A 40,763-nucleotide genomic window follows, 5' to 3' on the forward strand; every position below is an offset into this window, starting at 1 on the left:
ATCGGTCTTCCATCCACCACCGCAATAGGCATTACAGCGCCAACAGCGGGTAAAGGGAAGTTACAAAGGTGCCGGCAGGCGGTTGAGGGGGTGAGCGGCAGTGCCGCGAATGCGCTGAGCGCAAGCGAAGAGCAACAATGAACGGTGTGCCGTGTGGCCCCCTCATCCGATCCTTCGGGCCACCTTCTCCCCGCTGGGGAGAAGAGGGTGCAAGACGCGATCACCCCGCTTTGACGTGGAGGCACGGCAAACCCAAACCGCGTGGTCAGGCCTTCACCCGCGCCATATCGGGATCGTAGAGCGGCGACAGCGATACCTTGCAGGGGATGCGCTTCCGCGCGACATCAAGCTCATAGGTGCCGGAGAGGACGAAATCTTCCGTCACGCCGTCGGGATTGCGGACGTAGCCGTAGCCGATCGGCTTGCCCAGCGTATAACCGAAGCCGCCGCTCGACAGCCAGCCGACGCGCTTGCCGTCGCGATAGATCGTTTCGCGGCCGAGCAGCACCGCATCGGCATCCTCGGGAATGAAGCAGGCGAGGCGCTTCTTCACCCCACCCGCAAGCTGCTGCCCGATCGCCTCACGGCCGCGGAAGGGAATATTCTTCCGCATCTTCACCGCCCAGCCGAGACCGGCCTCAACAGGCGTATGGTCGGGACCGATATCCGACCCCCAGGCGCGATAACCCTTTTCCAGGCGGCAGCTCTCAATGGCGCGGTAGCCGGCATTGACGAGGCCGAGCTCGCCGCCGGATGCCATCAGCACGTCATAGACCGTGGTCGCATATTCAACGGGAATATGCAGTTCGTAGCCGAGCTCGCCGACATAGGTGATGCGCAGGGCCCGCACGGGGCAGCCTGCAATGCCGACGGTCCTGACCTTGCCGAAGGGGAAGGCTGCATTCGAGACGTCGCTGCCCGTTACCTTTTCCAGCACGGCGCGGGAATTCGGTCCCATCAGCGACAACACGGAATAGGCGGATGTGACGTCGACCAGCTCGGCATGCATCGCCGCCGGGATATTGCGTGCGATCCAGTCGAAGTCATGGGTGGCGAAGCCGGTACCGGTGACGATGTAATATTCGTTCTCGGCGATGCGGGCGACCGTCACGTCGCATTCGATGCCGCCCTTGTCGTTCAGCATCTGCGTGTAGACAAGCGATCCCACAGGCCTTGCGACATCGTTGGCGGCGATCCAGGATAGCGCTGCCTCGGCATCCCTGCCCTTCAGCACGAATTTGGCAAAGGAGGTCTGGTCGAAGATGACGGCCGCTTCGCGCACGGCCTTATGCTCGCGGCCGACCGCGTCGAACCAGTTCTGCCTGGTGTAGCTGTAGACATCCTTCGGCTCCTCGTTGGCGAAGAGATCGGCAAACCAGTTCGGCCGCTCCCAGCCAAGCTTTTCGCCGAAACAGGCGCCCTGCGCCTTCAGCCGGTCATAGAGCGGCGATTTGCGGCAAGGGCGGCCGCTCGAATGTTCCTCGAACGGCCAGGCCATGGTGTAATGCTTGCCATAGGCTTCGAGCGTGCGTGTCCGCACCCAGTCGGTATCGAAATGCGGCCGGCCGAAACGGCGGATATCGACCGGCCAGAGATCATAGGGCGGTTCGCCCTTCGTCACCCATTCGGCAAGCGCCATGCCGGCACCACCGGCCGAGGCGATGCCGAAGGCGTTGAAACCGGCGCCGACGAAGAAATTCTTCAGCTCCGGTGCCTCGCCGAGAATGAAGTTGCCATCAGGCGTAAAGCTTTCCGGGCCGTTCAGCAGCTGCTTGACGCCGACGTTTTCCAGCGCCGGAACGCGGCCGAGCGCCTGTTCCATGATCTGTTCGAAATGGTCGAAATTGCTGTCCAGCAGCGTGTAGTGGAAACCTTCGGGGATGCCGCTTTTCGCCCAGGGAATGGGGTTCGACTCGTAGCCGCCCATGACGATGCCACCGACCTCCTCCTTATAGTAGGTCAGGCGATCGGGATCGCGCAGCGTCGGCAGGTTGGAGGGCACGCCGAAGGATTCGGTGATGATGTATTGATGCTCGACGGAGACGAGCGGCACGTTGACGCCGAAGCGGGCGGCGAAGGCGCGCGTCCATTGGCCGGCGCAGACGACGACGCGCTCGCATTCGATGCGCCCTTGCGCCGTAACGACGGCGCGGATCTTTCCCTTGTCGATTTCGAGGTCGAGGACTTCCATATCCTCGAAGATCGAAACGCCGGACATGCGGGCGCCCTTTGCCAGCGCCTGGGTGATGTCGGAGGGATTGGCCTGGCCGTCGGTCGGGAGGAAGGCAGCGCCAACGAGATCGTCGACCGTCATCAGCGGCCAGAGATCGAAGGCTTCCTGCGGGGTCAGCAATTGCATTTCGAGGCCGAAGGACTGGGCGGTGGTCGCCTGGCGCCTGACCTCGGTCCAACGTTCCTCATTGCAGGCAAGGCGCAGGCCGCCATTCATCTTCCAGCCGGTGCCGAGGCCCGTTTCCGCCTCCAGCCGCTTGTAGAGATCGACGGAATAACCGAGAAGCTGGGTGATGTTGGCGCTGGTGCGCAGCTGGCCGACGAGGCCGGCGGCGTGGAAGGTGGTCCCCGAGGTAAGCTTCTTGCGCTCCAGCAGGACGGTATCGGTCCAGCCAAGTTTGCCAAGATGATAGGCCGTCGAGCAGCCTATGATGCCGCCGCCGATGACCACGGCTTTCGCCGTCTTCGGTAATTCCTTCGTCATTTATTGGTCCTGTTCAAAGGCTTGATAGGCGCGCTCGAAGCGCGCGAGATTTTCGGCCGTGTAGCCGGCGTAATTGAAAACGATGGTGGAATGGATTTCCGAAATCATGCTCCAGAGCGTCTCGCGTAGCAGCGAGGCACATTTCATCGCGGTATAGCGCCGGCTGAGATTATCGGTCAGCGGCCGGTCGAAATAGGTCTCCAGCATCGCGCGCTCGGCCGCTTCCGAGAGTTCGTTGTTGGAGGCCAATCCGCCAAGATCGAAAAGCGGCGTGTTGAATCCGGCATAGTCCCAGTCGATCAGCCAGAGCCGTTTGCCGTCATCGAGAAAGTTGGCGGCCAGCAGGTCGTTATGGCCGAAGGCGATCTCGAAAGGTCCTGCCGCTTCTTCCAACATATCAGCCTTGCCGACGAGCCCCGCCAGCAGCGGAAGATAGGCGCTCTTCGACACCTTCAGATTGGCGGCGTAGTCGCGGATGACGTGGAAGACCCAGAAGATCATAGCCTGGCCGCGGAAATGCCGGGCAATGTCGCGATGGCAGGCGCGGACCAGCGGCACGACCTGGGCCAGCATTTGCGGTGTCCTGATATCTTCCGGCGAAAGCGCTCTCGCCTCGATATATTCGAGCACCAGGACGCCCGGCGAATGGTGGATGACCGCCGGCGAAATGCCGGCTGCATGGGCGGCACGGCTTGCGGCAAGCTCGTTCTGCCTGTTGATATGATGGATCGGAATATCGCTGCCGAGCCTGACCACGCAGCGCGCGACGGCATCGCTGACCAGATAATTCCTGTTGGTGATGCCGCCTGCTATCGGCGAGATTTCGATCGGGCCCTGCCAGATGCCAAGCGCATGAATCCTATCTTCAGGCGTCATGCTTGATCCCCCTGCGGCCCCTCCCGAAATGATGGGCCAGAGGAGGATCTGATGTCAAGCAGCGGCGCGCTTAGATCGTCTTGCCGGCAGCATCGAAGACGTGGCAGCGGGCCGGATCGAAGGAGGCCTTCACATTGGCGCCGCGCTCCACCTTCTGCTGGCCGTCAAGCGCGACGGTCAGGAGCTGGTTATCCGGCGTGGTGGTGTAGAGCATGGTGGCGCCGCCGAGATTTTCGACGAGATCGACGTTGACGGTCGAGAGCGTGATTGCGCCATCGGCCAGCGAAAGATGCTCGGGACGGATGCCAAAGGTGACCTCCTCTCCCGCCCCGCCTTTCAGCCGGCGTGGCAGGCGGACGGAATTGCCGCAGACATGGATGCTGGTTTCGGTCTCGCCGACCTGCTCGATGCGCGCCTTCAGAAAATTCATCTTCGGACTGCCGATGAAACCGGCGACGAAGCGGTTGGCCGGGTTGTTGTAAAGATCGAGCGGCGCGCCGACCTGCTCGATGCGGCCGGAATTCAGCACCACGATCTTGTCCGCCATCGTCATGGCTTCGACCTGGTCATGGGTGACATAGATCATCGTATTGCCGAGGCTGCGGTGCAGGCGGGAGATCTCGACGCGCATCTGCACGCGCAGTTCGGCGTCAAGGTTCGACAACGGCTCGTCGAACAGGAAGATGCGCGGCTCACGCACGATGGCGCGGCCGATGGCGACACGCTGGCGCTGGCCGCCGGAGAGCGCCTTCGGCTTGCGCTCCAACAGCTTCTCGATCTGCAGGATTTCGGCGGCGCGCTTCACCTTCGGCTGGATCTCGGCCTTCTTGTAACCCGCCGTCTCCAGGCCGAAGGCGAGGTTCTTGTAGACCGACATATGCGGATAGAGCGCGTAGGACTGGAAAACCATGGCGATACCGCGCTTGGCCGGCGCAACCTCGTTCATGCGCTCGCTGTCGAGCAGCAGCGCGCCGCCCGAAATCTCCTCAAGGCCGGCAATCATGCGCAGAAGGGTCGATTTTCCGCAGCCGGAGGGGCCGACAAAAACGACGAATTCGCCGGGATCGATCGTCAGGTCGATGCCATGGATCACATCCATCGCGCCGTAGCGCTTCTCGACCTTCTGAAGAACGACACTGGTTGCCATCTTCTCAAAACCCTCTCTTTTTATTTTGTCGGTTACTTCGTTCTTGCGCGCCAATCGGCGTATTTCGGACTATCGGGACCGACCGGCAGCGACACGTCAGCGCCGCTGTCGGAAGACTGGTAGATGGCGGTGACGAGTTCCAGCGCGCGGCGGGCGTCCTTTGTCGTCACCGGCAGCGGCGCATGGCCGCTGAGGAAAGCGTGGAACTGGCCCATCTGCGTGGTGAAACGCGGCGCGACCGGCTGCCAATCGCCAACCACCCTGTCGATCTGCTCGCGCACGTCGTCATTCGCGGCGATGATCTTCCAGGGGTCCTTGCCGGGGGTATAGGGCTCGTGACTGCTCTCGAAAGTGACATTCTCGAAGTGCAACCTGAGCCGGCTAATCTGTTCCTGCGAACCAAGCGTGCAGGAAAGCGAGACAAAGGCGCCGTTTTCCATCAGCAGGCTGGCGGAGGCACAATCCTCGACCTCGATATCGTTGACGCGGGTGGCGACGCGGCCGAAGACCCTTGCCGCCGGACCCATCAGATGCATCAGCATGTCGTGCAGATGCAGGGCGTGGGTGACGAGCACGCCGCCGAGTTCCGTCGCCCATTTGCCGCGCCAAGGCACGGCGTAATATTCCGGCTTGCGCAGCCAGAATGTTTCGACCGAAGCGGTATAGGGCTTGCCGGCAATACCGGCGTCGATGATCCGCTTGGCCTTCTGAATGCCGTCGCCGTAACGGTACTGGAAGATCGGCATCAGCACGCCTTTGGCGGTCTTTTCCGCTGCCATGATGGTATCGACGGCGGCAAGCGAGCCCGTCAGCGGCTTTTCGCAGACGACATGTTTACCGGCGGCAAGCGCTGCGACCACCTGTTCCAGATGAATGCCGGGAGGGGTGCAGATATCGATGATGTCGATCGTGTCGTCGGCCAGCAGTTCCGCAAAAGAGGTGGTGCGCCGTTCGATGCCGAACTCATCGCCGACCGTTGCCATGCGCTGCTCGTTCAGGTCGCAGATCGCCACGACCTTGAACTTGTCGGAATGCGGCAGGTAACCCTCGACGATATGGGAGCGGCCGATACCGCAGCCGACGATCGCGACCGTTCTGATGCTCATGTCGCTCTTTCCCGTCATCGCTATCAACGCTTCATGCCCGTCGTGGCGATGCCCTCGATCAGCAGGCGCTGGAAGAACAGGAAGAAGAAGAACACCGGCACGAGCGTCAGGGTCGACATGGCGAACAAACCGCCCCAATCCGATGCGCTGGTGGAATCCACGAAGGTGCGCAGGCCGAGCTGGATCGTATAGGTGTTCATGTCGTTCAGGTAGATCAGCGGACCGAAGAAATCGTCCCAGGTCCAGATGAAGGAGAAGATGGCGGCCGTTGCCAGCACCGGCAGCGACAGCGGCAGCATGATCTTCCAATAGATGCGCCAAGCGCTGCAGCCGTCCATCATCGCCGCCTCGTCCAATTCACGCGGAATACCGCGGAAGAACTGCACCATCAGGAAGATGAAGAAGGCATCGCTTGCCAGGAACTTCGGTACGACAAGCGGCAGGATGGTGTTGACCCAGCCGAGATCGAGAAAGAGCACATATTGCGGGATCAGCGTCACGTGATAGGGGATCATCAACGTGCCGAGCATGATCGCAAACCAGAAATTCCGGCCGGCAAAACGCAGCCGCGCAAAGGCGAAAGCCGTCAGCGAACAGGCGATGACATTGCCCGTCACCACGAGCACCGAGATGACCAGCGAATTCCAGAAGAACCGGCCGAAGCTGACATCGAGGCCGACCCAACCGCGCGCATAGGAGGAGAAATCGATCGACGACGGGATGAGCGAGGTCGACGAGAAGATCTCCGTTTCCGGCCTGACCGATGCCGAAACCATCCATAACAGCGGATAGAGCATGAGGAGCGAAGCGGCGATCAGCAGGGCGTGGATGATGAGCGACGCCGGCAGGCTGCGTTTGGTGATGTCGGATGGCGGCCTGGCCGCAGTGACGGAAGCGGTCATCTCAGTCATCGTAGTGCACCCAATAACGCGAGGTCAGGAAGGAGAAGGCGGTGAAGATCGCGATGATCACCACCAGGATCCAGGCGAGCGCCGAGGCATAGCCCATGCGGAAATTGCCGAAGGCTTCCTGATAGAGGTAGAGCGTGTAGAACAGCGTCGAGTTGATCGGACCGCCGGTGCCGCCTGATATGATGAAGGCCGGCGTGAAGGCCTTGAAGGCATCAATCGTCTGGACGACGGCATTGAAAAAGATCACCGGCGTCAGAAGCGGCAGCGTGATCTTGTAGAATTGCCGGAACTTGGAGGCGCCGTCGAGGCTCGCGGCCTCATACATATCCTGCGGGATCTGGCGCAGGCCGGCCAGGAAAATAATCATCGGCGAGCCGAACTGCCAGACCGACAGCGCCACCAGCGTATAGATCGAATAGTTCGGATGCGAGATCCAGCTCGGACCTTCGATACCGAAATACGAAAGCGCGGCATTGACGAGGCCATCGCTGGCGAAAAGCTGGCGCCAGAGCACGGCGATCGCCACGCTGCCGCCCAGCAGTGACGGCAGATAGAAGATGGCACGATAGACCGACAGCCCGCGCAGGCCGCGGTTCAGCGCCATGGCGACCAGCAATGCGAAGGTCAGCTTGAACGGCACCGAGAAGACGACATAGGTCAGGGTGACATACATGGCGGCCGAGAATTTCGGATCCGCCGTGGCGATGCGCACGTAATTCGCCATTCCCACCCACCGCGGCGACTGAAGCATGTCGAAGTCGGTGAAGGAAAGGTAGAGCGAAATCAGGGCCGGCCCGAGCGTCAGCCCGAAAAAGCCGATGAGCCATGGAAGAAGGAAGAGATAGCCGGGAGCATTGGCATTCCAGAGACGCTTGAAGCGTCCTTCGGCCACGGCCCCCTGATATCTTTCCACATTGATGGCCCCTGCGGGCGTGCGCATCGCATTGCTCATACGGGATCAGCCTCGTGCGAGAATCTGCGTGATTTCAGCGACAAGCTGTTTGCCGCCGTCGGAGGGGGACAGCTGTCCGAAGCCGACCTGTTCGGCGATGTTGCGTAACATCAGCTCACCTTCACCGGCGCCGGCCGGCGGCGGCGGCGGCAATTTGCCGGCGAGTTCGCCAAGGCCGCTGACATAGGCCAATGCCACCTTGCCGTTCTCATCAAGCTTTGCCGCGACGACCTCGCGCATGGCGCTCGATTCCGGAATGCCGCGTTCGACATCCAGAAGCAGCGCTGCCTCGGGGTTCTTGACGAAGAAATTGACGTAGTCCACGGCCATATCCACGGCTTTCGACTGGGCGGAGACCGAGAAGAACATCGAAGGCTTGCGATAGTGGCCGCCCTTCGATTCCGGCTTGATGCGCATGTAGTTGGTCAGAGCCAGCTTGTCCTTGTTCATTGCCTGATAGGCGACGAACTGGTTGGAATGGGCAAAACCGGCGGCCGACTTGCCGAGCGAGACCGTGTTGGTTTCGATATCGTTCTTGTCGAGAGCCTGGATATCGGCAGGAACACAGGCCCCGGCCTCACGGAACTTGGCCCACATGTCGTACCATTCGGAGGCATCGTCCACGTCGAAGGCGATCTTGCCGTCGGCGGTATAAAGCGCCTTGCCACGCTGACGCAGCCAGTTTTCGAACAACGGTTCGCCGCCGCTGCCGTCGGCCAAACCGAACATGCCCTTGCGTTTTCCTGCCTTGGTGATCTCCGCACCCATACGGGCGAACTCTTCCCAGGTCGTCGCCTGAGTCGGCAGATCGACGCCGGCCTCCTTGAAGGCCGTGGTGTTCAGGACCGTGGCCGCCGAATTCGCGCCCAGGCTGACGCCATAGAGATGCCCGTCGACGCTGCCGCCTTCGATCTGCGCCTTGTCGAAATCGTCGAGGTTGAGCTTGGCCGGCATATAGGATTCGAGCGGGGCGAGCGCGCCGCGCCGTGCATATTGGACGATATAGCGATAGTCCATCTGGATGACATCGGGCGCGTTGCGACCGGCGACCTGGGTCGCAAGGCGCGGCCAGTAATCGCCCCAGCCGAGGAATTCGCCGGTGATCGAGGTGCCCGAATTCTTCGACTGATAGAGCTGCGATACCTTGTTGGTGCGGTCAGCGCGCGGCTGCGAGCCCCACCACAGGAGACGCAAGCGCTTTTCCTGTGCCAAAGCGCTGGTGCCCAGCGCCGAGAGCGAGAGAAGCGTGGCGCCTCCCGCGACGAAATTACGTCTGTTTACACGGAATGTCATTTCTTTTCCTCCTCCAAAGGGAAGCGCCTCCACACGCTTCCGAACCTAGTTACCCTTGCATAAATAACTAATTGGTTACAAGCTACGGGCAAAGCGGCGAGCGTGTCAAGCGGTGTCGCTCGCGGGGCTTTCAAATTCGGTTTTTACAATTTCGCACCGAAGGCTTATGAGCGCAACATGTGAGACGGAGGTGGAGAGATGAACGACAGCGGGGGGAATGGGGAAAAGAAAAGGTCTCGGCGCCCATCTACCGAACGGACGGCCCAACGCGATCCGGAGCGGACACGCGCTGCTATCCTTGACGCGGCAACCCGGGAATTTGCCGAAAACGGCATGGGCGGAGCTCGTGTCGACGCCATCGCCGAGCGCGCCGGCACCAACAAGCGCATGCTCTATCACTATTTCGGCGACAAGGAGCAGCTCTACCTCAGAGTGCTCGAAGAGGCCTATGTCGGCATCCGCACCGCCGAGCGCGCGCTGCATATCGGCGACCGCAGCCCCGAGGAAGGCATCAGCGAACTAGCGCTCTTCACCTGGCGTTATTTCCTCCAGCATCCGGAATTCCTCAGCCTGCTCGGCACGGAAAATCTGCATCGGGCCCGCTGGCTGCGCCAGTCCGTCCGGCTCAAGGAACTGCATTCGCATCTGATCGGCGAGCTTTCGGACGTGCTCGAGCAGGGAAAAAAGCAGGGGGTCTTCATCGAGTCCGCCGATCCCCTGCATGTCTACCTGACGATCGCCTCGCTCGGTTATTTCTACCTGTCCAACCAGTACACGCTTTCGACGATCTTCGGCCGCGACCTGATCGAGCCGACCCATCTCAATGCCTGGGAAAGGCATATCGTCCACGTCACACTGACCTCGATCAAGCGCTGAATCTCTAAATTCGGATTTGACTATTGACAGCCGCGTTGATCTTCTGCCATCAAGTAACTGTTTAGTTACCGGCTCGGGAGGACCGGACGAGGATGCCCGCTCCCGCCGCAAAAATCTGCTGGGAGGAAAAAATGGCACGCTTGGGGATCATCTTGCACGGCGTCACCGGCCGCATGGGTTACAATCAGCACCTGGTGCGCTCGATTCTCGCCTTCCGCGACCAGGGCGGCATCACGCTGAAATCGGGTGAGAAACTCGAGATCGACCCGATCATCGTCGGCCGCAACGGCGCCAAGATGGAAGAGCTGGCGAAGAAGCATAACATCAAGCGCTGGTCGACCGATCTCGATGCCGCGCTCGCCAATCCCGACGACACGATCTTCTTCGACGCCGGCACGACGCTGATGCGCGCCGAACTTCTGTCCAAGGCGCTCGATGCCGGCAAGCATGTCTATTGTGAAAAGCCGATCTCCGACGATCTGCAGGTGGCACTCGACCTTGCCCGCAAGGCGCGCGGCTCCGGCCTCAAGCATGGCGTCGTGCAGGACAAACTCTTCCTGCCCGGCCTGCGCAAGCTAGCGCTGCTCAGGGATTCCGGCTTCTTCGGCAAGATCCTCTCAGTGCGCGGCGAATTCGGCTACTGGGTTTTCGAAGGCGATTGGGGCGTGCCGGCCCAGCGCCCCTCCTGGAACTACCGCAAGGGCGACGGCGGCGGCATCATCCTCGACATGCTTTGCCACTGGCGCTATGTGCTCGATAATCTGTTCGGCGAAGTCAAAGCCGTCTCCTGCCTCGGTGCTACGCATATTCCGCGCCGCATCGACGAGCAGGGCAAGCCCTATGATTGCGACACCGACGATGCAGCCTATGCGACCTTCGAGCTCGAAGGCGGCGCGATCGCGCAGGTCAATTCCTCCTGGGCCGTCCGCGTCCGCCGCGACGACCTCGTCACCTTCCAGGTCGACGGCACGCATGGTTCGGCCGTCGCCGGTCTGACGAAATGCTGGAGCCAGCACCGCGTCAATACGCCGAAGCCGGTCTGGAACCCGGACCAGCCGCAGACGATCGACTTCTACAAGACCTGGGACGAGGTTCCGGATACCCAGGCCTTCGACAACGGTTTCAAGGCGCAGTGGGAAATGTTCATCCGCCATGTCGTCGAAGACGCACCGTGGCCCTATGGCCTGGAAGCCGGCGCCAAGGGTGTGCAGCTTGCCGAACTCGGCCTGAAATCCTGGGCCGAGCGCCGCTGGCTCGACGTTCCCGCACTGGAGTTCTGAGCCGTGACGACGATCAATCTCCCTCTCGACGGCAAGATCGTTCCCTACACGCTGACCGGCACGCCGATCGCGCTCGCCAAGCGCGACGCCAAGGCCTTTCCGCGCATCGCCTATGCCGCCACCCATGTCGTAGCCGATCCGCTCGCCGACAACGATCCGTGGCTGACGCCGGCGATCGACTGGGAGCGGACGCTGGCCTTCCGCCACCGGCTCTGGGATCTCGGCCTCGGCGTTGCCGAGGCGATGGATACGGCGCAGCGCGGCATGGGCCTCGGCTGGCCGGAAGCGCGCGACCTCATCCGCCGGGCGCTCAGTGAGGCGGCCGGCCGCAAGGATGCGCTGATCGCCTGCGGCGCCGGCACCGACCATCTGACGCCGGGACCCGACGTCACCGTCGACACGATCCTCAGGGCCTATGAGGAGCAGATCGAAACCGTGGAGGCAGCCGGCGGCCGCATCATCCTGATGGCGAGCCGGGCGCTTGCCGCCGCCGCCAAAGGGCCGGACGACTATATCCGCGTCTATGACCGGATCCTTCGCCAGGTCAAGGAACCCGTCATCATCCATTGGCTCGGCGAAATGTTCGATCCGGCGCTCGAAGGTTACTGGGGCAATGGTGATCATATCCAAGCCATGTCCACCTGCCTCGAGGTGATCGAGGCCCATGCCGACAAAGTCGACGGCATCAAGATCTCGCTGCTCTCCAAGGAGAAGGAAGTGGCGATGCGCCGCCGGCTGCCGAAAGGCGTGCGCATGTATACCGGCGATGATTTCAACTATGCCGAACTGATCGCCGGCGACGAAGAGGGCCATTCCGACGCACTGCTCGGCATTTTCGATGCGATCGCTCCGGCTGCCTCGGCAGCCCTCGAAGCGCTCGGCCGCAAGAGCAACCATGAATTCTTCGATCTGCTGGAGCCGACCGTGCCGCTGTCGCGCCACATCTTCAAGGTGCCGACGCGCTTCTACAAGACCGGCGTCGTCTTCCTCGCCTATCTCAACGGCCTGCAGGACCATTTCGTCATGGTGGGCGGCCAGCAGAGCACGCGCTCGCTGACGCATCTTGCCGAACTCTTCCGCTTGGCCGACAAGGCCCGGGTTCTCGCCGATCCGGAACTCGCAACGGCGCGCATGAAACAGGTGCTTGCCGTCCACGGCGTCAACTGAAGCACGGGCTGCTGCATAATTTTGTCCTTAAGTCGGAACCGGTTTGAGGACAAAATTATGCAGCAATTCAAAGTGCTACAGCGTCCTTTGCGCGTCTGAAGAGACGCGCGGCGCTGTAGTGATGGGAGGAGAATAACATGCAGGTCGAAGGACTTTCGATCAACCTGGCGACGATCCGCGAGCAATGCGGTTTTGCGCAGGCCGTCGATATCTGCCTGAAACACGGCATCACTGCGATCGCCCCCTGGCGCGACCAAGTCGCCAAGGTCGGTCTCGACGAGGCGGTGCGTATCGTCAAATCGAACGGCATCAAGCTGACCGGCCTTTGCCGCGGCGGCTTCTTCCCGGCGGCGAACGATGCCGACTGGCAGAAAAACCTCGACGACAACAGGCGGGCCATCGACGAGGCGGCAGCATTTTCCGCCGATTGCCTCGTGCTCGTCGTCGGCGGCCTGCCTGATAGTTCGAAGGATATCGTCGCCGCGCGCCGAATGGTGTTCGACGGCATTGCCGCCGTTTTGCCGCATGCGCAGGCTGCCGGCGTGAAACTCGCCATCGAACCGCTGCATCCGATGTATGCCGCCGACCGTGCCTGCGTGAACACGCTCAGTCAGGCGCTCGATATGTGCGAGCAGCTCGGCGAGGATGTCGGCGTTGCAGTCGATGTCTACCATGTCTGGTGGGATCCCGATCTTGCCAACCAGATCGCCCGCGCCGGCCGCATGAAACGCATCTTTGCCCATCACATCTGCGACTGGCTGGCGCCGACAAAGGACATGCTGCTCGACCGCGGCATGATGGGCGATGGTGTGATCGACCTCAAAGGCATAAGACGGATGGTGGAGGCCGCCGGTTTCTTCGGCGCGCAGGAGGTGGAGATCTTTTCGGCCGAAAACTGGTGGAAACGCCCGGCCGACGAAGTGATCGCCACCTGCGTCGAGCGCTTCAGGAGCTGCTGCCAGGCCTGATTTCAGTATTTGTTTCATCACGCATGCAGGAGGATCATTCGATGGAGAAACGCCGTTTTGCCCTGATCGGTACGGGAAACCGCGGCACCACCATGTGGGGCAAGGATCTGCTTGCCGGCTGGCGCGAACATGTCGACCTGACCGCCATCGTCGAGAGGAATTCGCTGCGCGGCGAGCGCGCCCGCAACATGATCGGCAGCAATGCGCCGCTCTACGAAAACATCGATTCGATGCTTGCCGAGCAGAAGCCGGATCTGGTCATCGTCTGTACGCCCGACCATACGCATGACGATATTGTCGTGCGGGCGCTGGAGTCCGGCATCGACGTCATTACCGAAAAGCCAATGACGACCTCGGTCGAAAAGATTCGCCGGATTCTGGATGCCGAAAAGCGCACTGGTCGCCGGGTCGACGTGTCCTTCAACTATCGCTATGCGCCGACGGCTGCGAAGATCAAGGAATTGCTGAATGCCGGCGAGATCGGCCGGGTCACCTCAGTCGATTTTCATTGGTATCTGAACACCAAGCACGGCGCCGACTACTTCCGCCGCTGGCATGCCTATACGGAAAATTCCGGCAGCCTGTTCGTCCACAAGGCCACGCATCATTTCGATCTGCTGAACTGGTATCTCGACAGCGATCCCGAAGCCGTCACCTCTTTCGCCGACCTGCAGAATTACGGCCGCAAAGGCCCGTTCCGCGGCCCGCGCTGCAAGCTCTGTCCGCACGCGCATGAATGTGACTACTATCTCGATCTAGAGGTCGATCCCTTCCTCGATTCACTCTACGAGGATCCCTCGAAGATCGACGGCTACTTCCGAGATGGCTGCGTCTTCCGCGAGGACATCGACATTCCCGATACGATGGTGGTGTCGCTCCGTTATCGTAACAATGTCCATGTCTCCTATTCGCTGAACACCTTCCAGCCGATCGAAGGCCATCACCTTGCCTTCAACGGCACCAAAGGCCGGATCGAGCTTCGTCAATATGAGGCCCAGCCCTGGGAAGAGCCGAAGGAGGACACGATCCTCCTCATCCGCAATTTCCCTGATGGTAAGGAGGCGGTGGAGCGCATCGTCGTTCCGCATTTCACCGGCGGCCATTACGGCGGCGACGACCGGATGCGCAACATGATCTTCAAGCCCGACATGGAAGACAAGCTTGCGCAACGCGCCGGCACGCGGGCGGGTGCCATGTCGGTGCTCTGCGGCATTGCGGCGCTGACGAGTTCGCGCACCGGCAAGGTGGTCGAGATTGCCGATCTCATGCCTGAACTTGCCAATGACGGTTCGCCAAATTCGCTGAGGACGTCGCGCTGAAGCCCTTCGCCTAAGCCCTCGACGCGCCTCAGGCGATGTTTTCGAGATTTGCCTGATGGATCTGGTAGAGCAGCGGCTTGCCGGTCACGAAGCGCTCTATCTCATCCACCGCCATCTCGCCGAGGCGCGCCCGTTCCAGCCCGATGGCGCCGGCAATATGCGGTGTCAGAAAGACGTTCGGTAGATCGTAGAAAGTAGAACCTGCCTCCGGGATTTCCGGATCGGTGACATCGAGGACCGCGTCGATGCGACCGGTCTTGAGCGCTGAAAGCAGGGCGGCCTCATCGATGAGAATGCCGCGCGCCGTGTTGATGAGCGTCGCGCCGTCCTTCATCAGCGACAGCCTTCGCGCATCGATCATATGCTGCGTCGACGGCAGCGACGGCGCATGCAGGGAAACGATATCCGCTTGCCGCATCAATTCGTCGAGATCGACCTTTTCTGCTCCCAGGCCGGCGGCCTCGGCGGCATCAAGCGTCGGATCGGAGAGCAGCAGTCTATAGTCGAAGGGTTTCAAGAGCTCGATCACGCGCCGGCCGATGCGCGAAGCGCCGACGATGCCAACGGTGCGGCGATAGTTTCCGATCGCTTCGCGCTGCATCAAATGTGTCCGGTCGCGGTTTCGGTCGGCAACGTAGAGATCGCGGAAACGGAAGACGCGCTTGCCGGCGAAGATGATTGCCGCCAACGTGAATTCGGCCACCGGCACGGCGTTGGCTTCGGCCGAATGGCTGACCGGGATACCGGCTTCGAAGATGGCGTCGTCGATGACGCCTTTCACCGTGCCCGCCGCATGGACGATGAACTTGAGATGCGGCGCCGCAGTGGGAATTTCGGGCCCGACATAGGGCCCGCCCCAGCCGGTGATCAGGATTTCCGCCTCGGTCAGCAGACGTTTCGCACGCTCGTCGTCGAAGTGCTGCAGCGGCTTGGAATCCAGCAGGCGACCAATACTACTCAACCGGCGCAGGACCTCATCCGGCAGGACGTGCTGCGTGCGCGACGGTTGCATGGCAAGGATAATGGCCGGCTGGCTCATGGCATTTGTCCAGGCGCTTCGATGGCGCTGACTGTGACGCCCTTTTCCCTCACCAGGGCCTCCAGCACTGCAATCTCAAGTGCTTTCGGCGGTCTTGTCCAGGCGGACGAGAGGGCGGCGGGATCGTCAAGCGCCAGCACCGCCGTCACCAGGATGGTTTCACCGGCCGGAATCTGCCCACGCAGCTGCGGCACCAGGGTTTTCGCGACGATCACATTGGTGTTGGGCATTGCCTTCTGGACAATACCCGAACGTTTGACCGAAGAGCCGAGATCGAGAATGCCGGTGAAATCGGCTTCGCCGACCGCATAGGCAATCCCACCCGAAGCGGACAGCGTATCCAGCTCGAAGTCCCGGCGGCCGATAGCAAATCCGCCTTCGGCAATCCGCAACGGCCGGCTTGTCCTGATCCTATGGAGGCGGATATGCCAGGGTGCGGCGGGCACGAGCCAGGTTTCGACATCGACATCGGCAAAAGGCGACCATTTCGCAAACAGCACCTCGCCTGCGATCTTGGCTTCCTCGTTCGTTTCGCGCACGCGGTAGTGCAGGCCGTCATCGCTGAAGGCAAGCGCTGAATCGAAGGCAGCAAGCGCAAAGGCACGCTCATCGGCCTCGACGCTGAAGCCGTAGCGGGCCGAATAGGCGAACTTCGCATATTTTTCCGTGCCGCACCGCATCTGCAGGTTTTCCTGGCCGGAAGACAGCGCAACGACATCGCCGCCCGCCCGCATGATCACCATGCCGGGATGACGCTGGGAGACGATGTCAGGTGCTTGTTCCGGCACTTTTTCCTTCGCCGTCCAGAATGGGTGATCCTCAGCGATCGCCAGCGGCAGGAAGGCCTTGAAGGCCCAGTAGGGCGAGCCGGCGGAATTGTAGCTCTCCGACATCAGCAGGTTCGGATAGCCGAAACCGATCGACAGCACGCCGTCGCGATCGGCAATCGGCTTATCCTTCCACCAGCGCAGATGCTGCAGGCAGAGATGCTTGACTTCGCCCCAGGGCAGAGCCTCGACATCGGCAAAGGCGAGCGCCGACCAGAAGCCGGCACAGGCAAAGCGATAGGTCAGGCTGCGGCCGAAGGGGATCGTCGCCCCGTCGGCGGCAAACCAGTGCCGGAAATCCCGGGCGAAGAGGACCGCGCGCTCGCGGTAGCGCTTTGCATAGTCGTCGTCGACGAGCTTCGAATAGATCAGGCCATAGAAATGCATGGCGAAGGGAATGTAGTGGTCGATACGACGCACGTTTCCATCACGATACCAGCCGTCGCCGATATAAAAGCCTTCGAGCTCCTCAAGATATTGCCGCGTCAGGCTGCGGTCGAAATCGGCGCCGAGACGATCGAGCGCAATATCGACGAAGATCCGGAAGAATTTCCAATTGTTGTCGGCATAATCGAACTGCCTGACATGCTTGAGATAGGCGACGACATTGCCGCGGGCGCGCGCATCGAGCGGCTCCCAGATCTTTTCCGGCACCAGCGCCAGGGCAAAACCGAGAGCGGCAAGCTCGACCATCCGCTGATCGCGGCCATTGACCTTTCCCCAATATTCCGGATGGGTGGGATCAGTGCCGTTTGCGAGACCTTCGGCGAAACGATGCCAGTGGGCGAAGTCGCCGTTGCCGGCGCCAAACGGCGCCAATCCCCAGAGCGGGCGGGCGAACCCTTCGAGATCGGCCGCCGCCCGGTCGAAATGGGCGGCGCCGCCATTGAGGGTGACGCGGGCATTACCCTTCGAGAAACAGGCAAGCAGCGGATCGAAGAGCGCAAGCAGGGCGCGGCTCATATCGGCGCGGGTTTCCAGCGGATTGCCGGCGAGCGGGTTGGCGCTGGCGGGATCATAGGTCATCGGTATCACTCACGGGTTCTAGAGCATGATGCCGAAAAGTGTGAGCGGTTTTCGGACGACATCATGCTCTAACTATTTAATTTAGCACAGGATTCAGATTTTAGGCCTTGGCCTAAATCATCCTGTTCTAGGCGTTCGGAACAGTCCCTCCCGGAATGGGAACGACCGCCTGGCAGATGTGGCGCGCAGAGGCCGTCCTGTTGCGGAAACGGGACAGCATCAGCGAAACGGCTTCGCGCCCGAGGGCTGCGCGGTCGACACGCATGGTGGAAAGCGCCGGATTGGTCATGAGCGCGCAGGGCAGATCGTCGAAGCCGACAATCGCGAAATCCTCCGGCACACGCAGCCCGGCCTCGGTAACGGCCTCGAGCACGCCGACGGCGATAAAATCATTCATGCAGAAGGCGGCGGTAAAACCAGCATTCTCGGCAAGTGCTTCTGCCGTGCGTTCATGCGCCTCTCGGCTGGCGCTGCCTTGAAGGGCCAGGGACAAGAGACGGCCCTCGGCGCCGGGGACGGCGGCGATCGCCGCCTCGAAACCGCGCACGCGCTCCCGGATCGTATGGCGGTGAGAGCCGCTCAGATGCAGGATGCGGCGATGGCCGGCCTTTATCAGCCGGCTGGTCGCCTCATAGGCGCCAAAGAAATTAGCCGGCGAAACGCCATCGAACTGCATCCTGGGATCGGTGCCGTTGACAAGAACGGTGGGGGTCATGCTGGCTTGCAGCCAGTCGCGCAACATCTCGTTCGGATCGATACCAACGAGAAAGAGACCTTCAGCGCCTGCGGTCTGCATATAGTCGCGCACGGCATCCGGCGTGGTTCGATCTTCGCGGACCAGCCGGACTTCGAAGGGCATGCCCGCTTCGGCAGCGCCGGCGCGCAGGCCGTCAACGATCGCTTCATAAAAGACGCTGAGGGTGCCGGTGACGCCGTCGCTGGCAATCAGCGCCAGTCCCCCCGCAACCGCTTCGGAAGCAGGCTCGACGGGATAGCCGTTCTCGGCTGCCACCTTCAATATCTGCCGGCGCACGCTTTCGCTGATACCAGGTTCGTTGGCGAGCACGCGTGACACCGTGGAGACCGAGACGCCGGCCAATGTGGCTATATCGGCCTGACGCGGCCGTCTGATTTTTTGGTCGTTCATGGGGCAAACATTATGCAAATAATGCAAATTTGCAAGAAAATGATTGGTTCTTGCAATAAAAATTTTTTTGCGTAGTCTACTTGCTGAAATGCTCTGACAACGCCATTGGAGGATGGCAGCGGGCATATTGGAACAAGGAGGATATCATGCAGGTCAATCGCCGTTCATTCCTGATGGGTTCAGCCGGCGCGGCCGCCGGCCTCGCCTTCGGCGCCGGAAGCGCCATTCCGGCCTTTGCCGAAGACGCACAGTTGCGCGCCATGTGGTGGGGATCCAACGACCGCGCCAAGCGTACGCTCGAGGTTGCCAAGCTCTATCAGTCGAAATCGCCCGGGGTGACCGTGGTGGGCGAATCGCTCTCCGGCGACGGCTACTGGACGAAGCTTGCCACCCAGATGGCCGGCCGCGCCGTCGCCGACGTCTTCCAGCTGGAGCCCAGTACGATTTCGGACTATTCGAGGCGCGGCGCCAGCCTGGCGCTCGACGAATTCGTGCCCACGACGCTGAAGGTCGATAGCTTCGGGGCTGATATGCTGAAGCTCACCACCGTCGACGGCAAGCTTTATGGCATCGGTCTCGGCCTCAACTCCTTCTCGATGTTCTTCGACATTCCTGTCTTCGAAAAGGCCGGCCTGCCGTTGCCGACGCCCGATCTCACCTGGGAAGAATACGCCAAGCTCGCCGTCGAACTAACGAAGGCAGTCGGCAAGCAGGGCTTTGCAGGCGGACCTTATGCCGCCCGCTACGCCTACGTCTTCGACGCCTGGCTACGCCAGCGCGGCAAGAGCCTCTATGCCAAGGAAAGCGCTGCCCTCGGCTTCAACGCCGATGACGCCAAGGAATGGTTCACCTACTGGGAAGACCTGCGCAAGAAGGGCGGCACGGTCGCCGCAGACGTGCAGACGCTCGACCAGAACACGATCGACACAAATTGCCTGGGGCTCGGCAAGTCGGCGATCGGCATGGCCTATTCCAACCAGATGGTCGGCTATCAGCTGATCATCAAGAACAAGATCGGTATCACCACGCTGCCACGCGAGAAGAAGGGCGGGCCGTCTGGCCACTATTACCGTCCGGCGCTGATCTGGAGCATCGGGGCCACGACCAAACACGCCGAAGAGGCAGCGAAGTTCATCAATTTCTTCGTCAACGATGTCGAGGCCGGCAAGATCCTCGGCGTCGAGCGCGGCGTGCCGATGTCGCCGACGGTGCGCGAAGCCATCCTGCCCCAGCTCAACCCGACGGAGCAGGAAACGGTCAAATACGTCAATCTCCTCAAGGATCAGGTCGGCGAATATCCGGCGCCGGCGCCGATGGGATCGACGCAGTTCGATCAGCGCGTGCTGCGCCCGATTTGTGACGAACTCGCCTTCGAACGGGTCTCGCCCGCCGATGCGGCAACCCGGCTGATCGAAGAGGGTAAGGCAACGATCAAGGGATGATCGGTCGCCGGACATGAGAGGAGAGGCCCGCAACACCCCGGCGGACCTCTCTTTTTTTGGAATGTCAGTTGCCCAGGCTTTCGACCACGCGCCAGTCCGGCCGGCCGAGATTGAAGGGCCAAGCGTGCACATCCCGATCGTTGAAATAGACCACTTCCTGCAGATTGGGGAAGGCGCTCTGCTTCAACGTGACAGTTTCGATCCACGGCTTCATATAAGCGTCGCCGCCTTCATAGCCGAGCTCCGCCACCCAGACGGGCTTTCCGTAGCCGGCGACGAGATCATATCCCTGCTTCAGCGCTTCCGAGAAGGTCCGGTGCTCATTGTAGGCAAGCTCATCGTAGAGCTGCAGGCCGAAGACCGAGAGCCCGACGAGGTCGACATAATCGTCGCCGGGATAGTAGGCCTCGAGGCCAGGCTCTCCCTTCGGCGACCACATGAGCTCGGTGCCGGGCGCCTCCTGGCGGACAATGTTCATCATCCGCTTGTAGGCCGCGATATAGTCCTGCGGGCTCCAGCCGGACCATGAAAACCGACCCGACTTGTCTTCCATCTCCTGTCCCCAGCGAACGATCACCGGGCTTTTCAGCTGGGATATCATCTGTGCGATCGCACGCATGTTGACATCATAATCACCGCGCAGAACCTTTGCGCGAAGCTCCGTGGAGGTCAGCCGCCAATCGACGTCCCAGGACCATGGCTCCACGGTGATCAGCAAGTTGCGGCCTCTGGCCTGCGCATAGGCATCGGCGACGCGCAACGTCTCGAGGTCGACGTCCTCCCATGGTAAGAACAGGGCTTCGGTCGCGACATTCGCCTGGGCGCCGAAATCGCCGTGGGGATCGTAGGCACCGAACTTGATGCCGTCGGCGTGAAGCACGGGGCGCTTGTCGATGATCGTCCGCACGGCCGCGGCCGGGTTCGGGGCAAAGGCGGCATATTGCACTTCGCTTCGGCCCGGCAGATCCGCGACACACAGTAGCAGCAGCGCTATCGCGGCGGTCGAGAGGTGGTTTTTCATCAGCTTCTTCACGGCTCACCCTCCTTTTCGGGCTATTTCCTGGCTCAGCAGGATCTGCTTCACTTCGCTTGCCTTCGCGCTCACGGTATCGGCGGGAACAAGCTTCTGGAATTCATCATCCTGACGAACCGATGCGTGGCGGAAGACATACCAGTCGCCGTTCGGCTGGCGCCGCTGGTAGATCGTGTTGCCGATCTTGCGATGTCCGAAACAGGTGCTGGCGCGGGCCGCGCCCTCGGCATTCGTCCAGGTGGCGCGCATGCAGAGCTGGCCGAGATCGTCGACCACCCATCTGCCTTCAGCAAAGGACGGCTTCCCCTTGTCGTTGCTCCAGGCGACGAACCGCCGGCCGTCGTCGAAGAAACGGCCGCCGCCGGTGTTCCAGGTCCAGGTCTTGTCGCCGTAGATCCGATAGAGCTCATAGGCGCTGAGCGGCGTCGGCGCCTGCTTTTTGGCGACCTCGGCGCCGTGCGCTGCCACCGGCAGGCACAGGCTGAGAGCAAGCGCTGCTCCCCATAGTCTCGATCCGATACTCATTACATCCTCCATACTCGACACTTGCCGGTTCCGCCGGCTCACGCACCCTGTTCGTCTCGGCCGGTTCTGCCGAAACCATTCCATCTCAGGTGGAATTTCACGATCCTGGTCTTGCCGCCACCGAGGCCGGCGCCGGCCACGGCAAATTGCGTTTCGGTGAAACTGACGAACGTCTGGCCGTGCGAAAGAGCTTCGAGGCCGCGCAGGCCGTGGCTCCCCGCCTGCGTGCCGCCGGCGACAAAAATCGCAAGCCCGGTGGCTGTCGCAAGCCACAGCCCGCGCGATTGCGGCAGCCGCGGCAGATCGTTTTCGACCGCGTGGCGAATAACGATCAGTACCGTCAGCGACAGGTAGACCGTGAGGTTGATCATGGCGAAAACATAAAAACCCTGGGCGGCCGCGGCATCGGTCGCAAACATCATTGCGGCGGCGGAAAGGCCGGCGAGCCCGATATAGGGCGCGATGACGCGCAGCGGCAAAGACCGCTGCTGCTGCCTTCCCTTCGGCGTGATGCGGAAATCGACGAAGGAGCCGCAGATATAGTCGCGAACAGCGGCAAGGCTGCCGGCAAGCGACCATGGCCAGCGCAGAAAGATGAAGGCAAGCCCTTCCCAGCCGAGCAGTTTCGCATCGTGCGGCCTGAAGGTTGCCGTTGTCCGCCAGAAGAAGGCAAACAGCGTCAAGACAATCGACATCGGCGCGAAATGCAGCAGGAAATCCGGATAGGTGACATTGACGAAGACACGGCCCGTCAGCAGCGCAGCAACCGGCAGCAGGAACATCATGGCCATGAAGACGGAAAAGAGCGGGTACCAGAGCTGCGAGAACACGAACTGGAACCTCAGCCGCCAGGGCAGGTGCATGATGTGGCGGCGCGAATGCTGCAACAGAATGGTGACCAGGCTGCGCGACCACTGAAATTCCTGGACGACGAGGTCGGTGAAATTCGCCGGTCCGTCGCCATGCGCGATCGCATCGACGGCATGCACGCCACGCCAGCCGCCGGCATTCATCATCAGCGTCGTCGAATGGTCTTCCGCAAGTTCCGGGCCGAGGCCGCCGACCTGACGAAGGGCGGCGGTGCGAACCGCATAATGGGAGCCGATACAAAGAGGTGCCCAGCCATTGTTGTAACCCGTCTGCAGCGAACCGTGCAGGCTTGCCTCCGCATAGAGCCTGCCGCGCGCCGCCCAGCTTGTCCCGGCATTGGCATCACAAATGCTCGGAGCGGAGACATAACCGATCTCAGGATCGGCGAAGGGGCGCAGGATTTCACGGAGGTAGGTCGGCGTCGGCACATGGTCGGCATCGAACTGGGCGACGAAATCGTAGCGCGCATAGCCGAAATGGTCGTAGAAATAGGCGAGGTTGCCTTCCTTGCAACGCGTCCGGCGCGGCCAGGTGGTGCGATGATACTCCGCCACACCTTTTCGGGTGGAGATCAGCACGCCGTGCGCCGCACACCAGCGCCTGGTTTCCTCCGAAGGGTCCTCGTCGGCGAGCCAGACATCGAAATCGACGCCGATCTGGTCGAGCATCGCCTGCAGCGTAGTGCGGACGACGGCAAAGGGCTCGGACGGCGCCTTGGTGACGACCATAGCCACCCGCCCTTCCGGCAGCCCTGCGCGAGGGCTGACCGTCCTCGCATCGAGGAAGATCAGGATGAAATAGGCCGGCACAAGCGTGATCCAGGCAAGCACGAGGGTGACGAGCACGAAGGTGGCCCAGGAAATGATATGGGCGGTCTGGCACCACCAGATCCAGAAATAGCCGAGTGCCGTCAGCCAGCAGAGAATGCCGAAGCCATAGGCGACACGGTTCCAGCCGGTGAAAACAGGATCGAATGCATCAGCAGTGACGGCTTTGGCCGCCCTGACGCCATGGCCGATTTGCGAGACATTGCTCATGCCCTCATCTCCAGCCCGAAGGTGGGACCGGCGGTGCGGATGATCGTATCGATATCCGAGAAAGCCGGCGAGAAGCCGAGTTCCGCTTTCGCCCTTGCAGTATTGGCAAAGAGGATCGGCGGATCGCCGACGCGGCGGGAGCGATAACGCACAGGGACTTCGCGGCCGCTGGCGCGATGGATCGCCTCGAGAATCTCGCGCACCGAGGTGCCCCGGCCGGAGCCGAGATTGACGCTGAGCGAGCCGCCGTCCGCCAACAGATGATTGACGGCTGCGAGATGCGCCTGCGCGAGATCGCTGACATGAATATAGTCGCGAACACAGGTTCCGTCCTCGGTCGCATAATCGGTGCCGAAGATATCGAGCCGCTCCAGCCTGCCGGCGGCGGCGAGAAGGGCGCGCGGGATGAGATGGGTCTCGGGTTGATGACGCTCGGCGAGCTCGCCATCTGGATCGGCTCCGGCCGCATTGAAATAACGCAGTGCGGCAAAGCGGATGCCGTAGGCAGCGGCAAAATCCTCGAGCGCCATTTCGAAAATCAGCTTGGTGCGTCCATAGGGATTTACCGGGTGCTGCGGGCTTTCCTCCCGTATCGGCAGCGAGGCGGGGACGCCATAGGTGGCGCAACTGCTCGAAAAGATGATCCGGTCGATATCCTGGTCGAGGCAGGCCTCCAGCAATGTCAGACTGCCGACGACGTTGTTCCGGTAATATTTCCTCGGCATGTCGACGGATTCGCCAACATAGGCATTGGCACCACAATGGATGACGCAATCGGGCGAAAACTCGGCAAGGGTCCGGCGCAGCGCGGCTGCGTCGGCAAGTTCCGCCCGGATGAGCGGCCCCCAGCGGACACTGTCGGCATGTCCGGTCGAGAGATTATCGTAGGTAACCGGGATCATGCCGCCGCGCGACAGCGCTTTGCAGATATGACTGCCTATGAAACCGGCGCCGCCGGTGACGAGAATGTAGCGGGGCATCTCATACGACCTCCGCCTTCTCTGTGCCGGCGAGCAGTCCGTCGAAATAATCGACGGTGCGAGCCAAGCCGGTTTCGAGCCCGATGCGGGGCTGCCAGCCCAGCTCGGCCATGGCCCGGGAAATATCCGGCCGCCGCTGACGGGGGTCGTCGGTGACCGCCGGCAGGTGGACGATCCGGGAACGCGAGTTCGTCAGGTCCCGGATGATTTCCGCCAGGCGTCGAACGGTCATTTCGGTTGGATTGCCGAGGTTGATCGGGCCGTTGCAGGCGCTGCCGGCGGCCGAAAAACGCAGGAAACCCTCGATGAGATCGTCGACATAGCAGAAAGAACGGGTCTGCTGGCCATCGCCATAAATCGTCAGATCCGCGTTGCGCAGGGCCTGCACGATGAAATTGGAAACCACCCGCCCGTCGTCCAGGCGCATGCGCGGTCCGTAGGTGTTGAAGATGCGGCCGACCTTGATGTCGACGCCATAAGTCCTGTGATAGTCGAAAAACAGGGTTTCGGCGCTGCGCTTGCCCTCGTCATAACAGCCGCGCGGTCCGATCTGGTTGACATTGCCGCAATAGGATTCGTGCTGCGGGCTGTGGATCGGGTCGCCATAAACCTCCGACGTCGACGACTGGACGACGATCGCACCCGTCTTTCGCGCGCAATCCAGGGTGTTGACGGCGCCGAGCACGTTGGTGAGCAGCGTTCCCACAGGATCCCGCTGATAGTCGGGCGGAGAGGCCGGGGAGGCGAAATTGAAGATGAGCGACGCTTCGATGTCGAAGGGCTGGCGAACATCATGCTCGACGATGTGGAAGCGAGTGTTCGACGCAATGTGATCGACATTCGCACGGCGGCCGGTGGAAAAATTATCGAGGCATATGACACGGTGGCCGTGCTGCAGAAGCCTTTCGCAGAGATGTGAACCGAGGAAACCTCCCCCGCCATTCACAAGAACGGTGCGCAACGCTTGCGCTACCGGGATGCCTGACACTTCAGAATGGCTTTCGCTGGGAACGAAACTACGCATTACAAACTCCTTCCCATGTATTTAGTCTTTTGATTTATTTATGCTCTTCAAGTCTTCCTATCCGTCTGGATGTTCGTGAACTCCCCATCAAGGCATGAATAACTTTGTAGTTATTCTTAGGATAACTGATTTACTACTCAAATGATAAGACGATTAGCGTGAAGGTCAACTTTAAAAAGTTCAAGTATCCAAAATAATTACACAAGTATTCTTCAAGGTAACAGATGATTAATCACACTTAACACTTCTCCGCCACAATGCTTTCACCCGTCGCTCAAGCTCCACTCAATGCAGCTAATATAAAGGGGAAGGCGGGAGATTGGCCGAGCTCAACTGCACCGCCGGTCTTGCATCCGGAAGCGCCATATGCGAGGGGTTTTGGCATGTTGAAAAAACAAGATGCAGCGCAGCTGAAAGGCCGGCGTATCCGCTCGGCGATGTTCGTCTGGGGAACGGCGCTTCTTGCGATCGGACTGACGGCCTGCACGGTCGTCGACAACGATATCGCGGTCGTCGCGAAGAAGAATATCGCCGTGGTCGGGGCGCCGCGCGTTTCCAAGGCGTATGCCTATCCGGCAAATCGGGCCGAGCGCCCGGCGGGGGCAATGGTCCGCGCCGTAGCCTACCATGGCTCGGCGCCCTATATCTGCTCTCCAAGCGGCTTCGGACAGAAGTCACGCTGCTTTGCACGCCCCCCGATCTGAAGCAAAAGCGTCAGATCAATTGCGCCACCGGCCGGACATGTCGTCTTCACCGGCGGGATGCTCGTTGAAGAAACGGGATGCAGCTTCCGTGCGGTTTCGGACGTTCATCTTCTTGTAGATGTTGCGGACGTGAACCTTCACGGTATTCTCGGAAAGATGCAGCTTGTCGGCGATGATCTTGTTCTGCGTGCCCTTGCATATGAGATCCAGGATCTGAACCTCCCGGGTCGTCAAAGCGGAGATGCTGTCGCGTCTCAGCTTGAGCGCATTGCTGCGGGCCGCATCGACCGATTTTGTCTGATAGAGTGAAGGCTCCAGCTGGGCGTTTTTGTTGGTGAGGCGATTGAGAAGTGCTGACGGAAAATGTTCGCCGCCCTTCATCAGCAGATCCACTGCAGCCATGAAGACATCGAGCCGCAGGTTGAGTGGCAGGACGCCATCGATGATCCGCGCTTCTACCAGCCGGCTGACATAGGGCTCGAGCATGTCGATAGCTTCGACGACAAGTCCGATCGAGGTTTCAGGGTGGTTTTCGCGGGCAGCCTGCAGCGCTTCGTGAAGCTCCGGGCCGGGTATATGATAAAATAAAACGAGTTTCATATCGCTGGCATCTTTTTCCAGCATCGGCTTTGTACTCGTTATGCTTGACACTTCACAGTTCGGAAATTTCTTTGCCAGTGCTTCTACCATGCATTCTGAAAATAGATCCGCCTTTGCTACCACTAGTATAGTATCTCCGGACGGACCCAACTTCCTTCCCTGGTCCGCATTCTCCATTCCTGAGCCTGTCATGAACATTTACGCCTCCCCTAGCGTTACACTTTACTAAAACGTTGAGCGATGGCGGGTATAAGATAGTAAGAAATGCCGGCCCCGAATGTCATCGCCTTATTTTTTAGACATTTCTTAATTATGTTAATACGGATTGAGAAGGAAGGAAATGGCCCAAAGTGATTAGTTTTAACGGACAAAAAACGATACGATACAAAGCTTTGGTTGTATTTTCGCTGCAATATATACTTCAGGGCTATATTTGCTCCGACTATAGATGATCAGTTGAATGTAATATTTCAGTACAAATTGTCATATTTTAGTTATGCAGGGCGGGCCGGATATGAGACAGCAAACCGTCGACAGGTGCCTTTCAACCCTGCAGCGAATGCCGGGGAGCCCTGGACTATAGCTGCTCGCCGATGCCGACGCCGAACAGATCTTAGCGCTCCGACGACTGGAGCTGTTCGAGGGCTATTCGGGCAGGGCAAATCGGCCTTAGCCCGAATTGGTGTCTATCGGATCCGCATTTTTTCCAGCATTCTGTGATCGTCGTCCAAGTGGCGACATGGAAAAGCCAGGTATCGTTATGCGTTTTTGATGCATGGCCTCCATTATAGGGCAACTCAACGAAAAGAAAACCTGACTACTCCCTATCCTTTGCAGGATTCGGAGCCGGATATGTGCGGCCTTGTACTGAGTACGTACGTTCCCAATACCAACGGTTTGATCAACAAATCGCGAAGAAGCCGCAGATGACCAGTATCGAATACATCTGCCGATGTTAACCGCATCGGAGCGAGCGCGAGTAAAATCCCATTTGAGATGAGAGGGATTTCGAAAAGCTGCTCCGGTTTTTTTCTGGAGAAACTTGAATGTCTGACGATATCGAAATCACGAAGGTCGGGGCGCTTGCCGACGGCTTTGCCAACAGCGCTGTCAATTCAACTGAAGTCGACGACGGCTCGACCGGTTATGTCGGCGTCGCCAATGGCGACAATCGCGACAATAAAGACAACAGCGTCGACGTGGACGTCAAGGCTGAGATCGATGTTGCCGCCAACAACGGCGACAACCGCGACAACGAATATGACTGGAGCTACAAGTCCGACGACGATACGAGCACCAAGACCACGACGACTACCGACTCCAATAACGACTACGACTGGAGCTATGACAGTAAGTCGTACAGCGACAACGATACCGACACCAAGACGATCACGGACACCGATACCAAGACCGTAACCGACACCGACATCAAGACCGTTACGGAGACGGAGACGGATACGAAGACGGTCTCCGACAGCAACAACACCTCCGACAGCTTCAACAAGACGGACACAGACTTCGCCGTCATCGAGGACGTCAAGGACTCCAACCTCGGCGTTGCCGGACACGACCTCACCTTCAACCTCGGGGACGACTTCTCCTTCACTCTCGACGTCGACAGCATCCTGAACAATTCGCTGACCGGCGCAGGCAATGACAGCGGCTTCAGCGCCGTCCAGGCGAACCATCTGGCCGACCAGGATAGCGCCTGGAACATCAAGATGGACAACGAAGGAGCCCAGAACCACCTGAATGCCAATGGCGGCACCGCCGATAGTGCAGAAGGCCTGGACATGGACGGCAAAGGCTGGGATCTCAAGGCTGGCGACGACGCCACTGGCTCGAGCGCGGCCGATGCTTCGGCAATCCTTGCCAATTCCGGCTTCCACCTCGAACTCGTTCAGGGTGCGAACCTGCTCAGCAATACGGTCGACTCCAGCGTCATCGGCGGCAATTCTCATGTCTCCGACGTCGGCGAGGATACCAGCACCTGACACTGACCTCCAGCGACCAAGACGAACTGCACCGGCTCAAGCCGGTGCAGTTTGACTGCTTGAAAACGATTTGACGACCACACCACGGCTCCCGGCGGGTGCCTCCAAGGCCGATCGTCATCTCGAATGGGAGGGCCGAACCATGCATATCGAGAAGATTTCGGAAATCATTGCGCACTTCATCGGTCTCTTCGAGATGACGACCGACGAGATGAGGTTGCGCACCAACTATGCCGAAGGCGCAGGACCGGGCGCGGATGGACCGGCTCTGCCGGATCAGGATGCCTTTAGCGCCGCCTTCTCTTCCGATCTCCAGCTCAAGGATTACGATCCGGGCATCAATTACAAAAGCGGCAGCTACGAAATCGAATTTGGCCCGGCGCGCCATTTCGGCCGCGTCTTCGAAGAGAGCCTCGAGAAGCTGGCGGCGATTGCCGGAAAGGACATCCCGTTACCGCATTTCGGCGATCCTACGGATATCGTGCTCACAGATGAGCCGGAACTGACAGTCTTTGCCGGGCCTGGTTCGGCGATCAGTCATGTCCTCCAGGTCAACGCCCTTTATGACGACGACTATCTCGATATGACGGACGGCGTCCATGCGCCTCGAGACACGAGTTTCGTCATCGAGCGGCTGGCGGATTTCAGCACCAAGGCCGAGATCTTCACGCCTTTTGCAAGCCTCCACCGCACCGATACCTATGATGGTGCCCTGAAGATCGCCGAGGATCTCAAGAGCTATATCCTGAATGCCCAGAATACCGAGGATAGCGGCGCAACCTCGCTCGGCACCGACGCGACGCATGATTTTGTCCGCCTCGACCCCGAGGTCAACGACACCGTCTACATCAACGGCAAGGCCGAGACCGATATACCGGTCCTCGACGACTTCCTGCCTGATCGCGGTCTCGCCAAGCTCCCGGAAGAACCCGATGACAGCAATACATCCGTCGAGCAGACCTACCCGAGCGGCGACAGCCTTGAGGTGACCGCCGGTGCGAACGTCGTCGTCAACGTCGCCTCCGTGATCCATACCGGCGTCATTGCGTCGGTCACCGCCGTGATGGGCAATTATCATCAGATCGACGCGGTCTCCCAGGCCTTCGTCTACAGCGACAATGACGAGATCGCCTCGGCGCTGCGCTCATCCGGTCACTCGGCCGAGGAAGCCGGAACGATCGCCAAGAACATCGCCGTCTTCGAACAAAGCACCTTCGAAGCATCGAGCTATGCCGAACCCGATCCTGCCGATCCGACGTTCCCCAACAGCTGGCGCGTCAGCGTCATCGACGGCGACGTCTCCTTCGTCCAGTGGATCGAGCAGTATCACTTCGTCACCGACAACGACACGCTGACGGTCACCACCTCAGGGTCCGAAGCCACGGTTCTGACGGGCGGCAATACTTCGATCAATTTCTCCTCCTTTTTCCAGATGGGCCTGCAATATGATCTGGTGATCATCGGCGGCAATGTGCTCGATATCAACAGCATCACCCAGGTCTCGCTGCTCTACGACAATGACTGGGTGCGGGCAGAGGGCGGCCTCGATCCCGGCGCCGACATACAAACGGGCAACAACCTGATCTGGAATTTCGCCTCGATCCACAATGTCGGGACGGGCGGCCCGTTCGAGGCCATGCCCGACTACATGGTCGACGCGCAGAAGGCGATCGAAGATCGCGATCCCAATATGCCGGAGGGGCTGTCGTTCGATGCGAATTTCCAAGGATATGCCGGGCTGAACGTGCTCTACATCACCGGCAATCTCTATGACATGACAATCATAAAGCAGGTCAGCATCCTCGGCGATTCCGACGATGTCACCCAGGCGGCATCGACGCTCCTCGACAATAATCCCGAAGCAACGGTTACGATCGACACCGGCAGCAATGCGGTCGTCAACATCGCCGAGATCGTCGACTACGACAGTTTCGGCCAGACGACCTATCTGGCAGGCCAGCTCTATTCAGACGCCATCCTCATTCAGGGCGGGCTGGTGGAGCATGACACGACACAGCCGCAGCCGGCCGACGACAGGCTCGCCAACGAGGTCATCGCCTTTCTCGACAACGACGATCCGGCAGGCGGCGATTGTGCTGACGGCGTCATCAATGCCGGGCAGGATTTTTCATGGTCGTCGACGCATCCCGCCGACGTAATGCAAGCCATGGTCGCGTGACCTTAAGTATTGCGAAGGAACCACGATGAACCAGATTTCGAAACAAGTTTTTGCGGCAGGCAGCGCCCTCGATCTGAGGTCGGGCAATATTCCCTCCGCGGCCCCCTCGGAAACGGCGATGACCGAGATGTGCATCTCCGCGATCGACGAGGCGGTCGAGAACCTTCGCAGGCTGAGCGGCGCGGCTGCTTCGTCTCCCGATGAGCGCAAGGAGACGTCCGAAGCTGCGGCAAACGAGGCTGCCGATACCGGACGCGCAAGCGCAACGCAGGCGCCCCTCCCGGAAAAGACGGCGGTGCCGGAAGCTCAAGTGGAAACGGCACCTCCTGTCGCGGTGGTGCAGGGCCCGGCGACAGCAAAACCGGCGGAAGCGCCGGCCCAGCCGCGGATCGAAGCGCGAGTGGCTCCCGAACTGCCGAAAGAGAAGACCGAGCTTAAATCGAGCCCGACGATGCCCTTCGGCAAGACCATCGAAGGAGAAAGCGGTCCGATCAGCGAGAACGACAGGCGGCTGCGCACCGGCGGCGGCGGAAACGGCAAGGATTCCGATCCCGGGGGCGGGGGCGGGGGCGGAGGAAGTGGCGGCGGTTTTCACAAGCGCAGCGAGCCTGTGAATTTCGCCGCCAGCCTCTCGCGCGGCATGGCGGCGGTACGACGCAATATGGTGGTCGTCATGATGTTCACGATCGCCATCAACGTCCTTCTGCTGGCGATACCGCTTTATCTCTTCCAGATATCCGACCGGGTGCTGACAAGCCGCTCCATCGACACGCTCGTCATGCTCTCGATCGCCGTGCTTGGCGCCGTGCTGCTGCAGGCCTTCATGGATTCGGTGCGGCGCTTCATCCTGATGCGCACCGCGGTGGAGCTTGAAGTGCAGCTGGGCGCGCCGATCCTCAGCGCTGCAGCGCGGGCATCGCTGCATGGCAGCGGCAAGGACTATCAGACGCTGCAGGATCTGCAGCTGCTGCGCGGCTTCCTGACATCAGGCACGCTGATCGCATTTCTCGATGCGCCGCTGATGCCGTTCTTCGTGGTGGTCGTCTATTTCGTGCATCCGCATCTCGGCATCATCATCATGGTCTGCTGCGCGGTGCTTTTCGTCATCGCCTATCTGAACCAGAAATTCACCGCCCGGCAATTCGCCGAATCCAACGGCTATCTCAGCCGGGCGAATTTCCATCTCGATTCCATGTCTCGCAATTCGCAGATCATCAACGCAATGGCGATGATCCCCGAGGCCGTGAAGATGTGGGGCCGGGAAACGGCGGGTTCGCTGAAATCGCAAGTCGAGGCACAGGACCGCAACATCATCTTCTCCGGCATATCGAAGGCCTGCCGGATGATCACCCAGGTCACCCTGCTCGGCTGGGGCGCGCATCTGTCGCTCTCCGGCGAGCTGACGGGCGGCATGGTGATTGCGGCCTCGATCATCTCGGGACGCGCGCTGGCGCCAATCGAAGGCGCCATCGAAGGCTGGAACCAGTTCAACCGGTCGGCAGGCGCATATGGCAGGATCAAGGGACTGCTCTTGAATTCCCCGTTGAACTTCCCGCGCCTGCGTCTTCCCAATCCCGAAGGCCGACTCGATGTCGAACGCATTCTCTTCGTGCCGCCACCGCAAAAGAAGGTCATTCTCAACGGCATCTCCTTCTCGCTCAAGAAGGGGGAATCGCTTGCGATCATCGGCAATTCCGGGTCCGGCAAGACGACGCTCGGCAAGATGCTCGTCGGCTCGATCGTCCCGACATCGGGAAATGTGCGCCTCGACCTGATGGATCTGCGCAACTGGGACCAGCGCCAGTTCGGCGAAAGCATCGGCTATCTGCCGCAGGATGTGCAGCTTTTTCCCGGCACGATCAAGGCTAATATCTGCCGCATGCGCGACGACGTCGACGATCACCAGATCTACGAGGCCGCGGTGCTGGCCGACGTGCACGAACTCATCGCAGGCTTCCCGCAGGGCTACGAAACCATCGTGGCGGCCGATGGCGCTCCGCTTTCGGGCGGCCAGAAGCAGCGCATCGCGCTGGCCCGCGCCTTCTTCGGCAATCCCAAATTCGTGGTCCTCGACGAGCCGAATTCGAACCTCGATACCCAGGGCGAGGCAGCACTAGCCAAGGCGCTGATTCACGCCAAGAAGCAGGGCATCACCACCGTCACCATTACCCAGCGCCCGGCTCTTCTCCAATGCGTCGACAAGATCCTCGTGCTCAAGGAGGGTACCGTCGCCATGTTCGGGGAAAGGATCGAGGTGCTGCAGGCGCTTTCCAAGAACAACGGCAATAATGGTCAACAAGCACCGCGCATTGAGGGATGAACGACATGGGACGGAAAAATCGGGAGACGACCGGTCCGGTGCAGCTCGAGTGGTATAGCGATGTGCCGCGCTCGATCCGTGTACACAGCATCGTCGGCCTGACGGTTCTCTTCACCTCGTTCGGCGGCTTCGGCTTCTGGGCGGCGACGGCGCCGCTCGCCTCCGCCGTTATCGCGCAGGGAAGCTTCGTCGCGACCGGCAACAACAAGATCATCCAGCATCTGGAAGGCGGCATCATCAAGGAGATGCGCGTCAGCGAAGGCGATACTGTCAAGGAAGGCGACATCCTGCTGACCCTCGATCCCACAGCATCCCGTTCAAACGAGCGGATGCTGCAGCTTCGCCGCCTGCGCCTTGAAGCCGTTGTCGCCAGGCTCCGTGCCGAAGCGCAGGGCCTGCGCGAATTCCAGCTTCCCGATATCGTGACGAAGGAGGCCGGAGATCCTGATATCAACGCGATCATCCAGAGCCAGAACGTCGTCTTCCACAGCAAGCAGATCAAGCTTGAAGAGCAGCTCAATCTGATCGGGAAGAACATCGCATCGCTCGAATTCCGGTTCGTCGGCTATAGGGGCCAGCGAGAATCCTTCGAAAGGCAGCTGTCGCTGCTGACCGAGGAACGCGACTCCAAGGCTCGGCTGGTCAAGGTCGGCTATATGCGCAAGACGGATCTGCTGGCAATCGAGCGGGCGATCGCCGATGCGATGGGCGACATTGCTCGACTGAACGGCGAGCTCAACGAGAGCGAGGCGGAGATCGCCAAATTCCGCCAGGAAGCCGTCATCGCCGTCAACTCCAACAAGCAGGCGGCACTCGATGCGCTCGAGACCGCCGAAACCGATCTGGACAGTGTGCGCGAACAGATGCGCGAGGCCGCCGGCGTGCTCGAACGCACCACTATCCGTTCGCCGGTGTCGGGCACGGTGGTGCGCTCCTATTTTCACACAGCCGGCGGTGTCATCACGACAGGAAAGCCGATCATGGAGATCCTGCCGTCGCATGTGCCGCTGATCCTGGAAGCGAAGGTGCTGCGCACTTCGATCGACCAGTTGCATGAGGGAGAAACGGCCTCGATCCGCCTCACGGCGCTCAACCGGCGCACGACCCCTGTTCTGCAGGGCAAGGTCTTTTACGTCTCAGCCGATTCGATCGAGGAAAATGCGGGTGCTTCGGTCAAGGACGTCTATATCGTCCGCGTCGGAATACCCGATTCCGAGATTGCGCGGGTGCACAATTTCCATCCCGTTCCCGGAATGCCGGCCGAAGTGCTGATTCAGACGTCGGAACGCACCTTCTTCGAATATCTGAGCAAACCGATCACCGACAGCATGTCCCGGGCTTTCAAGGAGCGCTGATCGCTCGCGATCCGGCACGGGCGGTCCGGTAAATATGACGGACTTGCCGTTGTTCTGATGTAATGTCCAAATGTCATCCCTCGAGGGATGGATCCCCTCCGGGGAGAAAGGGTCAAGCATGGCGGCGATGTCCGATGTCCTGCTGCGGGTCGGCCGCCTGAACTATGTCTGGACGAACACCGAAAGCCTGCTGATCTACATCATCGCCCATCTTCTCCGGGTCGAAAAGGATGCAGCAATCGTCGTGTTCCTGACGCTCAACACCACGCGCGCCCGGATCGATCTCATCGAACGGCTGTCCAAGCTCGCTTCGACCTCCCCTTCCGACCGCAAGGCGATCCTTTCAGCCATGTCGCGGCTGAAGAAGGAATCCAAGATCCGCAACAAGTACAATCACTGCATCTATTCCTTCGACGAAAAGGGAGAGATCTCGAGTACGCAGCTGATGCGGCTCGTCGAGGACGACAAGCAAATCCGCTACGGCAAGATCGAACAGATGGACGCGCGCGAGCTCGACCTTCTGGAAAAGTCGATCGCCGAGATCGTCGCCATCAGCCGGACGCTCTGGGCCTTCATCCATGCGAGCCCGCGGATCTCCGGCGAGCTCTGATCTAATCCTTATGTACTCATGTTCTCAAAACCGCCGCACACTTTCGGGCGAGGTCCGTTGAAGCGCAGCATCCTTCAGGACCCGTTGTGCTCTATCGCTTTGAATCTGCGCATCATTATCACCAAAACCGATTGCGATTTCGGGTTATGCGCCGGCTCAGGACTAATCCCATTTAGGCCACTTAAATCATCCGGACGGTTTATTTGAAGATCGTTGTTTCCCATTAGAATGAAACCTCCCGAGTGACGTATGGGGTATTGGGGGGGCGGACATGCGCATAGATATCATCGACACCATTGCGGGGTTCGAGGCGGTACGCGAGAACTGGGATCAGGTCTTCCTGGAAGATCCCGACGCGCAGCATTTTCTCTCCTGGATATGGCTGAAGAACTATCTCTCCCGCCGACGCCGCTGGTTCATCCTCGCCCTTCGCGAACGCGATCCCGAAGCACCCTATGTTGCCTTCTTTCCGCTGCGCCTCATCACGCATCTGAACGAGAAGACCGGGCTCTTCTACGACGAGATCATCATGGCAGGGAATTTTGCGGCCGATTATACCGGCTTCATCGTCAGACCGGACTACGAGCATCACGCCATTGCCGGCTTTGCTTCGTTTCTCAAACATCAGAACTGGACCGACCTGAAGCTCGAATATTTCAGCGGCCCTGCTGGCCGGCGCGAGAAGATGATCGAGGCGCTGCAGGGGCCGGACGTGATGTTTCGCGACAGCTCGCCCAAGAACAGTGAGAATATCGACAACACGATTTGCCCGATCGTCCCTCTGCCGGCAAGCTTCGACGACTATCTCGAACAGCGCATGAGCAGCCAGACGCGCCAGAAGCTCCGGCGGTTCCTGCGCAAGGTCGAAGGCGACGATGTTTACCGGATCACGATGGCAACCGCCGAGACCGTCGATAGGGACCTGGACATCCTCTTCAATCTCTGGCGGATCAAGTGGAGTGCCCGCAAGGGCACGGAGCGGACCGAGCGGCTGATCATCACCACACGCGAAATGCTGATGGACAACTTCAACTGCGGCAATCTCGAGGTGCCGGTCTTTTGGCATGGCGACCAGCCGCTCGGCGCGCTGGCGAATATCGTCGACCGGCAGAAGAAGGCGATCCTCTTTTATATCACCGGCCGCGACGAGAACTGGAAGACGCCGTCTCCCGGTCTCATCCTGCATGGCTACTGCATCCGGCGGGCGATCGAGCACGGCTTCAAGACCTATGACTTCCTGCGCGGAAACGAACCCTACAAGTACATGTTCGGGGCGGAGGAAAGGCGGATCAGTTGCACCCTGTTCCGCACCCGCAACGGCCAGAATCTGCATGGCGTGCTCAACCCGCGCAGCATCCGTTTCGTCTATGAACAGGCGCTCGACATGTACCGCAACGGAGCCCGCAGCAAGGCGGAGATCGCCTTCAACCAGGTCCTGCAATCGGCTCCAGGTCATACCGGCGCGGAATTCGGGCTCGCCAATCTGCTGTTCGACCGCGGCAAGCTGACGGAGGCACTGGCTGCCTACAAGGTTCTCGTCGAGCAAGCGCCCGATCCGACACCGATTCAAATGCGGCTTGGCGACACGCAGCTTGCGCTACATCAATATGACCAGGCCGCTGAGACTTTCCGGCGGGTCGGCGAAATCGGGCCGCATCTTATCCAGGCACATTACAAGCGCGGCATCGCCCTTGCGGCCAGCAAACGGCTGGCCGAGGCGGAGGCCGTCTTCGCCGCGATCCAGGACGTGCATTCGGACGATCCGACTGCACTCGATTATGCCGCCAAGGCGGGTGTTGCCCTCGAACGCCTGCGCTCGATCGCCGAGCCCGCCGCTGGCAAGACGGACGTCGTACCGGAGACCATCGCCCGCTGGAACCGGGGACGGCAACTCAGCGAGCGACGCCGACCACGTCTGCATTGACGTGGCTTTGCCATAGTGCGGAAATGCGGTCCGGCGGCTCAGGGACGCGCAATCACCATGCTCTTTGATTTTGAGCTGCAATCGTTGCTAAAAGAAAGCGCGAGCCTATTTTTGCAACTCCTCAGTGAGAAGTCATGCAGACGAATGCAGACGGCGCCGAAAGGGAACGGCTTCTGGCCATTCTCGATTTCTGGCACAAGATCGAGTTCTTCATTCCTTACGATCTCTCCAGTCGTATCGCCTCAGGTGAAGGCCGAACTGTTTTCTGGCTGCATGCGAAGACGCTCGAGGATGACGGTGTCGCACTCAGCCGTCCAGCGATCCCCGAGGAGAAACAGATCACGGGCTTTACCCTGTTCCTCGGCGTTTTCAGCAAATCCGAAATTGCCGATATCCGCAGGCATTTCGATAGCGTTGCGCCCGATATCGCCGAATATGATGATGCCGAACGCAGCGACCTCGATGGCGATACCTGCTTTTCCAGCCTGCAGCTCTCCCCTTTGGGGCAGCCGATGTTCGAAACATTTTCGGTTTCCACGCTTCCATGGGCTCTGGGGCGGGTGCGGAAATCCGGCCTCTCCTCGCTCAGCCACGAGGCATTTGCCGACAGCAAGCGGCAGCTCTCGGAATTGCTTCAAAACTTTCGGGCGCAGCGGCACCTGAGATCTTCATCCTCCGAGGACACGGCGGATCAGCCGATCGATGCCGCCGAAATCCTGACACTGCATGAATTGCTCTGCGATTGGGCCGGCTTTGCCTCGAAGCAGGAAAAGCCCATCGCGGCCGTTGAAATACGCTATCGAGACCGGGTGGAAAAACCCGAGCTCATCTCCTTGCCGTCACCGCCGGAAAGCAGTGCGCTCGATGCCGACCACGAGGAGGACGAGAGTGCAAGCGCTGAAGACGACATCGGCATCCTGAACAGCTTCTTCATCGAGGACATCGAGCGGGCGATGATACGCGTCACGCATGGCGATATCCCCGCGCCGCTCAGGCAATATCTCACCCCGCTGGCGCGTGAGAAACGGATCGACCTCTACTCGGAGGACGGGCGCCGGGCGATCGTTCGGGCCTTGCATCCTGGAAAACTCAACCGCGGGCGCTGGCTCAGCGAACCTCACCACGCCATGAGCCTCATGCAACAGTTCGCGATCAATTCGGCGATCGACGATCTGTCGGAAACGGGACTGTTCTCGGTCAACGGCCCGCCAGGGACGGGAAAGACGACGCTGCTTCGCGACATCTTAGCGGACAATATTGTTCGGCGCGCCCGCATCTTGGCCTCCTTGAAAACTGCGCGCGATGCCTTCGATGGCGCGCCGCGCCGCGTCATTTTCTCGGACCGGGGCACCGCCTCGATATCGGCGCTGATCCCGGCCGTGGCAGGATTCGAAATGGTCGTCGCCTCCTCCAACAACGCCGCCGTGGAGAATATTTCGCGCGACCTTCCAAAGCGAAGCTCGGTCTCGAGAACGTCTTCCTTCCAATATCTGCAGACCATCGCGCACAAAATCGCTTGCCAGAAGGACAATGGGGTGGTCGTCAAGCTCTCGGACGGCGACCGCCCATGGGGGTTGATCGCCTGTGCGCTCGGCAATTCCCGGAATCGCCGAGCGTTCAAGGAACGTTTTGCCTTCATGGAGATCGCCGAAAGGCCGAAGCCCGTCTGGTCCGGCGCCGACAAACCACAGACCATCTGGGAGTGGCTAAAGGGCTATAAGGGGCCAAACTTCGCCGAAGCATCGGCGGCATTTCAGGCCGCCGACAAGGTAGTTCGCAACAAGATCGGCGAATATGCACGCTATGCCGATCTCCATGACGAAATCGCCCTGGTTTCGCAGGATGGTTTCTGCCGCGAGGCGCTTGAAAAGGTCAGAGCAGTTGCGGCCGAACTTCGACACGCACAGGACCGATGCGAGATGGTCGCGGCCGAAATGTTCCGTATCAGGGAAGGCTTGTCTCCTCTGAAGGAGGAGGAACGGCTGCTCGACCGCAGCGCTCCTGCGTGGTGGGAGAGAGCGCTGTCGACCGACCCTGCCCGGCAGCACCGGCACAATGTCGTCGCCAATGCGCGTAGGCAGCTGGAACTGCGCAAGGCGCTGGCGCGTTGCGAGCATCATCTTGCGAAAACCCATAGACCTGCGTTGGAACAGGCTTTGCGGGAGCATGAACGGGCCGAACAGGCACTGCGATCGCAACGGGAAATCTGGTCCAGACAAAGAGAGGAATTCGACCGCCTGGGGGAAATTCTCGATCATCCCACCGTACCCGGGCGTCTCACTGATCTGGAGACGGACCGGTTCCAGATTGACGGTCTTTGGCATCAGGACGAGCTGGCAAGTCTGCGTTCGGCATTGCTGGAAGCGGCGTTGACGCTACATGAGGCATGGCTGGCCGATGTGGGCAAGAAAGGCGGAGGTTTTGGAGGAAACATCGTCGCCGTCAACAAACTGCTTTCCAACAACGGCCCCGCCGACGGCGAGCACATTGCGTTGATCTGGCAGAGCCTTTTCATGATCGTTCCGATCGTCTCGACAACCTTCGCCTCCTTTGCCCGGCAATTCCGCGGTCTCGACACCGGCTCGATCGGCTGGGTTTTCATCGATGAAGCTGGTCAGGCGGTGCCGCAAGCGGCCGTCGGCGCCCTGTTGCGGGCGCGGCGCGTCATGGTGATCGGTGATCCCCAGCAGATCGAGCCGGTCTTCACGCTGCCAAGCGCGCTGATCACCGCCACCTCGGCTCTCTCGCCCCACACGGCGGCAGGACAATATTCGCCGAACAGGGCGTCGGTGCAGATGCTGGCCGACGCCACCAACCGCTATGGGACGACGGTCTCGGGCGAGGAAGCCGACGGGCTCTGGATCGGCAGCCCCCTCAGAGTACATCGGCGCTGCATCGATCCAATGTTCGGCCTTGCCAACCAGATCGCCTATCAGAACAAGATGGTCTTCGGGCTGGAAGAACGCCGACCAGCCGGCGACGTGTCGCCGTTTTATGGCGACAGCGCCTGGATCGACGTCAGGGGAAGGGTGTCAGGCAAACAGGCCGTTCCAGAACAGACGGGTTTCATCGTCGACGTCCTCACCGCCACCTATCGCCGGGACGGCGCATTGCCGGATCTCTATATCATCTCGCCGTTCAAGGAGATCAAGAACAGTCTGAGGCAAGCTCTGGCCCACGCGGCATGGATCGATCCGAACGGAAATATGCGCTCGGCTCCGCCAAGACTGTCGAAGTGGCTGAAAGAACGGATAGGCACGGTGCATACGTTTCAGGGCAAGGAAGAAGACCTCGTTTTCATGGTGCTCGGCGCCGATGCCGCTCACAGCGGAGCGGCAGCCTGGGCCGCATCGAAGCCGAACCTGTTAAACGTTGCCCTGACGCGCGCAAAACGCCGATTCTATATGGTCGGCGATCACACCCTCTGGGAAACTTTGCCTTACTTCAGGGAGACAGCGAGTGCCCTGGATACAATACAGGCAGCAGAATTCCTGGCCCGGAATGAATTGAACTGGG

The 40,763-nt window shown here is 60.3% G+C and carries 30 protein-coding genes; 14 read left to right on the forward strand and 16 right to left on the reverse strand.

The window, feature by feature from the left end; translation table 11 throughout:
* Positions 1 to 265: 265 nt before the first annotated feature.
* From HX899_RS24135 to HX899_RS24165, 7 genes are all read right to left on the reverse strand, one after another.
* The gene (locus tag HX899_RS24135; protein ID WP_181293592.1) at positions 266 to 2,716 is read right to left on the reverse strand and encodes an FAD-dependent oxidoreductase; all 2,451 of its coding nucleotides are present in this window, start codon (positions 2,714 to 2,716) and stop codon (positions 266 to 268) included.
* The gene (locus HX899_RS24140) at positions 2,717 to 3,592 is read right to left on the reverse strand and encodes a choline/ethanolamine kinase family protein (RefSeq protein WP_181293593.1); all 876 of its coding nucleotides are present in this window, start codon (positions 3,590 to 3,592) and stop codon (positions 2,717 to 2,719) included.
* A 70-nt stretch (positions 3,593 to 3,662) separates the two neighbouring features.
* The gene (locus HX899_RS24145; RefSeq protein ID WP_138332058.1) at positions 3,663 to 4,739 is read right to left on the reverse strand and encodes an ABC transporter ATP-binding protein; all 1,077 of its coding nucleotides are present in this window, start codon (positions 4,737 to 4,739) and stop codon (positions 3,663 to 3,665) included.
* A 32-nt stretch (positions 4,740 to 4,771) separates the two neighbouring features.
* Positions 4,772 to 5,845, reverse strand: coding sequence for a Gfo/Idh/MocA family protein (locus tag HX899_RS24150; RefSeq protein ID WP_210273834.1), 1,074 nt, complete (start codon positions 5,843 to 5,845; stop codon positions 4,772 to 4,774).
* 23 nt (positions 5,846 to 5,868) lie between these two features.
* Positions 5,869 to 6,756, reverse strand: a complete 888-nt coding sequence (locus HX899_RS24155; RefSeq protein ID WP_138332056.1) for a carbohydrate ABC transporter permease — start codon at positions 6,754 to 6,756, stop codon at positions 5,869 to 5,871.
* Positions 6,749 to 7,708, reverse strand: coding sequence for a carbohydrate ABC transporter permease (locus HX899_RS24160; RefSeq protein WP_017962699.1), 960 nt, complete (start codon positions 7,706 to 7,708; stop codon positions 6,749 to 6,751). Before HX899_RS24160 ends, HX899_RS24155 begins: the two co-directional genes overlap by 8 nt.
* Positions 7,709 to 7,714: 6 nt before the next feature.
* Positions 7,715 to 9,001 carry an ABC transporter substrate-binding protein gene (locus HX899_RS24165; RefSeq protein WP_138332055.1) on the reverse strand — a complete coding sequence of 429 codons (1,287 nt, stop codon included), beginning with the start codon at positions 8,999 to 9,001 and terminating at the stop codon, positions 7,715 to 7,717.
* A 198-nt stretch (positions 9,002 to 9,199) separates the two neighbouring features.
* On the opposite strand from HX899_RS24165, the gene HX899_RS24170 reads away from it, so the two are divergent.
* The 5 genes from HX899_RS24170 to HX899_RS24190 all read left to right on the forward strand — a co-directional run bounded on the left by HX899_RS24170 (position 9,200) and on the right by HX899_RS24190 (position 14,611).
* A complete protein-coding gene (locus tag HX899_RS24170) occupies positions 9,200 to 9,877 on the forward strand; it encodes a TetR/AcrR family transcriptional regulator (RefSeq protein ID WP_138332054.1) in 678 nt (225 codons plus the stop codon).
* Between the two features lie 131 nt (positions 9,878 to 10,008).
* A complete protein-coding gene (locus HX899_RS24175) occupies positions 10,009 to 11,157 on the forward strand; it encodes a Gfo/Idh/MocA family protein (protein WP_020052297.1) in 1,149 nt (382 codons plus the stop codon).
* Between the two features lie 3 nt (positions 11,158 to 11,160).
* Entirely contained in the window at positions 11,161 to 12,324 is a 1,164-nt protein-coding gene (locus HX899_RS24180) for a dihydrodipicolinate synthase family protein (protein WP_181293594.1), read from the forward strand.
* A 137-nt stretch (positions 12,325 to 12,461) separates the two neighbouring features.
* Entirely contained in the window at positions 12,462 to 13,292 is an 831-nt protein-coding gene (locus HX899_RS24185; protein WP_171599953.1) for a sugar phosphate isomerase/epimerase, read from the forward strand.
* Between the two features lie 41 nt (positions 13,293 to 13,333).
* Positions 13,334 to 14,611, forward strand: coding sequence for a Gfo/Idh/MocA family protein (locus HX899_RS24190; RefSeq protein WP_181293595.1), 1,278 nt, complete (start codon positions 13,334 to 13,336; stop codon positions 14,609 to 14,611).
* A gap of 28 nt (positions 14,612 to 14,639) precedes the next feature.
* Here HX899_RS24190 and HX899_RS24195 read toward each other — a convergent pair whose 3' ends face one another.
* From HX899_RS24195 to HX899_RS24205, 3 genes are all read right to left on the reverse strand, one after another.
* Positions 14,640 to 15,650 (reverse strand): hydroxyacid dehydrogenase, encoded by a 1,011-nt coding sequence (locus HX899_RS24195; RefSeq protein ID WP_181293596.1) that lies wholly within the window; start codon positions 15,648 to 15,650, stop codon positions 14,640 to 14,642.
* Positions 15,647 to 17,503, reverse strand: coding sequence for a DUF2264 domain-containing protein (locus HX899_RS24200; protein WP_181293597.1), 1,857 nt, complete (start codon positions 17,501 to 17,503; stop codon positions 15,647 to 15,649). The genes HX899_RS24195 and HX899_RS24200 overlap by 4 nt, the downstream gene beginning before the upstream one ends.
* 127 nt (positions 17,504 to 17,630) lie before the next feature.
* Positions 17,631 to 18,650 carry a LacI family DNA-binding transcriptional regulator gene (locus HX899_RS24205; RefSeq protein WP_181293598.1) on the reverse strand — a complete coding sequence of 340 codons (1,020 nt, stop codon included), beginning with the start codon at positions 18,648 to 18,650 and terminating at the stop codon, positions 17,631 to 17,633.
* Positions 18,651 to 18,796: 146 nt separating this feature from the next.
* Here HX899_RS24205 and HX899_RS24210 point away from each other — a divergent pair, with 146 nt between their 5' ends.
* Positions 18,797 to 20,092, forward strand: a complete 1,296-nt coding sequence (locus HX899_RS24210) for an ABC transporter substrate-binding protein (RefSeq protein WP_138388545.1) — start codon at positions 18,797 to 18,799, stop codon at positions 20,090 to 20,092.
* 64 nt (positions 20,093 to 20,156) lie between these two features.
* On the opposite strand, the gene HX899_RS24215 is transcribed toward HX899_RS24210, so the two are convergent.
* The 5 genes from HX899_RS24215 to HX899_RS24235 are packed head-to-tail and all read right to left on the reverse strand — an operon-like array spanning position 20,157 to position 25,561.
* On the reverse strand, positions 20,157 to 21,125 hold the full coding sequence (locus tag HX899_RS24215) for a glycosyl hydrolase (RefSeq protein ID WP_181293599.1): 969 nt from the start codon (positions 21,123 to 21,125) through the stop codon (positions 20,157 to 20,159).
* 3 nt (positions 21,126 to 21,128) lie between these two features.
* Positions 21,129 to 21,650, reverse strand: coding sequence for a DUF995 domain-containing protein (locus HX899_RS24220; RefSeq protein ID WP_181293600.1), 522 nt, complete (start codon positions 21,648 to 21,650; stop codon positions 21,129 to 21,131).
* Between the two features lie 38 nt (positions 21,651 to 21,688).
* The gene (locus tag HX899_RS24225; protein ID WP_181293601.1) at positions 21,689 to 23,557 is read right to left on the reverse strand and encodes a glycosyltransferase family 2 protein; all 1,869 of its coding nucleotides are present in this window, start codon (positions 23,555 to 23,557) and stop codon (positions 21,689 to 21,691) included.
* Positions 23,554 to 24,537, reverse strand: coding sequence for a UDP-glucose 4-epimerase GalE (gene galE / locus HX899_RS24230; RefSeq protein ID WP_138332043.1), 984 nt, complete (start codon positions 24,535 to 24,537; stop codon positions 23,554 to 23,556). The genes HX899_RS24225 and galE overlap by 4 nt, the downstream gene beginning before the upstream one ends.
* A 1-nt stretch (position 24,538) precedes the next feature.
* On the reverse strand, positions 24,539 to 25,561 hold the full coding sequence (locus HX899_RS24235; RefSeq protein WP_180194368.1) for a UDP-glucuronic acid decarboxylase family protein: 1,023 nt from the start codon (positions 25,559 to 25,561) through the stop codon (positions 24,539 to 24,541).
* 383 nt (positions 25,562 to 25,944) lie between these two features.
* Between HX899_RS24235 and HX899_RS24240 the strand changes: the two genes are divergently transcribed.
* Entirely contained in the window at positions 25,945 to 26,265 is a 321-nt protein-coding gene (locus HX899_RS24240; RefSeq protein ID WP_180194367.1) for a hypothetical protein, read from the forward strand.
* A gap of 15 nt (positions 26,266 to 26,280) precedes the next feature.
* Here HX899_RS24240 and HX899_RS24245 read toward each other — a convergent pair whose 3' ends face one another.
* Positions 26,281 to 27,063 carry a response regulator transcription factor gene (locus tag HX899_RS24245; RefSeq protein WP_138332040.1) on the reverse strand — a complete coding sequence of 261 codons (783 nt, stop codon included), beginning with the start codon at positions 27,061 to 27,063 and terminating at the stop codon, positions 26,281 to 26,283.
* An 848-nt stretch (positions 27,064 to 27,911) separates the two neighbouring features.
* Here HX899_RS24245 and HX899_RS24250 point away from each other — a divergent pair.
* The 7 genes from HX899_RS24250 to HX899_RS24280 form a co-directional block, all read left to right on the forward strand.
* Entirely contained in the window at positions 27,912 to 28,859 is a 948-nt protein-coding gene (locus tag HX899_RS24250; RefSeq protein ID WP_181293602.1) for a fibrinogen-binding protein, read from the forward strand.
* A gap of 142 nt (positions 28,860 to 29,001) precedes the next feature.
* A complete protein-coding gene (locus HX899_RS24255; RefSeq protein ID WP_181293603.1) occupies positions 29,002 to 31,038 on the forward strand; it encodes a hypothetical protein in 2,037 nt (678 codons plus the stop codon).
* A gap of 25 nt (positions 31,039 to 31,063) precedes the next feature.
* The gene (locus HX899_RS24260; protein ID WP_181293604.1) at positions 31,064 to 33,358 is read left to right on the forward strand and encodes a type I secretion system permease/ATPase; all 2,295 of its coding nucleotides are present in this window, start codon (positions 31,064 to 31,066) and stop codon (positions 33,356 to 33,358) included.
* A gap of 5 nt (positions 33,359 to 33,363) precedes the next feature.
* Positions 33,364 to 34,713, forward strand: a complete 1,350-nt coding sequence (locus HX899_RS24265; protein ID WP_138332036.1) for an HlyD family type I secretion periplasmic adaptor subunit — start codon at positions 33,364 to 33,366, stop codon at positions 34,711 to 34,713.
* A gap of 118 nt (positions 34,714 to 34,831) precedes the next feature.
* Positions 34,832 to 35,323, forward strand: coding sequence for a hypothetical protein (locus HX899_RS24270; protein WP_012759596.1), 492 nt, complete (start codon positions 34,832 to 34,834; stop codon positions 35,321 to 35,323).
* Positions 35,324 to 35,594: 271 nt separating this feature from the next.
* A complete protein-coding gene (locus tag HX899_RS24275) occupies positions 35,595 to 37,247 on the forward strand; it encodes a GNAT family N-acetyltransferase (protein ID WP_181293605.1) in 1,653 nt (550 codons plus the stop codon).
* A gap of 134 nt (positions 37,248 to 37,381) precedes the next feature.
* Positions 37,382 to 40,763 (forward strand): DEAD/DEAH box helicase (locus tag HX899_RS24280; RefSeq protein ID WP_181293606.1); only part of this gene is annotated, 3,382 nt, incomplete at its 3' end.

Origin of the sequence: Rhizobium sp. WYCCWR 11146, from assembly GCF_013591995.1 — a bacterium.
Classification (GTDB): domain Bacteria; phylum Pseudomonadota; class Alphaproteobacteria; order Rhizobiales; family Rhizobiaceae; genus Rhizobium; species Rhizobium indicum.

Coding starts and splice junctions, on each gene's coding strand:
- HX899_RS24135 (WP_181293592.1), bottom strand. CDS start 2,716: ATGACGAAGGAATTACCGAAGACGGCGAAAGCCGTGGTCATCGGCGGC.
- HX899_RS24140 (WP_181293593.1), bottom strand. CDS start 3,592: ATGACGCCTGAAGATAGGATTCATGCGCTTGGCATCTGGCAGGGCCCG.
- HX899_RS24145 (WP_138332058.1), bottom strand. CDS start 4,739: ATGGCAACCAGTGTCGTTCTTCAGAAGGTCGAGAAGCGCTACGGCGCG.
- HX899_RS24150 (WP_210273834.1), bottom strand. CDS start 5,845: ATGAGCATCAGAACGGTCGCGATCGTCGGCTGCGGTATCGGCCGCTCC.
- HX899_RS24155 (WP_138332056.1), bottom strand. CDS start 6,756: ATGACTGAGATGACCGCTTCCGTCACTGCGGCCAGGCCGCCATCCGAC.
- HX899_RS24160 (WP_017962699.1), bottom strand. CDS start 7,708: ATGAGCAATGCGATGCGCACGCCCGCAGGGGCCATCAATGTGGAAAGA.
- HX899_RS24165 (WP_138332055.1), bottom strand. CDS start 9,001: ATGACATTCCGTGTAAACAGACGTAATTTCGTCGCGGGAGGCGCCACG.
- HX899_RS24170 (WP_138332054.1), top strand. CDS start 9,200: ATGAACGACAGCGGGGGGAATGGGGAAAAGAAAAGGTCTCGGCGCCCA.
- HX899_RS24175 (WP_020052297.1), top strand. CDS start 10,009: ATGGCACGCTTGGGGATCATCTTGCACGGCGTCACCGGCCGCATGGGT.
- HX899_RS24185 (WP_171599953.1), top strand. CDS start 12,462: ATGCAGGTCGAAGGACTTTCGATCAACCTGGCGACGATCCGCGAGCAA.
- HX899_RS24190 (WP_181293595.1), top strand. CDS start 13,334: ATGGAGAAACGCCGTTTTGCCCTGATCGGTACGGGAAACCGCGGCACC.
- HX899_RS24195 (WP_181293596.1), bottom strand. CDS start 15,650: ATGAGCCAGCCGGCCATTATCCTTGCCATGCAACCGTCGCGCACGCAG.
- HX899_RS24200 (WP_181293597.1), bottom strand. CDS start 17,503: ATGACCTATGATCCCGCCAGCGCCAACCCGCTCGCCGGCAATCCGCTG.
- HX899_RS24205 (WP_181293598.1), bottom strand. CDS start 18,650: ATGAACGACCAAAAAATCAGACGGCCGCGTCAGGCCGATATAGCCACA.
- HX899_RS24210 (WP_138388545.1), top strand. CDS start 18,797: ATGCAGGTCAATCGCCGTTCATTCCTGATGGGTTCAGCCGGCGCGGCC.
- HX899_RS24220 (WP_181293600.1), bottom strand. CDS start 21,650: ATGAGTATCGGATCGAGACTATGGGGAGCAGCGCTTGCTCTCAGCCTG.
- HX899_RS24225 (WP_181293601.1), bottom strand. CDS start 23,557: ATGAGCAATGTCTCGCAAATCGGCCATGGCGTCAGGGCGGCCAAAGCC.
- galE (WP_138332043.1), bottom strand. CDS start 24,537: ATGCCCCGCTACATTCTCGTCACCGGCGGCGCCGGTTTCATAGGCAGT.
- HX899_RS24235 (WP_180194368.1), bottom strand. CDS start 25,561: ATGCGTAGTTTCGTTCCCAGCGAAAGCCATTCTGAAGTGTCAGGCATC.
- HX899_RS24240 (WP_180194367.1), top strand. CDS start 25,945: ATGTTGAAAAAACAAGATGCAGCGCAGCTGAAAGGCCGGCGTATCCGC.
- HX899_RS24245 (WP_138332040.1), bottom strand. CDS start 27,063: ATGTTCATGACAGGCTCAGGAATGGAGAATGCGGACCAGGGAAGGAAG.
- HX899_RS24250 (WP_181293602.1), top strand. CDS start 27,912: ATGTCTGACGATATCGAAATCACGAAGGTCGGGGCGCTTGCCGACGGC.
- HX899_RS24255 (WP_181293603.1), top strand. CDS start 29,002: ATGCATATCGAGAAGATTTCGGAAATCATTGCGCACTTCATCGGTCTC.
- HX899_RS24260 (WP_181293604.1), top strand. CDS start 31,064: ATGAACCAGATTTCGAAACAAGTTTTTGCGGCAGGCAGCGCCCTCGAT.
- HX899_RS24265 (WP_138332036.1), top strand. CDS start 33,364: ATGGGACGGAAAAATCGGGAGACGACCGGTCCGGTGCAGCTCGAGTGG.
- HX899_RS24270 (WP_012759596.1), top strand. CDS start 34,832: ATGGCGGCGATGTCCGATGTCCTGCTGCGGGTCGGCCGCCTGAACTAT.
- HX899_RS24275 (WP_181293605.1), top strand. CDS start 35,595: ATGCGCATAGATATCATCGACACCATTGCGGGGTTCGAGGCGGTACGC.